The following is a 55,281-nucleotide window of genomic DNA, read 5'->3' as shown; positions in this document are numbered from 1 at the left end:
CTGGCCTGGCGCAAACGCCATCACCTGCGCGCGCGTTGACGACACCGCCCGGACGTCCCTGGTACAGGCCGCGGACTCCCGGTGTTCATGACCATTCGATGACCAACCCCCTGTGAAGGCTTTGCCAACGGCGCCCGCTACGCTGCCCTGCGTCGCATGATCCCCTACGCTCCCCAGCGCTTGGACGCCTCTCCTCCATGTCTTGGTTTGAATCCCTCGTTCTCGGACTCGTCCAGGGGCTCACCGAGTTCCTGCCCGTCTCCTCCAGCGCGCATCTGCGGCTGACCGCGGCCTTCTCCGGCTGGCACGACCCCGGCGCGGCCTTCACCGCGATCACGCAGATCGGTACGGAGGCGGCGGTCCTCATCTACTTCCGCAAGGACATCGGGCGGATCATCTCGTCCTGGTTCCGCTCGCTGTTCGACAAGTCCATGCGGGGCGACCACGACGCCCAGATGGGCTGGCTGGTGATCGTCGGCTCGATCCCGATCGGCGTGCTGGGCGTGACGCTGAAGGACCAGATCGAGGGACCCTTCCGCGACCTGCGGATCACGGCGACCATGCTGATCGTGGTCGGCGTGGTCATAGGCATCGCCGACCGGCTGGCGGCCCGCGACGAGTCCGGCGGACGGCACCGCAGCGCCAAGCAGCGCAAGACGCTGAAGGACCTCGGCGTCAAGGACGGCCTGATCTTCGGCCTCTGCCAGGCGTGCGCCCTCATCCCCGGCGTCTCCCGCTCCGGCGCCACCATCAGCGGCGGCCTGTTCATGGGCTACAAGCGCGAGGACGCGGCCCGTTACTCCTTCCTCCTCGCCGTCCCCGCCGTCCTCGCCTCCGGCGTCTTCGAGGTGAAGGACTCCCTGGGCGCGAACAGCGAGGTGGCGTGGGGGCCGACCCTCTTCGCCACGGTCATCGCCTTCGTGTCCGGATATGCCGTCATCGCGTGGTTCATGAAGTGGATCTCCAACAAGAGCTTCATGCCGTTCGTCTACTACCGGGTGGCCCTGGGCATCGTCATCATCGCCCTGGTCACCGCGGGCGTACTGAGCCCGCACGCGGCGGAGTCGGCGAGCTGACCCGCCCGGCCCCGACACGGTCGGCGACGGGGACCTACGCGCCCAGGTGCGCCAGCGTCCCCGCCCCCACCGGGTACGGCCGCTCCTGGGGCAGCAGCGTGGCCGCCTCCTCCAGCCGCCCCGCCCGTACCGCCCCGTGGATCTCCCGCGCCAGCGGGGTCACGTCCCGGATGTCCACGATCCACTCGTCGGCATAGCGCGCGGCCGCCTCTCCCGCGAGCCCGAGCTGGAGGGAGCGGTGGGGCAGCGGGTTCAGGCGCAGGTCCCGCTCCGGGTCCCACTGCACCCGCGCCGGGGCCGCGCGGAGGGCGCGCTTGAAGTCGGCCGGGGTGCCGTGCAGCGCGGGGACGTGGTGCGAGAGGCAGGCGTTCCCGACGGCCCACTCGAAGCCGGTGCGGGTGATGTCGACAGCGAGGACGGTCTCCTGCCCCTCCTTGGTGCCCCAGCCGCAGCGGTACATCATCCAGAGGAAGGACGGCTTGATCCAGGTCATCCGGTCCCGCTTCCAGACGGCCGGGAAGCGCCCGTCGCGGGCCGCCGGAACGCCGATCCCGGGCCGGTACGCCTGGTACACCGTGATCGTGGTGGGGGTGTGGGCCGCGCGGATGCGGAACTTCGGTTCGCTGACGGTGGGTTGGTCGGGCATGTGATCAGGTTCGGCCACCCCGCGCCCGGTGCGCCACCCGATTTCGCGGGCGGTGCCCTGTCCCGGATCGCGCGGGACGCGCACACTGGAGGTGTGGGCCCTGGGGAGGGAGAGTCCGGATGAGGAGCACGAGGAAGTTCGGCCGGCTGCTGGGCTCCCCCTGGCCCCGTTCCGGCGCCGCCGCCCTCGCGGGCGCGCTGCCCGTGCTCGCGTTCCCGGCGCCCGCGCTGTGGTGGTTCGCCTACGTCGCCCTGGTCCCCTGGATCGCCCTGGCCCGTACCGCGCCGACCGCCCGCCGGGCAGCGCTGGACGGCTGGTGCGGCGGGCTCGGCTTCATGCTGGCCGTGCACCACTGGCTGCTGCCGAGCCTGCATGTGTTCATCTTCCTGATAGCGGCCCTGCTGGGCGCACTCTGGGCGCCCTGGGGCTGGCTGACGCGCCGCTTCCTGGGCGGCACCCCCTCCCCCGGCCGGGCCTCGGCCGCCCTGCTGGTGCTGCCCTCGGCATGGCTGGCCGTGGAGCTGGTCCGCTCCTGGCAGGGGCTCGGCGGACCCTGGGGCATGCTCGGCTCCACCCAGTGGCAGGTGGGCCCGGCGCTGCGGCTCGCCTCGGTGGGCGGGGTGTGGCTGCTCAGCTTCCTGGTGGTGGCCGTCAACGTGGCGCTGACGGTGCTGATCTCGGTACGCGCCTCCCGCGTCCCCGCCGTCGCCTCGCTGGTCGCCACCGCCGCCGCGACGACCGCCGCGTACGCCTGGGCACCGCACGCGGACGTGGACGGGCGGGCGCGGATCGCGGTCGTCCAGCCGGGGGTGTACGACGGGCCCGAGCAGCGGTTCGCGCGGGAGGAGGCGCTGACCCGGCAGCTGGCGGGCCGGGACGTCGACCTGATCGTCTGGGGCGAGAGCAGCGTCGGCCACGATCTGGGCGACCGTCCCGACCTGGCCCGCCGGATCGCCGAGCTGTCCCGGCAAACCGGCGCCGAGATCCTGGTGAACGTGGACGCCCGCCGCTCCGACCGCCCGGGCATCTACAAGAGTTCGGTACTCGTCGGCCCGGACGGCCTCACCGGCGAGCGGTACGACAAGATGCGGCTGGTCCCGTTCGGTGAGTACATACCGGCCCGCGCGCTGCTCGGCTGGGCCACCTCGGTCGGCAAGGCGGCGGGCGAGGACCGGCACCGGGGCACGGAGCAGGTCGTGATGGACACCGGGCGGCTCCGCATCGGCCCGCTGGTCTGCTTCGAGACCGCGTTCCCCGACATGAGCCGCCATCTCACCGAGGACGGCGCGGACGTGCTGCTCGGCCAGTCCGCCACCTCGACCTTCCAGGACAGCTGGGCCCCGGAGCAGCACGCCTCGCTGGCCGCGCTGCGGGCCGCCGAGACCGGCCGCCCGATGGTGCACGCCACCCTGACCGGCGTCTCCGCCGTCTACGGCCCGGACGGCGAGCGCGCGGGCCCCTGGCTCGGCACCGGCGCGAGCGCCGCCCGAGTGTACGACGTACCGCTGGCGCACGGCGTCACCCCGTACGTCCGGCACGGCGACTGGCCGGTGGACGGCGCGCTGCTGGTGCTGGCGGTGCTGGGGGTGGCGGAGGGCGTGCGGGCGCTCAGGCCGCGCCGGACGGGTCCTGAGCCGCTCGTACCACGCGCTCGCACAGCTCGTGGGTCGCCAGCGCGTCCCGTGCGCTGAGCGGTTCGCCCGCGCGGACCGCGTCGAGGAAGGTGAGGACGGCGCCCTCGATGCCGCGCTGCCGGGACACCGGGACCCAGTCGCCCCGGCGGCGCACGGTGGGCTGGCCCTTGTGGTCGATCACCTCGGCGAGGTTGATGACCTGGCGCTTGGTGTCCTGCCCGGAGACCTCGAGGATCTCCTCGGCGGAGCCGCTGAGCCGGTTCATCACGCCGAGCGCGGTGAAGCCGTCGCCGGAGAGCTGGAGCACCACGTGGTGCAGCAGCCCCGCCTCGGAGCGGACCCGCACCGTGACGTCGTCCACCGGGCCGGGCGCGAGGAAGCGCAGGGTGTCGACGACGTGGATGAAGTCGTCCAGCACCATCGAGCGCGGTTCCTCGGGGAGGCCGACCCGGTTCTTCTGGAGCAGGATCAGCTCGCGCGGGTGCTCCAGGACCTGGGCGTAGGCGGGGGCGTAGCGGCGGTTGAAGCCGACGAAGAGGGGGACGCCCCGGCGCTCGGCCAGCTCCACCAGCCGCTGGGAGTCGGTGAGTTCGTAGGCGAGCGGCTTGTCGACGTAGGTGGGTACGCCCGCTTCCAGGAGCCGGGTGACGATCTCCGGGTGGACGGCGGTGGGCGCGTGCACGAAGGCGGCGTCGAGGCCCGCGTCGAGCAGGGAGTCCAGCGTCTCGTGCCGCCGCTCGGCGGGGAGGTGCAGCGAGTCGGCCACGCTGGTGAGGGTGGCGGGGGTGCGGGTCTGGAGGTGGAGGTCGATTCCGGGCTGGGTGCCGAGGACCGGCAGATACGCCTTCCGCGCGATGTCACCGAGTCCGATGCAGCCGACCTTCACGTGTGCTCTCCCTACCGCTGTCCCGCGTTCGCTTCCCCCGGAAGGATACGGCGGGCGCCGGTCCGCGATGCCGTCGAAGGCCCGCGGCAGCAGGGCGGGGGCGGCCTTGGCCTCGACGACGTACGCACCGGCTTGCGGGAGTTGTCGCGGGGCGTGCTGGACGACTGAAAACTCCTGGTCGCCGCACGGGACTTGGGCGAGGATGCGGGGCATGACCGACATACGCAAAGAGCCCGCCATCGACGCCGGTGAACGCGACATGCTGGAGGGCTGGCTCGACTACCACCGCCGGACCCTGATCGAGAAGTGCGCGGACCTGACCGACGAGCAGCTGCGCACCCCGTCCGTGGCGCCGTCCACCATGACGCTCCTGGGCCTGGTGCGGCACCTGGCCGAGGTGGAGCGGTACTGGTTCCAGGAGATCCTGCTCGGCGAGGACCTGGGCGTGCTGTACTCCACCAAGGAGGACCCGGACGCCGACTGGCACATCACCGACGCCGACACCTGGCAGGACGCGCACACGACTTGGCACACCGAGGTGGAGAGGGCGCGGCGCAATGCCGCCGGTGTCGGCCTCGACGACCTCTCCAAGGGGTTGCGCAGGTCGGCGGGCGACCCGTTCAACGTCCGCTGGATCTACACCCACATGATCGAGGAGTACGCCCGCCACAACGGTCACGCCGACCTGATCCGGGAGCGGATCGACGGCCGGACCGGCGACTGACGCGTCAGCCCTCGTCCGCGCCACGCCCTCCCGTTGGGGCAGAGATCACTCGTGTGGGGCATCGGCGGCCCGTCGGTGGAGCCGGACCGGCGGCGGGGCGCGCAGAGTGGGCGGGTGGATCGAACTACGCGTGCCGCAGCCCTTCTGGTCACCGTGGCCGTCACCGCTCTCACCGGGTGCATGACGGTGCACGGGCCGACGACGCCCGCCGCGGGACCGGACAGCCCACCGTCGCGGGCGGCGGCGGCACGCCCGGACGGGAGCGCGCTGCCTCGGCTGGACGAGGAGCCGGGGCGGGAGTCGCTGGAGCGGACCGGGCCCTCCTCCGGTCCGGAGACTCCGCACCACCCGGCCGCCGCCCCGGTGCCCGAGCCGAGGCGGACGCCCGCCGCACCCGCGCCCCGCAGGGCGTACCCGGAGCGGCCACGCGCCGACGTCCCGCACGCGCCCCGCGTGGCACCGGGGGTCCCGAACGTGTGCGCCCTGGGCAAGAAGTACGGCGGCTGGAGCAAGAACAGCCCCCAGTCGACGATCTGCGAGCGGGCGTACGGACGCTGAGGCGCCCAGGCGGACCATGCGAACACGCGGGTGTCATCACCGCGTTGCAGCAGTGGATCTCGTACTCCGGTCGGCGGGGGCGATCGGGACGTAGCCGACGGCCCGGCCGTCCTCGTCGAGCAGGTGGCCGACCAGCTTGGCCCTGCCGAACACCAACTGGCGTGACAGCAGCCGGACTCCGGGGAAGCGGGCCGCGAGTTCCTGTTCGAAGCGGCGCTGCTCGGCGGGGTGGTGGGTCACCACGTAGGCGACCAGGTTGGCGTTCCCCAGCGTCACCGCGCACATCCGGAGCTGCGGGAGTTCGGCGAGTGTCGGTACCACGTGGGGAAGTTCGGCGGCCGGGACGTCGAGCCAGAGCATGGTGCCCAGCGGGTGGCCGTTGAGGTGGGGGGAGACATCGCAACGCAGCACGAGCCGACCGTCCGCACACAGGCGGGACAGGCGGCGGCGCAGGCTGGTGGGCGGCAGGCCCGTGCGGTGGGCGAGTTCGGCGAGCGGCATCCGGCCGTCGGCGCCGAGGGCCCGGGCGATGGCGAGGTCGGTCTCCCAGTGCGCCGATGACCGGGAGGACGGGTCGGCGCCCGGCCGGTCGCCGACCGTCGCGGCGAGAGCGCGGTGCTGCTCCGGGTCGAGTGCGCCGTCCCGCCAGCGACTGCCCTCGCGCAGGGTCCGCTCGACCAGCGAGGTGCGGGTGCTCCGGACGCCCGGCACGGTGGCGATGTGCCGCAGCACGCACCGCGCCAGCTCCGCGGGCCCGAGCGCGGCCACGGTGAGCACCAGGTCCGTACCGCCCGCGACGATCTCGACGGAGGCGACCCAGGGCTGGGCGGCCAGACGGGAGGCGGCGTCCGTGACGTACCCGGCCCGGCAGTCGACCTCGACCAGCGCGGTGAGTCCGCGGCCCAGCCGGTCCACCGACGGATAACAGGTCACCCAGGCGTCCCCGGACGCCACCAGCCTGGCCCAGCGCCGCGACAGGGTGGCCGGGTCGACGCCCAGCGGTCCCGCCAGCTTCGACCAGGGCGCGCGGGGGGCGACTCGCACGGCGTCGACCAGTGCGAGGTCCAGCTCGTCGATCACGGCGCATCCGTGCACAGCGGGGCCCGCCGAGGCCGATTCATGCAGTCCGGTGTCACGGCGCCCGAGGTTAGCCATGCTGTCGCCCACCTGTCACGCGGTCGCCCGCGCCGCCTGACCGATCGTTCAGCACGATGTGAGGGAGACGCTGTGACCAGCCTGACCGACTCCGCGGCCGCGATCCGTCCCGACCTGGTGGCACTGCGCCGTGCGCTGCACCAGGAGCCGGAGATCGGGCTCGACCTGCCGCTGACCCGGGCCAAGGTCCTCGCCGCGCTGGACGGCCTGCCGCTGGAGATCACCCTGGGCCGCGGGCTCAGCTCGGTCGTCGCCGTGCTGCGCGGCGGGCGTCCGGGGCCCGCCGTACTGCTGCGCGCCGACATGGACGCCCTTCCCGTCCAGGAGACCTCGGGGCTGCCGTACGCCTCGCGGATTCCCGGCGCGATGCACGCCTGCGGGCACGACCTGCACACCGCCGCGCTGGTCGGCGCGGCCCGGCTGCTCGCGGAGCGGCGGGACGAACTGGCGGGGGACGTGGTGTTCATGTTCCAGCCCGGCGAGGAGGGCCTCGGCGGTGCGCGGCTGATGATCGAGGAGGGTGTGCTCGACGCGGCGGGTGAGCGGGTGGTCGCCGCGTACGCGCTGCATGTCGGTGCGGCGCTGCTGCCGCACGGCTGGGTGGCGACCCGGCCCGGTCCGGTGATGGCGGCGGCGGACGTGCTGGCCGTGACCCTGCGCGGGCGGGGCGGCCACGGTTCGATGCCGCACACCGCACTGGACCCGGTGCCCGCGGCGTGCGAGGCGGTCACCGCGCTGCAGGCGATGGTGACACGGCGGTTCGACGCGTTCGACCCGGTGGTGGTCACGGTGGGGAGCTTCCACGCGGGAACGGCCGACAACGTCATCCCGGACGAGGCCGAGTTCGCGGCGACCGTACGGTCGTTCTCCCGGGAGACGCGCGAGCGGGTGCGGGAGGAGTCGCTGCGGCTCGTGCGCGGGATCGCGGCGGCGCACGGTCTGGAGGTGGACGCGGAGTTCCGCGAGGGGTACCCGGTGACGGTGAACGACCCGGCGGAGACGGCGTTCGCGGTGTCCACGGCCCGGCAGCTGGTCGGCGACGAGCGCTGCGTGGAGTTGCCGCACGCGATAGCGGGCTCGGAGGACTTCGGGCTGCTGGGCGAGCATGTGCCGTCCGCGTACCTGATGCTGGGCGCCTGTCCGCCGGAGCTGGACCCGTTCACGGCCGCCTACAACCATTCCCCGGCCGCCGCGTTCGACGACTCGGTGCTGGACACGGCCGCGGCGCTGCTGGCGGCTCTGGCGATGGGCCGCTCGAGCGGCGCCGAAGCGCACTCACCTGTTGCCTGACAAGACGCTCCCCAGGGGTTGTCCTGTCGACAAGGCACCCCCTAGGTCACCGGCCGCTGTCTCGGCGGCCCCCAGCCGTCGCCCTCCGTGGGGCCGGTGTCGGGGAGGCGGAGTTCCAGGCGGGTGATCGCGGCCCGGACTCCGGTGCCGTAGCCGTCGTCGGGGAGGGTGTCCGCCGCGCGGCGGGCACGGCGCAGGTGGGTGCGGGCGGCGTCCGCGCGGTCCAGCTTGAGGTAGTCGGCCGCGAGGTTGAGGTGCAGGGAGGGGTAGAAGCCGCGCACGGTGCTGGGGTCGGCACCGGGGCGGCCGTCGGTCAGTTCGTCCGCCGCCGACAACGCCCGCAGGTCCCAGGCGAGTTCGTCCGCCGGGTCGTCCTGGGTGTCGGCCAGGTAGTGGGCGACGGTGCAGCGGTGCAGGGGGTCGTCGGACTCCGCCGTCTCGGCCCACAGCTCCAGCAGGCGGCGCCGGGCCTCCTCGCGGTCGCCGCCCCGGTGCAGCATGACGATCTGCCCGATCCGGGTGAGCAGGGCATCGGGCGCCGTCTGTTCCTGTCGCTCCGCCACCGCGCCCTCCGGACCTGTCAATCCGGCCGCTCGTCGGCCGTCCGCCCATGACGCTAACCGCAGCCGGGGGCGATACCGGGCAGGCGGCTCCGGACGACACGGCGACACGCCCGGACCGGCGCCGCCGCGGGTCCGGTCAGGTGCCGGGGCCGGTGCCGGTGCCGGTCAGCCCAGGTCGGGGATGCGCCAGTCGATCGGCTCATGGCCCTGCGCGGCGACGGCCTCGTCGATCTGGGTGAAGGGCCGCGAGCCGAAGAACTTCTTCGCGGACAGCGGCGAGGGATGCGCGCCCTTGACCACCACGTGCCGGGTCTCGTCGATCAGCGGCAGCTTCTTCTGCGCGTAGTTCCCCCACAGCACGAAGACCGCCGGGTCGGGACGGGAGGCGACCGCGCGGATCACCGCGTCCGTGAACTTCTCCCAGCCCTTGCCCTTGTGCGAGTTGGCCTCACCCGCGCGCACGGTGAGCACCGCGTTCAGCAACAGGACGCCCTGTTCGGCCCACGGCATCAGATAGCCGTTGTCCGGGACGGGCAGGTCCAGCTCCTCGCGCATCTCCTTGTAGATGTTCCGCAGCGACGGCGGGGTCTTCACCCCGGGCCGCACCGAGAAGCACAGGCCGTGCCCCTGGCCCTCGCCGTGGTACGGGTCCTGACCGAGGACGAGCACCTTGACCTTGTCGTACGGCGTCGCGTCGAGCGCCGCGAAGACCTCCTCGCGCGGGGGGTAGACGGGACCGTTCGCCCGCTCCTCCTCGACGAACTCGGTCAGCTCCTTGAAGTAGGGCTGCTGCAGCTCGTCGCCCAGAACGCCCTGCCAGGACTCGGGCAGCATGGCGATGTCGGTCACGTCGATGTCCTCACGATCCGTGGTCACTTCCAGGCTTCAGAACCTACAGGTGACCACTGACAACGCGGGCGGCAGGCCGCTCACCAGCTGGTCTTGCGGTGCAGCTCCCACATCATCATGATCGTCGAGGGGTCGAGGGCGCGTTCGCCCCCGGAGATGTCCTCGCTCGCGGCGACGTACTGACGCCCCTGCCAGAGCGGGATCAGCCGGGCGTCGTCCACCATGATCTGCTGGGCGGCCGTCAGGTCCTTCACCACCTCGGCCCGGTCCCCCTGCGCCCGGGAGCGGGGCAGCAGCTCGCCGGTGATCTTCTTGCTCACGTACGGGGTGCCCAGCGCGTTGTGCTCGCCGACGAAGGGCGCGATGAAGTTGTCCGCGTCGGGGTAGTCCGGGAACCAGCCCCGGCCGAACACCGGGTACTCCCCCTTCTGGTAGCCGGTCACATAGGTCTTCCAGGGGCGGGCGCGCAGGGTGATGGTGAACAGCCCGGAGTCCTCCAGCTGCCGCTTCAGCTCCCGGAACATCACCGCGGTCTCGGAGCCGTAGCGGTCGGAGGCGTACCAGAAGGTGAGCGGGACCCGCCGCTCGATGCCCGCCTCGGTGAGGATCGCGCGCGCCTTGCCCGCGCTCGGGTCGCCGAAGTGGTCGAAGTAGGAGGTGGCGTGGCCGGTCAGGCCCTTGGGGACCATCGAGTACAGCGGCTCGACGGTGTCCCGGTACACCTTGTGGGCGATGGCACCCCGGTCCACGACCTGGGCTATCGCCTTGCGCACGGCCGCGTTCCCGGCCCACCGGTCCTTGGGGTTGAACACCAGGTAGCTGATGTCGGTGCCGGTGCCGTCGACCAGTTGCAGCCCGGCCGGGGACTGCTGCTGGAGGGTGAGGATGTCCTCGGCGGCGAGTCCTCGGTAGGTGACGTCGATCCGCTTGTCGCGCAGCGCCTTGACCATCGCGCCGGAGTCCTGGAAGTAGCGGATGGTGACCGCCCGGTTCTCCCGTTCGGCGAACCCCTTGTACTGGTCGTTGCGCACCAGCACCGCTTCCTTGCCCTCGTCGTAGGACTCCAGCCGGTACGGGCCGGAGCCGTGCACGTTCTTGTCCTGGCGCAGCGAGCCCGCGGGGTACTCGCGCGGGTCGACCAGGGACATGGCCGGGGTGGCGAGCACGAACGGGAAGGTCGCGTCGGGCTTCTTGAGGTGGAAGACGATCTCCCGGGTGCCGACGGTCTCCACCCGGTCGAGCCCCTCCAGCAGCCCGGCCGGGCCGGTGGGGGCGTTGATGGCGCGGATGCGGTCGATGGAGTACTGGACGGCCCTGGCGTCCAGCGGGTCGCCGTCGGCGAACGTCAGGTCCGTGCGCAGCTTGCAACGGTACGTGCGGCTGGTGGAGTCGGTGAACGAACAGCTCTCCGCCGCGTCCGGCTGCGGGGTGGTCGCGCCGTTCGGGTAGGCCAGGAGCGTCTGGTAGACGTTGCGGAACAGTTCCCAGGAGCCGTCCCAGGCGCCCGCCGGGTCCAGGGTGCTCGGTGCGCTCGTCGTCCCCACCACGATCGGGCTGCTGTCGTCGGGTCCGCCGTCGGAGAGCAGGCCACAGCCGGGCAGCAGGGTGATGAGGGAGGTCAGGGACGCGGCCGCCGCGACCCTGCGCCGGACTCTGTTCCGCTTGAACACGCGCTCGCTCCTCGATCCGCCGTACCAAGGTCGGCAGACCATACCGCAGCACCGGACCTCATGAACCTCCCCTGAAACATGGGTTGTTGATCGATTTCGGATGACTACGTTGTCATGTGGCGGACCCGCCTGAAACGCGTACGGGCGCCGCTCCCCCGGCAAGGGGAACGGCGCCCGTGGCGGCGCGGGCCGGGAGGGGTCAGCCCACCCCGGCGTTGAGGAAGATGCCGCCGTCCACGACGAGCGTCTGACCGGTGACCCAGTCGGACTGCGCGGAGGTGAGGAAGGCCGCGGCCCCGCCGATGTCGGAGGGGACGCCGAGCCTGCCGAGCGGGTAGGCGGCGGCCGCCTCCTCCTCCCGGCCCTCGTACAGGGCCTCGGCGAACTTGGTCTTCACGACCGCCGGGGCGATGGCGTTGACCCGCACCTTCGGCGCGAACTCGTGCGCGAGCTGCTGGGTCAGGTTGATCATCGCGGCCTTGCTCACGCCGTACGCGCCGATGAACGGCGAGGGCGCGATACCGGCGACGGAGGCGATGTTGACGATCGCGCCGCCGTTCTCCCGCTGCCAGGCGTGCCAGGTCTTCTGGGCGAAGCCGAGCGCCGAGATCACGTTGGTCTCGAACACCTTGCGGGCCACGTCCAGGTCGACGTCGGCCATGGGGCCGAAGACCGGGTTGGTGCCCGCGTTGTTGACCAGGTAGTCGACGCGGCCGAACGCCTCCATGGCGCGTTCGACGGCCTCGGTCTGGTGGGCGAGGTCGTGGGCCTTGCCCGCGACGCCGATGACGCGGTCGGCGCCGAGCCGCTCGACGGCCTCCTTCAGCGCCTCCTCGTTGCGGCCGGTGATGACGACGCGGTCGCCGCGTGCCACCAGGGCCTCCGCGACGCCGTAGCCGATGCCCCGGCTGGCGCCCGTGACGAGCGCGGCCTTGCCGGAGAGTTCGGGGAGTTCAGTCATGTCCGTGTGCTCCAGGTTCCTCGGTCCGGCTAGTCGAGCGGTCCGCCGGCGACGTACAGCACCTGGCCGGAGACGAATCCGGCCGCCTCGCCGGTGAAGAAGGCGATGGCGTTGGCGATGTCCTCGGGCTCACCGACGCGCTGGACCGGGATCTGGGTGGCGGCGGCCTTCTTGAAGTCGTCGAAGCCCATGCCCACGCGGTCGGCGGTGGTCTTGGTCATCTCGGTGGCGATGAAGCCGGGGGCGACCGCGTTGGCAGTGATGCCGAACTTGCCCAGCTCGATGGCGAGGGTCTTGGTGAAGCCCTGCAGACCCGCCTTGGCGGCCGAGTAGTTGGCCTGGCCGCGGTTGCCGAGCGCGGAGGACGAGGACAGGTTGACGACCCGGCCGAAGCCCGCGTCCACCATGTGCTTCTGCACGGCCTTCGTCATCAGGAACGAGCCGCGCAGGTGCACGCCGAGCACGGTGTCCCAGTCGGAGACGCTCATCTTGAAGAGCAGGTTGTCGCGGAGCACACCGGCGTTGTTGACCAGGATGGTCGGCGCGCCCAGCTCCTCGACGACCCGCGCGACGGCGGCCTCGACCTGCGCCTCGTCGGAGACGTCGGCGCCGACCGCGACGGCCTTGCCGCCCGCCGAGGTGATCTTCTCGACGGTGTCCTTGCAGGCGGCCTCGTCGAGGTCGATCACGGCGACCGCGTGACCCTCGGCGGCGAGCCGTACGGCGGTGGCGGCGCCGATTCCGCGCGCCCCGCCGGTGACTACCGCGACCCGCTGTGCAGTGGTGGACATTGCTGCTTCTCCTCGCCCTTGAGAGACCCGACAGGTCCGGCACCGGACCCGCCGTGCGGTGAGCGACCGCTTAGTACCTTCAGCACCCGTGACGCTAGAAGCCCTGGCACCCGGTGTCAACGGGGACACCGGGCGGTGTGATCCATTACCTCACCAGGAGGTCCAGCAGACGCTCCGTCTCGGCCACCGGGTCCGCGGTCAGCCCGGTGTGCACCGGTCCGGGCCTCACGATGGTGGAGCGGGGCGCGATCAGCCAGCGGAAACGCCGCCCGGCGTCGTCCCCGGCCGCCTGCCCGGCCTCGTCCCCGCCCGCGCAGATCCGCTCCACCGCGCCGAGCGCGGCCCGCACCCCGGTGACGTCCGCCCGCGGGTCGAGCGCGAGCAGCCGGGCCTCGTCCAGGTGGGTGCGGGCGCCGACGTAACCACGGGCTCGGCAGTAGACGAGCACGCCCGCGTTGATCCGCTCGCCGCGCTCGACGCGGGGGACGACGCGCAGCAGGGCGTACTCGTACACCTCGCGGTCGCCACCCTGACCGGCGCGGACGATGTGGCGCTGGACCACATCTCCAGCCATGTGAATGTGGTGCTCGCTCACTTGCTCTCCTTGAGGCCCTCGACGCGTTCGTGGACGGTGCCCGCGCGGGCGAGCAGCGGGCGTGCGTAGGCGCGGCGCAGGTCGTCGGGGGTGTCGAAGCCGGGTTCGTCGGCCAGCCAGGCGTCGGGGATCTGGGCGGTGACCTCGGCGAGCAGGTCCTCGGTGACCAGGTGGGCGAGGTCGGCCGCGGCGGCGGTGACGTCGGGCGCGAAGCGGGCGAGGGCGTGGTCGGCGGCGTCGTAGGGCCGGGCGGCGGAGGCGTCGACGGAGGGCCAGTTGTGGTGCCAGATCATGGTGGCGCCGTGGTCGATGAGCCACAGCCCGCCCCCCTGCACCAGGAGGTTGGGGTTGCGCCAGGAGCGGTCCACGTTGTTGACCAGCGCGTCGAACCAGACGATCCGGCCCGCCTCCCCGGGGTCCACGGGGAAGGCGAGGGGGTCGTAGCCGAGGGCGCCGGAGAGGAAGTCCATGCCGAGGTTGGCTCCGCCGCTGGCGCGCAGCAGGTCCTGCACCTGCCGTTCGGGTTCGCCCAGACCGAGCACGGGGTCCAGCAGGACGGTCACCAGTCTCGGCACCCGGAAGCCGAGGCGGCGGGCGAGTTCCCCGCAGACGACCTCCGCGACGAGTGTCTTGCGGCCCTGCCCGGCTCCGGCGAACTTCAGGACGTGGAGCCCGAGATCGTCGGTCTCGACGAGCCCCGGCAGCGAGCCGCCCTCACGCAGGGGCGTGATGAACCGGGTGGCGGTGACTTCGGTCAGCATCCGCCCAGGCTATCCCGCGTACGACGCCTCACCGCGGCCTCCGTTCCCGACGACGGCCGCGCCCACCGCCTCGGCCGAGCCCGCTCCGTACGGCCCGTCACGCGCCTACGATCGGCCGAGCACCCTCCCACAACCCCCGGACCGGCCCGTACGACCGTCAAGGAGAACCGTGGAGACCTCGCCCGACAACGCTCCGCACCGGCTGAACCCCGCAGGGGGCTGCCCGCACGCCGACAACGCCCGTCTGCTGGCCCTCGGCGCGGTGGCCCCCGTCGAACTGCCGGGCGGGATCGAGGGGATGGCCGTCCTGGGCCACGACGCGCTGCGGGAGTTCCTCCAGCATCCCGAAGTGGCCAAGGACGTACGGCATTTCAGGGCACTGCACGAGGGCCGGATCGCGCCGGGCTGGCCGCTGCTGACGTTCGCCACCGTGCGCGGCATGACCACGGCCGACGGGGCGGACCACCGGCGGCTGCGGTCCCTGGTCAGCCGCGCCTTCACCCCGCGCCGGGTGGAGGGACTGCGGCCGCGTGTCGAGGAGTTGACCGACGCGCTGCTGGACGACCTCGGGGCGGCAGACGGCGTCGTCGATCTCCGGCGGCACTTCGCGCTGCCGCTGCCGATGGGGGTCATCTGTGAACTCCTCGGTGTGGACGAGCAGTTCCGTGACCCTCTGCACCGGCTCAGCAACCAGGTGGTGGCGACCGACATCGGCCCCGAGGCGGCACTGGCCGCGAATCGCGAACTCGTCGGTGTACTGGGGGAGATAGCGGCGGGCAAGGCCGCGCACCCCGGCGACGACCTGACCAGCGCGCTCATCGCCGCCCGCGACGAGGGTGGCGACCGGCTCGGGCAGGAGGAGCTGATCGGCACCCTGGTGCTGCTGGTCGTCGCCGGGCACGAGACCACCCTGAACCTGATCACCAACGCCGTGCGGGCCCTGTGCGCCCACCGCGACCAGCTCGACCTGGTCCGCTCCGGTGGCGCGAGCTGGGCCGACGTGGTGGAGGAGACCCTGCGCTGGGACTCGCCGGTGAGCTACTTCCCGTTCCGCTATCCGGTGCGGGACCTCGACGTCGACGGTACGACCATCCCGGCGGGCACCCCGGTGCTGGCGGGCTACTCCGCCGCCGGGCGCGATCGGGCGGCCCACGGCCCGGACGCGGACCGCTTCGACGTCACCCGCCCGGCCCGCATCGACGCCGTACGCAATCTGTCGCTGGGGCACGGCGCCCACTACTGCCTGGGGGCTCCGCTGGCCCGACTGGAGGCCACGGTCGCGCTGGAGCGGCTGTTCGCCCGCTTCCCGGACCTCGAACTCGCCGCGTCGGAGGAGGACTTGCCGCGTCACGCCAGCTTTGTCGGCAACAGTGTGCGGGAGCTTCCGGTGCGCCTCTGACCGGCGTCAGCGCCGGGGTGCCGCCTGGAGGGACGGCAGGGTGAGGTGCCACCACTCGGCCAGCCGGGCGGTGATGGTCGCCCTGCCCTCCAGCGCCTCGGTCAGGGAGCAGAGGCCGAAGAAGGCGCGGACCAGGGCGCGGGCGGTGGGGGCGGGCCGGATGTGCGGGGCGAGCTGGCCGGTGGCCCGCGCCTGGGCCAGGAGGCGGGTGGTGGCGGCGGTCCAGAGGGCGAACGGGTCGGGAAGCGCCGCGTTGATGACGTCGCGTTCGGCCCACAGTCTGGCGCCCCCGCGCGTGACGGGGTCCTCGGCGAGCGCCTCGGCGATGTCGTAGCTCAGCGCGACGAGGCGGTCCATGGGCGGGACCGTCTCGTTCGTATACCGGGCGGTGAGTCCGGGCCAGGTGGCGAAACGATCCTGGACGACGGCGAGGGCGATGCCCTCCTTGCTCGCGTAGTGGAAGTACACGGAGCCGCTCGTCCGTCCCGACCTGCTGCTTATGTCGTTGACGCTGGTTCCCGCGTACCCCCGTTCAGCGAAGAGGGAGGCGGCCGCCTCCAGGAGTGATCGGCGCGTTGCCCTGGCCCGTTCCTGCAACGTCCCGTCCACCCTCGCTCAACGTTCCCGACGCCGAAGAATGTAGTGCGCCCGCGTGCGCCGGGGGCCACCGGCAACCACACTCGCGCGGTAATTGCGCTTTTCTTTCGAGGATGAACGCGGGCGAGTGGTAAAGGGCCCGCTCCGCCACCGTTTCGGTACCTCACCGCAGGGGCGACGGTCGTGGCGCGGCGGCGCCGATCCCCCAGCGAATATGCCTCAACTGTGCTTTCACACAATGCCGTTGGCCCTTGGGGTTCCCGCTCCGGCATCCGGTTCCACCGAGTGCGCATACACCCCGAAACCCCCCACCGTCGATAACTCCATGTAGCCATTTCCTCACTCTGAGCACGTAAATAACGTAGCGGTCACAATGTTTCCGTTTCCCGATCTATGCCGGGAATGCCCGTTCCAGGGAGGTCATGGTGTCCACCACGGGTCATCACCTGCTCGACTGGTCCCCGAGGGCCGTCGTCTTCGACTGCGACGGCACCCTGATGGACAGCGAACGCCACTGGCAGGACGCCCGCGCCCGGGCCTTCCGGGGCTTCGGCCTCCAGGCGCCGCCGGGGTTCGCCGAGCAGGCCAAGGGGGTGCACTACGCGGACTGCGGCCGGCTCATGGCGGAGTCGGTGCACAAGCCGGAACTGACCGCCGATCTGACGGCGGCGCTCCTCCACCACTTCCTGGAACTCGTCGCGGACGACCCGGTGACGATGCCCGGCGCCGTCGAACTCGTCCGGCTGCTCTCCGGCAGGCTCCCCCTGGCGGTGGCGAGCAACTGCCCCTCGGAAGTGGTGGAGGCGAGCCTCGAACGGGCAGGACTGCGCGGCCACTTCGCGCACATCGTCGTTCCGTCTCCGACCCCGGCCGGGGACATCGGCACCGTCCGCCCCAAGCCGTGGCCGGACGTCTACGAGACGGCGGCCCGGCTGTGCGGGGTGCGTGCGGACGAGGCGCTGGCGGTCGAGGACTCGTTGACCGGCGTCGAGTCGGCCCGCCGCGCCCGGCTGCGGGTGCTGGGCGTCGGCCCCCGGCCGCCCGGCGACGACGCCCACCGGGCCGACGTGTGGGTACCGGCGCTGCACACACCGGAGTTGCTGACCTGGGTGCGCTCCTGGGACCCGCTCGCCGGGAGTTGATCCGGGGCGCGGCGCTTACGCCGTCCTCATGCCCCGGCGGCGAGGATCGGGGCCGTCGCTGAACGGCAGGTTCGCCGGGGCCGTACCCCTGGACGGATCAAGAACGCTCACTCCGGCGGAAGGAAACCCCCCATGACCAGCGCATCGCCCCGCCCCACAGCCGGACCGGACCGGCGGACCGTGATCGCGGCGGCGGGCGCTGCCGGGCTCACCGTGGCACTTGCGGCCTGCGGTGCGCAGGACAGCGACTCGGACGCGGCCGGTTCCGGTTCCGCCGGGGACGCCCTCGCCAGGACCGCCGATATCCCGGAGGGCGGCGGCAAGATCATCAAGGACAAGGGTGTGGTGGTCACCCAGCCGAGCGCGGGCACGTACAAGGCGTTCTCCGCGAAGTGCACCCACCAGGGCTGCGCGGTGGGCAGTGTCGCGAACGGGGTGATCGTCTGCCCGTGCCACGACAGCCACTTCTCGGTGACGGACGGCAGCGTGAAGAAGGGGCCCGCGACCGCGCCGCTACCCGAGGAGAAGATCACCGTGTCCGGCGACGAGATCAAACTGGCCTGACCGGCGAGGGGGGGCGCATGACCGTGACGCAGCAGCGCCGGGGCCGGAAGATCATGATGACGTCCGGCGAGCTGGACGAGTTCCTGACCAGTCAACGCACCTGCCGGGTGGCCACCGTCTCCGCGGACGGCACCCCGCACGTGAGCGCGCTGTGGTTCGTGTGGGACGGCACCTCGCTCTGGCTGTACTCCGTGGTGCGCAGCAGGCGTTGGACCCAGCTGCGGAACGACGCGCGGGTCGCGGTGGTCGTCGACTCGGGCGAGGAGTACGACCAGTTGCGCGGGGCCGAGCTGTCCGGGCGGGTGGAGTTCGTGGGCGAGGTGCCGCGCACCGGGGAGCTGTGCGCCGAACTGGACACGGCGGAGACGCTGTTCGCGCGGAAGAACTTCGGCATGGACGAGATGCCGCACGACGGGAGGCACGCCTGGGCCCGGCTGACCCCGGAGAAGGTCGTCTCCTGGGACTTCCGCAAACTCGGCGGCCGTTGAGGGGACCTGAGTGAGCTCGGCCGCCGTACGGCCTGAGCGAACTCAGCGGAGCCGCGCGGCCGCCGTCCGCAGCGCGTCGACGGCGGCGCGGATGGAGGGGCGGCGGTCGGCGTCCGCCCGCCACAGCACGTAGACGTGCCGTCGCACCCGCTGCTTGAGCGGGACCAGGACGACGCCGGGCGGTACCGGGTCCCGGCCCAGCAGGGGCGCGATGCACACCCCGAGCCCGGCGGCGACCAGCGCGAGCTGGGTGTGGGTCTCGCCCGCGCGGTGGCCGACGATGGGTTCGACGCCCTTGGAGCGCAGGGTGAACAGCAGCCATTCATGGCAGAACTCGCCCTCGCCCCAGGTGATCCACTCGTCCCCGGCGAACTCCGCGAGGTCGACCTCGTCCCGGCCCGCGAGGGGATGTCCGGCGGGCAGGGCGACCTCGGCCGGGTCGTCCAGCAGGGGTTCCTTGACCAGGCCGTCGGGCACGGGCATCGGCTTGTTGTACCAGTCGAGGACGACCGCGAGGTCCAGGTCTCCGCGCGCGACTCCGGCGACGCCGAGTTCCGGCTCCAGCTCGCAGGAGCGCAGCCGCAGGGCGGGGTGCCGGGCGCGCAGGTCGGCGAGCGCGGCCGGGAAGAGGCCGCGGGCGGCGGTGGGGAACGCCGACATCCGCAGGTCCCCGGCGACCTGCCCCCGGTGCGCCTCCAGGTCGGACTGGGCCAGCTCGACCTGGGAGAGGATGCGGGCCGCGTGCTCGGACAGCAGCCGCCCGGCGTCCGTGAGCCGTACCCCGCGCCCGTTCTTGGCGAGGAGCCGCTGCCCGGCCTCCCGCTCCAGCTTGCCGAGCTGCTGCGAGACGGCGGACGTGGTGACGTGCAGCGCCTCGGCGGCGGCGCTGACCGAGCCGTGCCGGGCGAAGGCGTGCAGGGTGCGCAGGCGCTCCAGGTTCAACATGTAAGCGATCCTAAAAGGTATCCCGCGTAAATTCTCGATTGTGCTACGAAGTTGCGTCCAGCATCTTTGACGGCATGAGCACGGTCATCCCCTCCCGGACCCAGTCCCCCGCCGCAACCGCCCCCACCGCCACCCCGGCCACCCCTGCGCCCGCGCGCCCGCCCCGCCTGCTCGACTGGCGGCTCCGCTTCGGGCTGCTGTCCCTGATCTGGGGCTTCAGCTTTCTGCTGATCAAGGTCGGCACCGGCGCCTACGCCCCCTTCCAGGTCACCCTGGGCCGCCTGTTCTTCGGCACCCTCGTCCTCGCGGTGGCCATGGCCGTGAAGCGGGAGGGGCTGCCGCGCGGCGCCCGCACCTGGGCCCATCTGGCGGTCGCCGCGTTCTTCCTGAACGCCCTGCCCTTCTCCCTCTTCGCGTTCGCCGAGCTGACGATCCCCTCCACCCTGGCCGGCATCTGCAACGCCACCTCGCCGCTGTGGGGCATGGCGTTCTCCGTGGTCGCCCTCTCCGAGGACCGGCCGACCAGGGTCCGCGTCGCCGGACTCGGCGTCGGCTTCCTCGGGGTGCTGACCGTCCTCGGCGCCTGGCAGGGCTTCCACGGCCTGGACGCCCGGGGCACCGCGCTGGCCCTGCTGGCCTCGCTGAGCTACCCGGTCGGCTGGATCTACGTACGCCGCACGCTGGCCGGTTCGGGCAACTCGCATCTGTCGATGACGGGCGCGCAGCTGCTCCTCGCCACGGTCCAACTCGCCGTCGTCACGCCGCTGTTCACCTCGGTCCCGGCCCGCTTCCCGGTGGGTCCGCTGCTGGCGGTCGCCGCGCTGGGCGCCCTCGGCACCGGCCTGGCGATGCTCGTCCAGTACGGCCTGGTCGCCGAGGTCGGCCCGACCACGGCTCAGATGGTCACCTACTTCGTGCCGGTGATCGCCACCGTGGCGGGGGTGACGATCCTCGGGGAGTCGCTGCGCTGGACCACTCCGGTGGGCGCGGTGATCGTCATCGTGGGGGCGGCGCTGACGCAGGTCAGGCGGGGGGCGGCGGCCGCCAGGTAGCGCCGACCGGGAGGGGAGCATCGCCTCCCGTCTCACCCGTAGGACCGCGCCGGGGACGGGCGTACCGCCGCCGCCACCGCGTCCGCCAGCGGGGCGATGTCCGCCTCGGACAGGGGGGAGACGGTGATGCGGACGGCGGGCGGTGAGTCCAGCCGGAAGCGGGCGCCGGGGGCCACGGCCCAGCCGGACTGGAGGAGCCGGGCGACCGCGCCGGTCTCGTCGGGCACCGGCACCCAGACGTTCATCCCGCTGCGGCCGTGGGCGGTGACCCCGCGTTCGGCGAGCGCGTCCAGCAGCCGCTGCCGACGCGCGCTGTACGCGGCCGCGACCTCCGGGCCCACCGCGTCGTCGGCCCAGAGCCGGGCGACGGCACGCTGCAGCAGATGACTGACCCAGCCGGGGCCGAGCCGCTGCCGTCCGCGCACCAGGTCGACGGTGCGGGCGTCCCCGGCGAGGACGGCGAGCCGCAGGTCGGGGCCGTAGGTCTTGGAGACGGAACGGATGAAGGCCCAGTGCCGCGTGGCGCCCGCGAGGGGGTGGGCGGGGAGGTCGACGAAGCCGTGGCCGTGGTCGTCCTCGATCAGTACGGTGCCGGGATGCTCGCGCAGCACGGCGCGCAGCTCGCGGGCGCGGGAGGGGCTGACCGAGGCGCCGGTGGGGTTCTGGGCGCGGGCGGTGACGACCAAGGCGCGGGCGCCGGAGCGCAGGGCGGCGTCCAGTGCGGCGGGCAGCGGGCCCTCGTCGTCCACGCCCACGGGGAGGGTGCGCAGCCCGAGCGCGGGGATCAGGTCCAGCACGCTTCCCCAGCCGGGGTCCTCCACGGCGACCGCGTCGCCCGGCCGCAGATGGGCGGCGAGGACGCGCTCGATGGCATCGAGGGAGCCGGAGGTGAGGGTGAGCGGCCCGGCGGGGACACCGTCCGCGTCGAGTGCGGCGCGGGCGGCGCGGACGAGGTCCGGGTCGGCCGGGTCGTCGCCGTAGAGCCCCGGAGCCCTGTCGGCGCGGGCCGCCGCGTGCGCGAACGCAGGGGCGAGGGCGGGCAGCAGCGCGGGGTCGGGGTTGCCGGTGGACAGGTCCCGCGCGCCCTCGGGCACGTCGGGGCGCAGCTCGTCCCGGCCGGTCGTGGCGGGCTTGGGGCGGACCCTGCTGCCCCGGCGGCCGGCGGTCTCGATCACCCCGCGTTCGCGCAGGGTGCGGTAGGCGGCCGCGACCGTATTGGGATTCACCTCGAGGCGGGCCGCCAACTCCCGCATGGGCGGCAGGGTTTGGCCCGGCAGCAGCTCCCCTGAGCCGACCGCGTGTTCGACGCTGGCCGCGATCTCCGCCGCACCGCGCCCCTGAATCGGATACTCTCCTAGCACAAACATGATTATGCACTAGTGCAATCAGAAATCAAGTGATCCAGAAGTAAGCAGTCCAGGGAGGGACCGCCATGCAGAGCACCGGACAGGCAGCGCCGCAGGCCGACTACGCACCGACCGACCGCACCGTGCCCACCCGGTCCGCGGAGCGGGCGTCGTACGACCGGGCGGCGGTGCACGCGATCCTCGACGACGGCTACCTCTGCCACCTCGGCTTCGTCCGCGACGGCGCCCCGGTGGTGCTGCCCACGCTGTACGGCCGGGTCGGCGAGCGGCTGTACGTGCACGGGTCCACGGGTTCTCGCCCGCTGCGGATGACCGGCGCCGCCGATCCGGGGCTCCCGGTGTGCCTGACGGTCACGCATGTCGACGGGCTGGTGCTCGCCCGCTCCGCCTTCCACCACTCGATCAACTACCGCTCGGTGGTGGTGCACGGTGTCGCGCACCAGGTCACCGACCCGGAGGAGCGGCGGATCGCACTGGACGCCCTGGTGGAGCAGGTGGTGCCGGGCCGCTCGGCCGACTCCCGCCCCGCCAACCGCAAGGAGCTGGCGGCGACCGCGGTGATCCGGCTGGACCTGGAGGAGGTGTCGGCCAAGGTGCGCACCGGCGGTGTGAACGACGAGCCCGAGGACCTCACCCTGCCGTACTGGGCCGGTGTGGTTCCCGTACGCACGACCTACACGGCCCCGCTCGCCGACGCCGAACTGGCACCCGGCACCGAACTCCCGCACTACCTGGCGGAGTTCAGGGACGAAGCCGAGGCGCAGGCAGCCACGGGCGCCTGACGGCCCACCGCAGGTCCGGCGGGCGGTGCTGGAGGCACTGAGGCGGCTCTCCCCGGAGACCCGCCTCAGGCTGCCAGGTGCCAGGCAGGGCGGCCCCCTGCCTGGCGCCTAGGCGGCCGTACCCCGCGCCGACAGCTCCCGTTCCGCGCCGCCCTCCGCGACCGGTTCCGGAAGCCCCTTGGCGGGGGCGGAGGACTGGGCGATGAAGGCGCCGACGAGGACGACCGCGCCCCCGGCCACCTGCGGCAGGGACAGATGCTCGCCGAGCAGCACCCAGGCCAGCACGGTGGCGATGACCGCTTCCAGACACGCGACGACCCCCGCGACCTGCGGCGACAGCCGCCGTACCGACAGCACACCGGTGACGTAGGCGACGACCGTGGCGACGAGCACGATCCAGCCGAGCAGCGCGAGGGCGGGCACCGGGGTGCCGTCCAGCTGCGCGGTGCCGGTCAGCACGGATCGGTCCATGGTCCAGGGCCGGGCGACGACGGTGAGCACGGCGGCACCCACCAGCAGCCCGTACGCGATCACACCGAGCGGGTCGGGTGCCCGCTCCCCCGCGTCGCCGCCCTGGTCGGACAGGACGAAGTAGCCGACCTGGCAGCAGGCGGCGCCGAGGGCGAGCAGCAGCCCGAGCGCGTCGAAGCGCAGCCCGGACCACACCTCCACCACACAGGCGAGCCCGCCGACCGCGAGGACCACCCCGAGCGCGGCCGCCCTGGTCACCGGCCGCCGCTGCACGAACCGCACCCAGCCGAGCACCAGCGCCGGGGCCAGGTACTCCACCAGCAGGGCCACGCCGACCGGGATGCGGGAGAGCGCGGCGAAGTAGCACGCCTGCACTCCGGCGACCGCGAGCAGCCCGAACCCGACGAGCAGCGCGGGGCGTTGCCGGACCAGCGCGCGGTGCCGTACGGCGAGGGGCAGCATCACCAGGGCGGCGCCGGTCACCCGGAGCCAGACGACGTGCAGCGGGTCCAGGCCCGCTTCGATCAAGGGCTTGGCCGCGACTCCCGACCCGCCGAAGGCCAGGGCCGAGAGCAGCGCGAGGCCCAGCCCGGCGCCTCGGCCGTGGCCGCTTCCACTGTTTCCGGAGGTGCGCACGCGCACATGATGACAGGCGATGACATGAGCGTCACCCCCGTTGGCACCTGTCTCGCGGGGTGGACGCGGGCGGGTGCCTCAGCGGCCCGTGGCGCGAGGTGCTCTCCCGGCGGTCAGACCGCCCGCCGGGATTCCGGCGTGCTCCAGCACCTCGACGGCGCGGGAGCGCGGGTCGGCCACCAGGGCGGCGAGCAGATCGAGGCCGGTGGCGTGGGATTCGCCCCGGCGTGCGGCGCGGCGCCGGGCGTCCCGCATGGCCTCGGCCGCGAGGGGCGACCAGCGCTCCGGGCCCTCGAAGGTGCCGTCACCCCGCACCGGTCTCGCCACGCCGCCGCCCTCCGCCGCGCGCTGCCAGCCGAGTCCGTAGCCGATGCTGCGCTGCACCAGATAGCCGAGCAGCCGGACCAGTCCGGGGCCGATGGCGGCGCGGGCCTCGGGGTCCGCGTCGAGGAGGGAGTGCAGCAGATGGGCGGTGTCGACCTGACGGTCGCCGTCCCGCACGGCGCGACGGCGGGCACCGGCGACGACCGCCGCGAGCGTCGCGTCGGGACCGGTGTCGTCCTGTGCGCCGGCGCCGCCCTCGTCGGGGGCGGCCCGGCCGGCTGTACGGGGTTCCACGGTCCCACCTCATCAGCCACGGAGGCCCCTTCACATCCGCGAGGGGAACCATTCGCGCGTCCCACGCAGAGTGGAGACCCGCGTCCGGCGCCTCCTCCTCACGGATGAGGCCGGGGCCGTCCGCCTCGGGGGCGCGCCCGGTCCGTCGTACACCCCGGCGCAACCACACGGCGCCCTCACACGTCTCACACGAAGTGGAGGAAGGATGTCCGTGCTGGCTGGTCGGTCTGCCCGCGGTCGACGGCAAACAGTACGTGTACCGGGTGTACGCCCCGTCGGACGCACTGCCCGCCGACCTGTTCTGGGACGCCTGGCACTGCCATGACGAGGGCCCCTTCCCGCGGGCGTGGGACCTGTTCGACGCGGCCGTGATACGCCGCGTGCCGTCGGCCTGCGTCCCGCCGTCGCGCACCTGAGCCCGAGCGCCACTCCTCGTCCGACCCTCAGTCCTCGTCGGCGAGGATGAGGTACAGCTTCTTGCGGGCGTCGTTGAGGACGGCCAGCGCCTTGTCCCGCTGCTCCTTGGTGCCGGTCTTCCACACCTGGCCGAAGGCTTCCATCAGACCGGCCCCGGCCTGCCGGATCTCACCGAGCGCCTCCCAGTCGACACCGCGCGAAGCCTCCTCCCAGGGGGCGTCCGGGCCTTCCTCGGCGGCGGTGCGGCCACTTTCGGTGAGGTCGAACAGCTTCTTGCCGCCCTCGCTCTCGCTGGCGATCAGCCCCTCGTCCTCCAGCAGCTGCAGCGTCGGGTAGACCGAGCCGGGGCTCGGCTTCCACGCGCCGCCGCTGCGCTCGGCGATCTCCTGGATCATCTCGTAGCCGTGCATGGGCCGGTCCTTGAGCAGCGCCAGGATCGAGGCACGTACGTCACCGCGCCGCGCCCGCCCCCTCGGCCCGCCGCGCCCGTGACCGCGCCCGAAACCGGGGCCGCCGAAGCCGGGCCCGCCGAACATCGGCCCGCCGAACCCGGGACCGCCCGGCCCGAAGGGCCCGAACGCACCCCGCTCCCCCTCGAACCCACCCGGGCCGGGCCGACCGGGACCGTGCGCCCAGGGCCCTCGTGCGAATCCATGACCGTGCATCACGATCACTCCATCCTGTCGTCGATCGATCACATCCCATCGCGTTCCTTACGCGACACTTCGACGATATATCGCTGACACGCTCACCGACAAGCCCCTGCCGCGAAGAAATTCGGTTGTCCGCCCCTCGCCACGCGGGCATACGATCGGCCGCATGACGACGCGTCTGGTGCAGATCTCGATCAAGGCCCGGGACAAGTCCACGCTCGGGCGGTTCTGGGCGGAGGCCCTCGGCTGGAAGGTCACCGGGGACACACCGGACGAGACCAACGTCGAGCCCGAGGGCGTCACCCACCCCTCCCCCGAGGCCATCTGCATCGACGTCCTCACCGTCCCGGTCCCGAAGACGGTGAAGAACCGCCTCCACCTCGACCTCGCCACCACCTCCGACGCCCACCAGGCCGAACTGGTGGCCCGGCTCAGGGAGTTGGGCGCCACACCGGTCGACGTCGGCCAGGGCGACGTCCCCTGGACCGTCCTCGCCGACCCCGAGGGCAACGAGTTCTGCGTACTGGAACCCCGTGAGCCGTACCGGGACACCGGCCCGGTCGCCGCGGTGGTCGTGGACTGCGCGGACCCGCACGCCATGGCCCGTTTCTGGGGCGAGGCCATGGACTGGACCGTGCACGAGGTCACCGACGACGCCGCGCGGCTGCGCTCCGCCAAGGGCGTCGGCCCCTACCTGGAGTTCGTCCGCACCCCGGACCCGAAGACCGGCCTGAACCGCGTCCACTTCGACATCCGCCCCTACCCCGGCGACGACCAGGCGGCCGAGGCGGACCGACTGCGCGCGCTCGGCGCCACCGACCTCGACTTCGGGCAGGGCGACGTCTCCTGGACGGTCCTCACCGACCCGGAGGGCAACGAGTTCTGCGTCCTGGTGCCGCTGTGATGGGGACCGGCGATCCGGCGACCGGCCCCAAGGCCGACCTGCTCCGCTACCTCCGGTCCGCCCGTGAGGCCCTGCTGTGGAAGCTCGACGGCCTCTCGGAGTACGACGCCCGCCGTCCCCTCACCCCGACCGGCACCAACCTCCTCGGGCTGGTCAAGCACGCGGCCGGGGTGGAGCTGGGCTACCTCGGGGACACCTTCGGGCAGCCGTCGGGCGAGCCGCTGCCCTGGCTGACGGAGGCCGCGGAGACCAACGCGGACATGTGGGCCACCGCCGAGGAGTCGCGCGCGGACATCGTGGGGCTCTACCGCCGCGCCCGGGCCCACGCGGACGCGACGATCGAGGCACTCCCGCTGGACACCGTGGGCCGGGTGCCGTGGTGGCCGAGCGGCCGGGACGAGGTGACCCTGCACCACGCCGTCGTACGCGTCCTCGCCGACACCCAGCGGCACGCCGGGCACGCCGACATCGTCCGGGAGCTGGTCGACGGCGCGACCGGAATGGACCGGGGGAACACCAGCATGCCGTCGGACGACCCCGCCTGGTGGGCGGAGCACCGGGCCCGGGTGGAGCGGGCCGCGAGGGACGCCTGACCCGTCGCGCACCGGCCCGCCCGGCGTTTGCCAGAATGGCACCGGCCCACAGGTGAGGGCCGCCGCCGAAGCGTGAGGAACGAGCATGACCGACCTGGCCGCCACGTCGCAGCAGAAGGAGATCGCCCGGGATCTCCAGGTGCCCGAGTCCTTCGACGTGGAGCAGGAGATCGAGCGCCGGATCGCCTTCCTCGCCGAGCGGCTGACCTCCACCGGCCTGCGCTCGCTGGTGCTCGGGATCAGCGGCGGGGTGGACTCGACCACCACGGGACGGCTGTGCCAGCTCGCGGTCGAGCGGGCCCGCGCGGCCGGGCACGAGGCGACGTTCTACGCGATGCGGCTGCCGTACGGCGTCCAGGCCGACGAGGCCGACGCGCAGCGGGCGCTGGAGTTCATCCGCCCCGACCGCACGCTGACCGTCGATGTCCGCCCCGCGAGCGACGCGGCGCTGGACGCGGTCGTGGCGGGCGGCACCGTCTTCCGCGACGAGCGGCACAAGGACTTCCTGCACGGCAACATCAAGGCCCGCCAGCGCATGATCGCCCAGTACGCGGTGGCGGGTGCGCACGACGGCCTGGTCGTCGGCACGGACCACGCGGCGGAGGCGGTCTCCGGCTTCTTCACCAAGTTCGGCGACGGCGCGGCCGACGTCGTCCCGCTCACCGGCCTCACCAAGCGCCGCGTCCGCGCCGTGGCCGAGGCCCTCGGAGCCCCCGCCGAGCTGGTCTGGAAGACCCCCACCGCCGACCTGGAGACCCTGGACCCCGGCAAGGCCGACGAGACGGCCCTCGGTGTCACCTACGACGACATCGACGACCTCCTCGAGGGCAAGCCGGTCGCGGAGCCCGCCCTCACCACCATCATCGACCGCTACCACCACACCGAACACAAGCGCCAACTCCCGCTGGCCCCCTGAGTCCGCCCCCCCGGCCCGGTCAAGGCCACCCTTCCTCAACTGGCCTTGGCCGCACGGCCGTCGGACCCCCTAGGGTCTGCGCATGCGCATCCGAATCGTCGACGCCTTCGCCGACCTCCCCTTCACCGGCAACCCCGCCGGGGTCCTGCTCCTGGACGACCCGTTCCCGGACGACGACTGGCTCCAGCGGGTGGCCGCCGAGGTCAACCACTCCGAGACGGCCTTCGCCCACCGGCTGCCCGAGGGCGGGGAGGCGGACTGGGCGCTGCGCTGGTTCACCCCCGTCACCGAGGTGGCGATGTGCGGGCACGCCACCCTCGCCACCGCGCACGTGCTGTACGCCACCGGTGCCCACGCGGGCCTCGTACGGTTCGCCACCCGCAGCGGTGTCGTCGTCGCCACGCCGGGCGAAGAAGGGGAGATCACCCTGGACTTCCCCACCGCACCGCTCACCGAGGTCGAGGTCCCGGCGGGGCTCGCCGAGGCGCTGGGAGCGGAGCCGGTGGCCGCGTTCGACACCGGACCCGGCGTCGGGGACCTGCTGGTGGAACTGGCCGACGAGAAGGCGGTGCTGGAGCTGACCCCGGACCACCGCGCCCTCACCGGCTGCGCCGGCCGGGGTGTGATCGTGACGGCCCGCGCCGAGGACCCCACTCTGGGCTCCGACTACGTCTCCCGCTGCTTCTTCCCGAACGTCGGCATCGACGAGGACCCGGTCACCGGCAGCGCCCACACGGCACTCGCCCCCTACTGGTCCGCCCGCCTGGACCGCGACGACCTCACCGGCCTCCAGGCGTCCCGCCGCACCGGCTTGGTCCACACCGGCCTGCGCGGCGACCGCACCCTCCTCCGGGGCCGCGCGGTCACCGTCATCGACGGCGAACTCCTGGCCTAGCTCAAGGAGTCGGCAGCCACCCCACCTTGCCCGCCAGCAGGGCGTATCCGACGAAGGCACCGATGTCCAGCAGCGAGTGGGCGACGACCAGCGGCCCGACCCGTCCCCACCGGCGGTACAGCCAGACGAACACCACGCCCATCACCATGTTGCCGATGAAGCCGCCGATGCCCTGGTAGAGGTGGTACGACCCCCGCAGGACCGCGCTGGCCACCAGCGCGGTCCCCGGAGTCCAGCCCAACTGGCCGAGCCTGCGCAGCAGATATCCGACGACGATGACCTCTTCGAGCACCGCGTTCTGCACCGCCGACAGCACCAGCACCGGGTACTTCCACCACACGTCGGGCAGCGCCTCGGGCACCACGGTGAGGTTGAAGCCGAGCCCGCGCGCCACCAGGTAGAAGGCGATGCCGGTACTGCCGATCACGGCCGCGACGGCGGCGCCCCGCGCCAGGTCGGACCAGGGACGCCCCCGGTCGAAGCCGATCACGCGCAGGCTCTCGCCCTCCCGGCACAGCAGATACGCGACCAGCGCCACCGGCACCAGCGCGGACGCGATCCCGAAGAGCTGCCAGGCCAGGTCGAGCCAGGGACGGCCGGGCGCGGCCGAGGCGTTGAGGGTGGCCGCCTGGTCCTTGAGCCCGCCGGGCTTGGTGACCGAGCCGATGAAGCTGATGAGCGCGGACACCCCGCTCGCCCCGAGCGAGAGCGCCAGCACGATCAGCGTCTCGTCCCGCAGCGTCCGCCGGGAGGGCTGCTGCCATGCCAAGGACTCGGCCACCGGTTCCGCCTCCACCCGCGTTCCGGGCGCCGGGCGGCTCGACCTGCCCCCGCGCGCCTTGTTCGGGCAAAGGATCGCAGAAGGGCCCGGCCAGGCCGCGCACCGGGTGGCCCACGGCATGGCCGTACGCGGGCGGACCTCCCGCCCGCGTACGGACCACGCTCACCCCAGCGGCACCGGCTCCGGCAGCCCCACCGGCCAGGTGTGCACCGGTTCCCCGGCGTGCATCAGCTCGGCGTACCGGCGCGTCGTCGCGGCGAGTGCCTCCTCCCGTCCGTGGCCCTTCTCCAGCGCCTGGTGGAAGGTGGCCGCCTGCCAGGAAGCGCCGTTGACCCGCTTGCGGCAGCGCTCCTCGATGACCCCGAGATAGAAGTCCCGGTCGGCGGCCTCGATCCCCCACGCGTCCAGTCCCGCCGCGGCAAGCGGGAGCAGTTCGTCGCGGACCAGGGTGACGGCGTCGACCTCGGCCGTGCCGCCGTAGCGACCGCGCCGGGGCCAGGTGAAGCGGGCGTCGATGCCGTACCGGCAGGCCGCGTCGAAGTTGGCCTCGGCGGCCTCGAAGGGCAGCCGGGTCCACACCGGGCGGCTCTCCTCGGCGAACGCGCGCACCAGGCCGTAGTAGAAGGCGGCGTTGGCGATCACGTCGGTGATGGTGGGTCCGGCGGGCAGCACCCGGTTCTCCACCCGGAGGTGGGGCACGCCGTCGGCGATGTCGTAGACCGGGCGGTTCCAGCGGTACACCGTGCCGTTGTGCAGGACGAGTTCGGCCAGCTTGGGCACGCCGCCCGCGTCGAGGACCTCGAGCGGCTCCTCGTCGTCGCAGATCGGCAGCAGGGGCGGGAAGTAGCGCAGGTTCTCCTCGAACAGGTCGTGGGCGCCGGTGATCCAGCGCTCGCCGAACCAGGTGCGCGGCCGCACGCCTTGCGCCTGGAGTTCGGGCGGGCGGGTGTCGGTGGCCTGGAGGAAGAGCGGCGGCCGGGACTCGCGCCACAGCTCGTGTCCGAACAGGAAGGGCGAGTTGGCGCCGACCGCGATCTGCGCGGCCGAGGCCGCCTGCGCCGCGTTCCACACGTCGGCGAACCGGTCGGGCGTCACCTGGAGATGGAGCTGCACGGAGGTGCAGGCGGCCTCGGGGACGATGGAGCGGGAGGTGCAGCGCAGGTGCTCCACGCCCTCGATGTCGAGCCGGAAGTCCTCACCGCGCGCGGCGACGATCTGGTCGTTGAGCAGGGCGTAGCGGTCCACCTCGGAGAGGTTGGACGAGACCAGGTCGTCCCGGCCCAGCGTGGGCAGGATGCCGGTCATCACGATTCCGGCGTCCACCTCGCCCGCCTTGCGGTCGGCGTAGGCGAGGGAGGTGCGCAACTCCTCCGCGAGCCGGTCGAATACCCGGTCGCCCAGCCGGTGTGGCGCTATGTTGACCTCCAGATTGAACATGGCCAGTTCGGTCTGGAAATCGCGGCTGGCGATCCGCTCCAGTACCTGGCCGTTCAGCATTTTCGGCATACCGTCGGGGCCGGCGAGATTCAGTTCGATCTCCAGTCCCATCAGGTTCTTGGGACGGTCGAACCGTTTCTCGGCCAGCAGTCGCTCCAGTCCCGCCAGGCACTTCTGGAGCTTTTCGCGGTAGCGCTGGCGATCGGACAGGTCGAACGGGCCTGCCACGACCTTCTCCCCCATGGAAGTGTCCCTCCTCGGATGGGCGGCCCGAGGGTCCGGCCGCCGGGGCTCCCGGATCGGTTGGGATGATGCCCAGCGGAAGCGATCGATAACGCCGCATCCGGCCTCGCCGCCCATTATTCTGACGGAAGTGTCCTGCGGCACATTCACGAGGCATGCCGCATCACGCATCTTCGGGTGCCCTGATCGTCTCGTGAAAAACGCCGACGACAATCGGCCGACCGCGCGAGCGGGGTACGGCGAGGTCAGCGGACCCCCGCGGCCGGGAAATCGGGATGTTCAGCACGTATCCGCGACCGGATATCGCCTTGCCCGGACTATCGGAATCGGATAGCCGAAACAACGGGTGAACACGTGTCGTATAAACTTCGCGGACAGGGCCGAAGGATGGTGCCTCGGTACCGGTTTCTGACGCGTTTCCGCCGCATTCCGGCCGTCCGTCGACGACCGGCTGATCTCTTTCGCAGTCGCGTCCGCACCGGACCCCCGCCGCCTTGGCCTTCCACCTGTGAGCAGACAGTGCCGTCCGCCCCACCCTCATCGCGCCGCCGCGCCTGTCGAACGAGAGGCGACCCACCATGCCGCTGCACGTGCCCCCCGCGCCCGCGCCCGCACTGCATTCCGTCCTCACGGCCCTCGGTTCCCCCACCGCGGTCCGTGAGGCGCGCACCCCCACCCTGCGTGCCGCGCAGGGTCCGGTCACGCCCGAACTCCCGCTCGCCCTGCATGTGCTGGACCACATCACCCCCGAGGGCCTGTCCGCGACGCGGCTGACGGGCTGGCGGTTCGTCATCCGGGCCGGCGACCGCCCGGTCGCGGCGGCCGACACCGTGCTCACCCCGGACGGCTGGGCCTTCTCGCACTTCTTCGAGGGCCCCTACATCCCGTCCACCGAGCGGGCGCTCCAGCAGGCCGAGGCCCTGCCCCAGCCCCATCAGCCGCGCCTGCTGTCGGTGCCGGGGCTGTACATGCTCACCCTGTGGCTGCACGGCGATGCCACGGCCGACCCGGCCGAGGGACACCCCCTCGCCACCGACCTGCTGGTGCCGCTCGCCCCGGCTCCGCCCGGCATCCGGGCCCACCGGCCGCACCGGGTCTCGGAGTTGCTGCCCGTGCTGACCCATCGTGCGACTCCCGTGCCCCTTCTCGGCTCACCCGCCTGACCGACCCCCCGCGTACCCCGCTTCCCGGCGCGGAAGCGGGGTACGGCCTTTTCTCCGGGTACGCCGGATTCCTGCTCCGGGCACGCGTATTTCCGTGGGCCACACACATTTCGCTCGTGCGAGTAATTGCCCGCTCCTACGAGCGAATAGGCGACACTGCTCCGAGTGGACTAGCCCTTTCCGGTCACACCGAACCACCCAAAGGGACAGTGGGGTTGGATTGAACCGTCCGCGAGAGTGACGCGTCATGAACGAGTAAGGAGCGGTGCTGCGAAATCCCTGCGGAACGACGCCCAGCGGGCAACACTGGATTCCGACCGATGTTTCACCACGGGGGACGGACATGACCACGACAAAGCGAGAGATCCCGCCCATGTGCCAGCATCAACCGACCTGCCCGCCAGCCGAGTCCGCCGACCGCGAGTCGGCCCGTCTCGTGGCGCACCACCCGGAACAGGGGTGGAGTCTGCTGTGCAACGGCGTTCTGCTCTTCGAGGACACCGGTGAGCTGCTGCCCGACGGCCGGGTCATCGCCCCCCATCGCCCGCTCGGCGCACTCATGACCGCCGCCTGAGCAGCACCCGAGGCGGTCCGCCGAGACCGCCCGACGACCCGAGGGGCCGGACGCACGCACGGTGCGCACCGGCCCCGACGCGTGTCCGGGACAGGTGCACGGGCCGTCGGCTGGTCGAATCGGCCGGACGGGAGTGGGATGGAAGCAGGACGCGCGAGCGGTCCGTCCCCCGAGGAGCGTGACGTCATGCCCGGATACAACGCCCCCTTGGCCGCACGAGTGGTCGTCGGTGTGAGCGGTTCGCTGGGCAGCGTCACGGTCCTGCGCCGGGCCGCCGCGCTGGCCCGCCGCCTGGCCGCCGAGCTGTGGCCGGTACTGGCCTGGACGCCGCCCGGCGGTGATCCGACCGGCCGGCGCTCCGTCGTCGCCGATCCGCTGACCGAGGAGTGGCAGCGGATGGCGGAACACCGGCTGACCTCCCTGCTCGACGACCTGTTCGGCGCGGAGGGCCCCGGCATCCCCCTGCACGCCGTGATCGTGCGCGGCGCGCCGGGCCGGGCACTGCTGGCGGTCGCGGACCGCGAGGACGACCTGCTGGTGGTCGGCACGGGCCGCCGCGGCCTGCGCCGGGCCTTCTCCGGCCGGGTCTCCCGACAGTGCCTCGCCCACGCGGGCTGCCCGGTGCTCGCGGTACCCCCCTCGCCGCTGGAGTCCGAGCTGTCCGCCGTACGCCGCCGCAACGCCTGGCACTGGCGCATGGACATCCGCGGCCTCTGATTCGCCGCGCGCTGGGCTGCGGAGCGCCCCCGCCCGAGGCAGCATGGACAGGGTGCGTGCGACGCCTGAAGGATCGTGTCCGAGATGACGCTCGGTGTCCGCTCCCGGAGCCCCGAAACCCTCTCCCCCGGCGCCGTCCGCACACCGCGCCATCCGCCCCCGCAGGCTCCGGGCCTTCGCCTTCCGGTGCGTCAGCAGCCCCCGTCGGCCCATTCTTAACGCAGGATTGACACCCTCCCGGTCCGGAATCCATGGGTGCAGCGTCACTCTCCGCATACGCTGGTCCGGCTGTCCGTGTGATGACCGCAGGCAGCCGAGCCGCACCACCTGGAGCACGCCGATGGCCACGACCGAGCACCCTCCCAGTCGCCTGCGCGCCTGGATGCTTCAGGGGCTCTCCGACATGGGCAAGCGGGGTGGCCTGACCGGGCCGCACGCCGAGCCGGAACCCCCGCACCGGGGTCAGCGCTGGTGGCGGGTGATGTGCCTGACGGGCGTCGACTACTTCTCCACCCTCGGCTACCAGCCCGGCATCGCGGCGCTGGCGGCGGGCCTGCTCTCCCCACTGGCGACCATCGTGCTGGTGATCGTCACCCTCGCGGGCGCTCTCCCGGTGTACCGGCGGGTGGCGCAGGAGAGCCCGCACGGGCAGGGTTCCATCGCCATGCTGGAGCGGCTGCTGTCCTTCTGGAAGGGCAAGCTCTTCGTCCTGACCCTGCTGGGCTTCGCGGCCACCGACTTCCTGATCACCATCACCCTCTCGGCCGCCGACGCCTCCACCCACCTGGTGGAGAACCCGCATCTGACCAGCACGCTGGGCGGTCACCAGATGCTGATCACCCTGATCCTGGTGGCGCTGCTCGGCGCGGTGTTCCTCAAGGGCTTCCTGGAGGCCATGGGCGTCGCGGTCGCCCTGGTCGGCGTCTACCTCGGGCTCAACGTCGTCGTGGTGATCAGCGGCCTGTGGCACGTGCTGACCGCCGAGCACGTGGTGACCGACTGGACCAGCGCCCTGACCACCGAGCACGGCAACGTCTTCGTGATGATCGGCGTGGCCCTGATCGTCTTCCCGAAGCTCGCCCTCGGTCTGTCCGGCTTCGAGACCGGCGTCGCCGTGATGCCCCATGTCCAGGGCGACGAGGGCGACACCGAGGAGCGCCCGGCGGGCCGCATCCGGGACACCAAGAAGCTGCTCACCACCGCCGCCGTCATCATGAGCTGCTTCCTCATCACCACCAGCTCCATCACCACGCTGCTCATCCCGGCGGACGAGTTCAAGCCCGGCGGCCAGGCCAACGGCCGCGCCCTCGCCTTCCTCGCGCACGAGTACCTGGGCAACGCCTTCGGCACGGTCTACGACGCCTCGACCATCGCCATCCTGTGGTTCGCCGGTGCCTCCGCCATGGCCGGTCTGCTCAACCTGATGCCCCGCTACCTCCCCCGGTACGGCATGGCCCCGCACTGGGCCCGCGCGGTACGCCCGATGGTCATCGTCTTCATCCTGATCGCCTTCCTCGTCACCTGGCTCTTCGACGCCAACGTGGACAAGCAGGGCGGCGCCTACGCCACCGGTGTGCTGGTGCTGATCAGCTCGGCCGCCATCGCGGTGACCATCGCCGCGCGCAAGGCCGGACAGCGCGGCTGGACCATCGGCTTCGGCGTCATCTCCGCCGTGTTCCTGTACACCACGGTCGCCAACGTCATCGAGCGCCCGGACGGTGTGAAGATCGGCGCCTGCTTCATCGCGGGCATCATGCTGGTCTCCCTGCTGTCCCGGCTGGCCCGCTCCTTCGAGCTGCGGGTGACCAGCGTGGCGATGGACCCGATGGCGGAACGGTTCGTCCGGGACATGGCCAGCCGGAAGATCCGCTTCATCGCCAACGAGCCCGACAACCGCGACCGGGCCGAGTACCGCGACAAGATCGAGCAGATCCGTACCGACAACGACATGCCCGAGCAGGAGGACTTCGTCTTCGTCGAGGTCACGGTGGCCGACCCCTCGGAGTTCGAGACCTGTCTGACGGTGCGCGGCGAGGTCCTGCACAACCGCTACCGGGTGCTGACCGTGGAGTCCTCCTCCATCCCCAACGCCCTCGCCGCACTGCTGCTGCATGTACGGGACCTGACCGGACGTACCCCGCACATCTTCTTCGAGTGGACCGAGGGCAGCCCGTTCGCCAACTTCCTGCGGTTCTTCCTCTTCGGGCAGGGCGAGGTCGCCCCGGTCACCCGCGAGGTGCTGCGCGAGGCGGAGCCGGACCGGGCCCGCCGCCCCCGGGTGCACACGGGTTGAGCCGTCCGGACGCTCCCGCGTCCCGCCCGGGCGCACGCCCGCCGACCTCTCGTTTTATGGTGACCAGCATGCAGTCCTACACGATCGGCCAGGCAGCCCGGCTCCTCGGCGTGAGCCCCGACACCGCCCGCCGCTGGGCCGACGCCGGGCGGATGGCCACCCACCGCGACGATTCGGGGCGGCGCCTGATCGCCGGTCAGGATCTCGCCGCGTTCTCCGTCGAACTGGCCCAGGCGGGCGGGACGGCCGAGGAGGAGACCCCCTTCACCTCCGTGCGCAACGCGTTCCCCGGCATCGTCACCGCCATCAAGCTCGGTGACGTGGCCGCCCAGGTGGAGATCCAGGCGGGCCCGCACCGGCTGGTCTCGCTGCTCACCCGCGAGGCGGTCGACGAACTCGGTCTGGAGGTCGGCATGGAGGCCACCGCCCGCGTGAAGTCCACCAACGTGCACATCGACCGCTTCTGAGCGGCCCGGACGCGCGGGCCGGAGCAGCGCCCGCGTCAGCCTGCCGCGAGCGCGGGCCGGTCCGCGGGGCGGGGCGCCGCGACACCGAAGTGATAGCCCCCGTCGACCAGGATGCCGGTGATCCCGCTGATGTGCCGGGCCCCGCAGCGGTCTTGCGGCAGCACAAGCTGGGGCCCGGCCCCGTCCAACGGTGTGCCGTCCATCGTGACCGCCAGCAGTACGGGGGCGTCCGCGAAGTCGGGGTCGATCTCGGCCCAGCTCAGCACCGCCCGATGCCCGTCGGTTCCGGTCACGGAAATCAGGAATCTCAGCCGGTCCTTGCGGCGCACCGGGTCGAATCCGGGCCCCGCGTCGGTCAGTACGTGATATAGCCGCGGCCCGGAGAACAGGTGCCGCTGGATGCCGCTGGTCGCGCACTCGAAGCTGACGTCCGCCCGGAACTGAGGCCATTCCCGCAGGTCAGGAACGGTGAGCCGAGCAGGCCGGGCCAGATCGCCGGTCATGGCCAACTGAGCGAGCGTCACCGCGACCACCTCCCCTGGATTGCTACCCCCCGGACACCTCCGGACAAACGCATATGCCAGCTCCAGATAACAACTTCGCAGCTCATGCAACGTGACAGATGACTTACGTCTGGCAAATGCGGCAGTATCATCGGCCCCGTGGCCGATACCCGGCCCCCTGCAAGGGCGCGAGCGTTGTTCCGCCGAGACGAGGAGTAGAAGACCGTGATGACCCGTTCCGCACGCCGGACCCGCCGGATGCTGCCGCTGGCCGGTGTGGGAGTCGCCGCCCTGCTGGCCCTCAGCGCCTGCTCCAGCTCCGACGGTTCCACGCCCGCCAAGGCCGACAGCTCCGACTCCGCCTCCCCGAAGCTGTCCGGCACGGTCACCGTGTTCGCGGCCGCCTCCCTCAAGGAGAGCTTCACGACCCTGGGCAAGCAGTTCGAGCAGCAGCACCCGGGCACCAAGGTCGCGTTCAACTTCGGCGGCAGTGACACCCTCGCCGCCAGCATCACCAGCGGCGCCCCGGCGGACGTGTTCGCCGCCGCCAGCCCCAAGACGATGAAGATCGTCACGGACAAGAAGGACGCGACGAGCGCCCCGTCGACCTTCGCCCGCAACCAGCTGGAGATCGCCACCCTGCCGGGCAACCCCGACAAGGTCGCCTCGCTGAAGGACCTCACCGACCCGAAGCTCAAGGTCGTCCTGTGTGACAAGACCGTGCCGTGCGGCGCGGCCGCCCAGAAGGTGCTCGACGCGAGCGGCGTCAAGGTCACCCCGGTCTCCTACGAGCAGGACGTCAAGGCCGCCCTGAACAAGGTGGAGCTGAAGGAGGCCGACGCGTCCCTGGTCTACAAGACCGACGTGAAGTCCGCCGCCGGTAAGGTCCAGGGCGTGGAGTTCGCCGAGTCCAAGGACGCGATCAACGACTACCCGATCGCCCCGCTGAAGAACGCGAAGAACGCCGACGCGGCCGCCGCCTTCATCGCGCTGGTCAAGTCCGCCGACGGCCAGAAGGTGCTGACCGAGGCCGGCTTCCTCAAGCCGTGACCGAGCTGAAGCAGCCCGCCGCGGCCCGTCCCGACAGGGGCGGCCCGCGGCGTCCGCGTGTCCGTGCCGCCCGCCGCGGCGTGCCGGTGCCGCTGCTGGTGCCGGGCCTGCTGGCCATGGCCTTCCTGCTGGTGCCGCTGCTCGCCCTGCTGGTCCGCGCCCCCTGGCGCAGCCTCCCCTCCCAGCTGGCCAGCACCGAGGTGTGGCAGGCGCTCCAGCTCTCCCTGATCAGCGCCACGGCCGCCACCGCCGTCGCCCTGGTCCTCGGCGTGCCGCTGGCCTGGCTGCTGGCCCGTACGGAGTTCCCCGGCCGGGGTCTGGTGCGGGCCCTGGTGACGCTGCCGCTGGTGCTGCCGCCGGTCGTCGGCGGTGTCGCGCTGCTGCTGGCCCTCGGCCGCAACGGCATCGTCGGCAAGTCGCTGGACGCCTGGTTCGGCATCACCCTGCCGTTCACCACCGCCGGGGTGGTCATCGCGGAGGCGTTCGTCGCCATGCCGTTCCTCGTCATCAGCGTCGAGGGCACCCTGCGGGCCGCCGACCCGCGCTACGAGGAGGCGGCCACCACGCTCGGCGCGTCCAGGTTCACCGCGTTCCGCCGGGTCACCCTGCCGCTGATCGCCCCCGGCATCGCGGCCGGTGCCGTACTGGCGTGGGCCCGCGCGCTCGGCGAGTTCGGGGCCACGATCACCTTCGCGGGCAACTTCCCCGGCCGCACCCAGACCATGCCGCTGGCGGTCTACCTCGCCCTCCAGAACGACCCGGAGGCCGCCATCGCCCTCAGCCTGATCCTGCTGGCCGTGTCGATCGCGGTACTGGCGGGTCTGCGGGACCGGTGGATGACGGGGGCGTGACGGTGCCGCGAGGATGGAAGACACCGACCACGCAGGCGCCCACGGAGGACGACCGCCCCATGACCGACATCGACGCGCCCCCCGCCCTGCTGAAGGCGGCGGACGAACAGGGTCTCGACGCCCACCTGGTGGTCGACCGGGGGAACTTCCGGCTGGACGTGACCCTGCGCGCGGCCCCCGGTGACGTGGTCGCGCTGCTCGGTCCGAACGGCGCGGGCAAGACCACCGCACTGCGCGCCCTCGCGGGTCTCGTCCCGCTCTCCGAGGGCCATCTGCGGCTGGACGGCACCGCGCTGGAGCGCACCCCGCCGGAGAACCGCCCGGTCGGCGTGGTCTTCCAGGACTATCTGCTCTTCCCGCACCTGTCCGCGCTGGACAACGTGGCCTTCGGCCCGCGCTGCCACGGCACCGGCAAGGCCGAGGCGCGCGCGCAGGCGGCCGGCTGGCTGGAGCGCATGGGTCTGGCGGAGCACGCGGGCGCCAAGCCCCGCCGCTTGTCCGGCGGTCAGGCCCAGCGGGTCGCGCTGGCCAGGGCACTGGCCACCCACCCCCGGCTGCTCCTGCTGGACGAGCCGCTCGCCGCGCTGGACGCCCGTACCCGGCTCGAGGTCCGGTCGCAGCTGCGGCGGCATCTGGCCGAGTTCGAGGCGGTCGCCGTGCTGGTGACGCACGACCCGCTGGACGCCATGGTGCTCGCGGACCGGCTGGTGGTGATCGAGCACGGCCAGGTGGTGCAGCAGGGCACGCCCACGGAGATCGCCCGCCATCCGCGCACCGACTACATCGCCCAGCTGGTCGGCCTCAACCTCTACCGCGGCGAGGCCGACGGGCACGCGGTACGGCTGGACGCGGGGCCGACGATCACGACCACCGAGGATCTGTCGGGTCCGGTGTTCGTCGCGTTCCCGCCGGTCGCGGTCACCCTCTTCCGGGACCGCCCGACCGGGGCCAGCGCCCGCAATCTGTGGCGCTGCGAGGTCGCCGGGATGGAGACCCACGGCGACCAGATCCGCGCGGACCTGACCGGGGAGATCCAGCTCGCCGCCGACCTCACCACGGCGGCCGCCGCCGAGCTGGACCTGCACACGGGCGCACCGGTCTGGGCGACCGTCAAGGCGACGCAGACCCACGCATACCCGGCATAACCCTGCTCAGCCACTACGGTGTGGCCCCATGAGCATGAGCATCCGCAACCAGCTTCCCGGCACCGTCACCGCGGTCCACCCCGGCGAGGTCATGGCGACCGTCAAGATCCAGCTCGACGGCGGTCAGCAGCTGACCGCGGCCATCACCGAGGAAGCCACCAAGGAACTCCGGCTGGCCGAGGGCACCCCCGTGCACGCCTTGGTGAAGGCGACGGAGGTGTCCCTGGCCACCGAGCCCGTCGACCACATCTCGATCCGCAACCAGCTCGCGGGCACCATCAGCGAGATCACCATGGGCACCGCCATGGCCACGGTGAAGGTCGCGGTGCCGGGCGCCGAGGTGACGTCGGCGATCACCCACGAGTCCGCCGCCGAACTGAAGCTGTCGGAGGGCGACTCGGTGGTGGCGCTGATCAAGTCGACCGAGGTCTCACTCGCCACGGCCTGAGCAGACAGGGGTACGACCTGGCCCGCTCCCCACCTGCCGAGACACCTGACTTGACTCTGACACCGATGTCGGAGTTTAGCGTCGGCCGCATGAACACCCCTCGGCTCGACGTCATCGTGCGGGGCACCGGCCCCGCACTCCTGCTCGCCCACGGCGCGGGCGGCGGCATCGAAGGCAACTTCGGTCTCGTCCTGGACGACCTCGCCCGCGACCACATCCTGGTGGGCCCGCACTATCCGGGAGCGGGCGGCTCCCCCGCGGCCACCGCACCACTGGACCTGGACGACCTCGCCGACCAGTTGGTCACCGAGGCGGTCGCGGCGGGCCAGGAGTCGTTCGCCGTGCTCGGGGAGTCGCTCGGCAGCGCCGTGGCCGTCCGGATCGCCGCCCGGCATCCCGAGCGGGTCCGGGGTCTCGTCCTCACCGCCGGGTTCCCGGTCGCGGACCCCGTGCTGGCTCTGGCCGCCCGGCTCATCAAGTCCCTGGCGGACGCGGGCCGGTGGGACGAGGTGGCACGGTTCGCCCACCTATCCTGCCTGTCGCTCGCCGATCTGGCCGACGCCTCGCCCGCCGACCTGGACGCGGCGGTGGCCCGCACCCGGGCCGGGATGCCGCCGGGCATGCTCGACCACTTCGACCTGGTCTCCCGCGTGGACGTCAGGGCGGACCTGGCGAACCTGTCCGCGCCCGCACTGGTGGTGGCACCGACCGGCGACCGGCTGGTGCTGCCCGAGAGCTCGTACCGCCTGGCAGCGGGCATCCCGGACGCGAAACTGATCGAACTGCCCGGCGCGGCCCACATCCTGAACGAGCCCGACCGCGCGACATGGCTCCACCACGTCCGCGCCTTCCTCGACACCCTTCCCCCGGCGTCGGCATGACCCCGCACCGCCTACGGGCGACGGGCGGACTGGCCTGAAGGCCGCCGGGCCACGCGCGAGGCGCCCGGCCGGGGAGACCCACGGCCGGGCGCAGGATCCCGCGTGCTCAGTCCTCGTAGGCGTCCAGCGGCGGGCAGGAGCAGACCAGGTTGCGGTCGCCGAAGGCCTGGTCGATGCGGCGGACCGGCGGCCAGTACTTGTCGGCCGCGGAGACACCGGCCGGGAAGACGGCCTCCTCGCGGGTGTACGCGTGCGTCCACTCGCCGCCGAGAGCGGCCGCGGTGTGTGGGGCGCCGTGCAGCGGGTTGTCCTCGGCGGGCCAGACCCCGGCGGCGACCTTCTCGACCTCCGCACGGATGGCGATCATCGCGTCGCAGAACCGGTCCAGCTCGCCCAGGTCCTCGGACTCGGTCGGCTCGATCATCAGCGTGCCGGCCACCGGGAAGGACATGGTCGGCGCGTGGAAGCCGTAGTCGATCAGGCGCTTGGCCACGTCGTCCACGCTCACGCCGGTCGCCTTGGTCAGCGGGCGCAGGTCGATGATGCACTCGTGCGCGACCAGCCCGCCGGGACCGGTGTAGAGCACCGGGAAGTGCGGCTCCAGGCGCTTGGCGATGTAGTTGGCGGAGAGCACGGCCACCTGGGTGGCGCGCTTGAGGCCCTCGCCGCCCATCAGCCGGACGTACGCCCAGGAGATCGGCAGGATACCCGCGCTGCCCCAGGGCGCCGCGGAGATCGGGCCGACACCCGTCTCCGGACCGGCCGCGGGCTGCATCGGGTGGTTGGGCAGGTACGGCGCCAGGTGGGCGCGGACTCCGACCGGACCGACGCCGGGACCGCCGCCGCCGTGCGGGATGCAGAACGTCTTGTGCAGGTTCAGGTGGGAGACGTCGCCGCCGAAGTGCCCCGGCTTGGCGAGCCCGACCAGCGCGTTGAGGTTGGCGCCGTCCACGTACACCTGGCCGCCCGCGTCGTGCACCTGGGCGCAGATGTCCGCGACGTGCTCCTCGAAGACGCCGTGCGTCGACGGGTAGGTGATCATCAGTACGGACAGCTCGTCACGGTGCTGCTCGATCTTCGCGCGCAGGTCCTCGACGTCGATCTCTCCGTCCCCGGCGGTCTTCACGACGACGACCTTCATCCCGGCCATCACCGCGCTCGCCGCGTTGGTGCCGTGCGCGGAGGACGGGATGAGGCAGATGGTGCGCTGCTCGTCCCCGTTGGCCCGGTGGTAGGCGCGTACGGCGAGCAGTCCGGCCAGCTCGCCCTGGGACCCGGCGTTGGGCTGGAGGGAGACCTTGTCGTACCCGGTGACCTCGGCGAGCCGGTCCTCCAGCTCCCGGATGAGGGTGAGGTAGCCCTCGGCCTGCTCGGCGGGGGCGAAGGGGTGCAGCGCGCCGAACTCGGGCCAGGTGACCGGCTCCATCTCGGTGGTCGCGTTCAGCTTCATGGTGCAGGAGCCGAGCGGGATCATGCCCCGGTCGAGCGCGTAGTCGCGGTCGGACAGCTTGCGCAGGTAACGCAGCATGGCCGTCTCGGAGCGGTGGTCGTGGAAGACCGGGTGGGTGAGGTAGTCGTCGGTGCGCAGCAGCGCCTCGGGCAGCGTGTCCTCGGCCGCCCCGTCGAGCGCCTCGATGTCGCCCTCGACGCCGAAGGCGGCGAAGACGGCTTCGAGCTGGGCCCGGTTGGTGGTCTCGTCGCAGGCCAGGGAGACGTGGTCGGCGTCGACCGGGCGCAGGTTGACCCCGCCCTCGCGGGCTGCGGCGACGACCTCGGCGGCCTTGCCGGGCACGCGCGCGGTGAGGGTGTCGAAGTAGGCGCCGTGCACGATCTCGACGCCGCCCGCCCGCAGGCCCTCGGCGAGGATCGTGGCGTAGCGGTGGGTGCGGCGGGCGATGGTCCGCAGGCCGTCGGGGCCGTGGTAGACGGCGTACATCCCGGCCATCACGGCGAGCAGCACCTGCGCGGTGCAGATGTTGCTGGTGGCCTTCTCGCGGCGGATGTGCTGCTCGCGGGTCTGGAGCGCGAGCCGGTAGGCCCGGTGCCCGTCGGCGTCGACGGAGACGCCGACCAGGCGGCCCGGCAGGCTGCGGGCGAACTTCTCGTGCACGGCCATGTAGCCCGCGTGCGGACCGCCGAAGCCCATCGGGACGCCGAAGCGCTGGGTGGTGCCGATGGCGATGTCCGCGCCCAGCTCGCCGGGCGAGCTGAGCAGGGTGAGCGCGAGCAGGTCCGCGGCGACCGTGACGAGGGCGCCCAGCTCGTGCGCCTGCCCGATGACCGGCTTCAGGTCGCGTACGGCACCGGAGGCGCCGGGGTACTGGAGGAGGACGCCGGTGATGGCCCGCTCGGCGATGTCCGCCGGGATGCCCTCGCTCAGGTCGGCGACGACGACCTCGACACCGGCGGGCTCGGCACGGGTCTCGATGACGGCGATGGTCTGCGGCAGGGTGTCCGCGTCGACCAGGAAGAGGCCCTTCTTGTTCTTGCCCATGCGCCGGGACAGCGCCATCGCCTCGGCGGCGGCGGTGCCCTCGTCCAGCAGGGAGGCACCGGAGGTGGGCAGCCCGGTGAGGTCGGCGACCATCGTCTGGAAGTTCAGCAGGGCTTCGAGACGGCCCTGGGAGATCTCCGGCTGGTAGGGCGTGTACGCCGTGTACCAGGCGGGGTTCTCCATGACGTTGCGCAGGATCACCGGCGGGGTGAAGGTGCCGTGGTAGCCCAGGCCGATCATGGAGCCCAGCACCTGGTTGTGGTCCGCGAGACCGCGCAGCTCGGCGATCACCTCGGCCTCGGTGCGGGCGCCGGGCAGGTCGAGCGCGTCGGCGTTCTTGATGACGTCCGGCACGGCGGCGGCGGTCAGCTCGTCGAGCGATCCGTAGCCGACCTGCGCGAGCATCTTGGCCCGCGCCTCCTGGTCGGGCCCGATGTGGCGCTGCTCGAAGGGAATGCCCGCTTCGAGGTCGGCGAGCGGAATGCGAGGGGCGGTCATGTGCGGAGGCCTCCTGGTCTGACGCGACCTGCGAGGGGCACCACGGCGCGGGTGCCCACCGGCCTCCCCCTCTGTCATCTCGTACCTGAGAGCTTCACCGGGGGCCTTGCGGACCCCGGCTTGCACCGTCGGTGAGAGCGGGAGCCATGACGCCCGCCCTGCTTTCCAGAGTGACCTCGTCCGTGCGGTACGGGGGCCTGAGAGATTCCGGGGAGGAGTTGCTCCTTCGGCGCCTCCGAATTGCTCGGAGGACTCTCCCGCACGGGGTCAGCAGCCGAGTTCAGCGTACCAGCGGGGTCCTGAGCGCGGTGTTCGAGTGGCCGCCCGACTGATTCTGCTCTTTTGTAGTGCTTACGGATGAGTTGCGACCATGTGGAGGGAGAGGGATCGTGCAGACCGACATCGATCCGCGCAGCCTGATCGGCCGCAAGGCGTTCGACCGCGCCGGCACCAAGATCGGCACCATAGACGAGGTGTACCTCGACGACGCGACCGGCGTCCCGGAGTGGGCCGCGGTGCGCACCGGCCTCTTCTCCCGCGACGCCTTCGTCCCGCTGGAGCCCAGCGAACTGGTCGAGGGCGCGCTCCGCGTCCCCTTCGAACGCGCCCTCATCAGGGACGCCCCCGACTTCGGCGTGGGCCGCCACCTCTCCCCCGAACAGGAACTCCAGCTCTACCACCACTACGGTCTCGACGCGGGCACCTCCGCCCGGACCCCGGACCGCGACTTCGGCAAGGTCGCGGGCACCGAGGAGACCTGAGCCCCTCCCCTCATCCGCCCGTCTCCCCCTCCGCGGCGACCGCCTCCACCTGAGCCACCAGCGGCAGCGGGTCGGCCGGTTCCAGCCCGGCGTCGTCGGACCGGAACGTCCGTACCCGGCCCGGCGCGGAGAGCGGTGTCTCGAAGCGCACGGTGACCCGTCCCAGGCCACTGCCCTGGACCCAGCCGTGCCCGTACTCGGGGTGCCGCACGTCCTGGCCCGCCCGCCACTCCGGCGCGGCGGGCTCGGGTCTCTCCGGGCCGAAGCGGGGATCACCAAGGTGGGGGTCGCTCTCCTCCGGCGTGTCCTCCTCCGTCTCCCCCGCCGCCTGGGCGAACAGGTCCTCCTGGGTGTAGTCGGCGAGCCCGGACACCCCGACGCCGAGCAGCCGCACCCCGCCCGTGGTGTCCACGGAGTCCAGCAGCCGCGCGGCCGCCTCCCGGATCACCGCCGGATCGTCCGTGGGCCCCCGGAGCGTCTCGGAGCGGGTCAGGGTGGAGAAGTCGTACCGCCGGACCTTGAGCACGATGGTGCGCCCGGACAGCCCGGCACCGCGCAGCCGCCGCACGCACCGGTCGGCGAGCCGACGGACCTCCAGGCCGATGCGCAGCCGGTCGTGGATGTCCACGGCGTAGGTGTCCTCCACCGACACCGACTTGGCCTCCCGCTCGGCGACCACCGGCCGGTCGTCACGGGCCAGCGCCATGGCGTACAGCGCGTGTCCGTGGGCCTTGCCGAGCAGCCGGACCAGTTCGTCCTCGCCCGCCTCGGACAGCTCCAGCACGGTGGTGATCCCGGCGCGCCGCAGATGGTCGCCGGTGGCGGGGCCCACGCCGGGCAGGGTGCGCACGGACAGGGGTGCCAGCAGGGCTCGTTCGGTGCCCGGTTCGATGAGCTCCAGTCCGTCGGGCTTGGCCCGCTCCGAGGCGATCTTGGCCAGCATCTTGGAGGCGGCGAGCCCCACCGACCCGGTCAGCCCCGTCACCGCCAGGATGTCGGCGCGCAGCCGCACCCCGGCCTCCCGCGCCGACGCCTCGTCCGAGGCCGCGCCCCCGGCCTCCAGGTCGACGAACGCCTCGTCCAGGCTCAGCGGCTCCACCAGCGGGGACAACTCCCGCAGCAGCGCCATCACCTGGTCGCTGATCGAGCGGTACAGCGCGAAGCGGGGCGTGAGGTACGCGGCGTTCGGTGCCAGCCGCCGCGCCTGCGCCGTGGGCATCGCCGAGTGCACCCCGAACGCCCGCGCCTCGTACGACGCGGTGGCCACCACCCCGCGCAGCCCGATCCCGCCGACGACGACGGCCTTCCCCCGCAGGCTCGGCTTGGACGCCTGCTCCACCGAGGCGTAGAAGGCGTCCATGTCGAGATGGAGGATGGTGGGCGCGTTTCTCACAAGTCCGATGCTGCACCATGCCACTGACAACGACCCCGTGCGAGGGCGCTCGAAGCCGAGTGGTGCCGCCCGGTGTCAGACGGCGCGGTTGCGCCGCCGCGCCAGTTCATCGGCCGGGTTGTGCCCGACGAGCGTCTCACCGGTGTCGACGCGCTCCCCGTGGAGCTGGGACAGCGCGCTCTCCACGTCCCGCCAGACCACGCCCACGGCGATCCCGAAGATGCCCTGGCCGCCCTGGAGCAGCGCGTGGACCTCGTCCGGGGAGGTGCATTCGTAGACCATGGCGCCGTCGCTCATCAGGGTCATGCGCTCCAGGTCCTGGAACCCGCGCTCCCTGAGGTGCTGCACGGCCGAGCGGATGTTCTGGAGGGAGACGCCCGTGTCCAGGAACCGCTTGACGATCTTCAGGACGACCACGTCCCGGAAGCTGTACAGCCGCTGGGTACCCGAGCCGTGGGCCGGGCGCACACTGGGCTCGACCAGTCCCGTACGGGCCCAGTAGTCGAGCTGTCGGTAGGTGATCCCCGCGGCCGCGCAGGCCGTGGGACCGCGGTAGCCGATCTCCTCGGACGTCATGGTCGCCGCCCCTTCACCGTCAGGCACCACCATCGGCCGCTGTGGAGCGTGATCGGCCACGCCGCCGAGCTGTGGGTGTCCCCCGCCCGGCCGAAACCGTGCGCTCGGGGGAAGGTACGGGCCGCTGTCCCCGAAACCGTGTCCGGGGGCACCCCCAGCCGTACCGTCGCCGCTCATCCTCACGCCGACCTCCGTCCTTGACCTGCCCTATCGACGGTAGGCAGTCACCAGGGGTGCGTCAACGATCGCCACACTCGGCACGCCGAGTGATAATCACCCTGAGAGTGGTTTCCCGTGTCCCACCGCTGGGAAAGGCTAGCCGAATGCGCTCGCGGAAAGGCGTAGGACGCTCTCACGGGCCGTTGGCAATTGCCCTCGCGACGATGTCACGACACGCCGCGAACCGGCCGGACGCGGACCCGGTCGGTCCACCCGGCCGGCCCCGGCGTCACTGGCTGCTGGTGCCGAAGTCCTCGGGCGAGATCTGGTCGAGGAACTCGCGGAACTTCTCCACCTCGTCCTCCTGCTCGTCCGGGATGGCGATGCCCGCGTCGTCCAGCACCCCGTCACTGCCGTAGATCGGCGTGCCGGTGCGCAGGGCGAGCGCTATGGCGTCGGACGGCCGGGCGCTCACCTCGACCCCGCTGGCGAACACCAGCTCCGCGTAGAAGACGCCTTCTCGCAGATCGGTGATGCGGACTTCGGTCAGCTCCTGGCCCACCGCCTCCAGCACGTCCTTGAACAGGTCGTGCGTCAGCGGGCGCGCGGGAGCCATGCCCTGCTGGGCGAAGGCGATCGCCGTCGCCTCCCCCGGCCCGATCCAGATGGGGAGGTAGCGGTCGCCTCCCACTTCGCGCAGGAGCACGATCGGTTGGTTGGAGGGCATTTCGACCCGGACACCTACGACATCGAGCTCGTTCACACAGCAACCCTAGGCCGTGCCCGGGACGTTTGGGTAGTCGGGCCGGGAACAGGTGGGCGATCCGGCGCAAGCAGGCCGGGTCGGGGCACACCGCCTCTCAGGGCAGCCGCACCCCGAGCGCGGCCTTGACCAGAGCCGAGTGCAGCTTCATGGTGAGCGCCGCCAGCTCCTTCGTACGGGCCTCGGCAAGCACCCTGGTCTGCGGGTTGCGGTGCCGCTTCAGGGGGGCGACGACCTGGTCGACCAGCCCGGCCTCACGCTCGGCGGCGGCCTTCATCACCCGCAGATGGCGGGGCTCGATACCGAACCCGCCGAGTTCGGCCACCAGTGCGGCCACGGTGACGGCCTCGGCGTCATAGACACCGTCCGCCAGAGGGGTGAGGAGCCCGTACGACTCCCACTCGCGCAGGTCGGCCTCGTCGATGCCCGCCGCCGCCAGCAGCTCGTCCCGGCCGATCCGGGCGACGGTGGGCCGCTCGGCCTCCTCCGGCTCCTCGGCGCCGCGCTGACGGCCGACCACGGGCAGCTGGACCGCGTCGCCGCGCTCCATGGCGTCCAGGTGCTCGCGGATCACCTTGAGCGGCAGATAGTGGTCCCGCTGCATCCGCAGGACATGGCCGAGGCGCTCCACGTCACGGGGGCTGAACTTGCGGTACCCCGACGGGGTCCGCTGCGGCTCGATGAGCCCCTCCGACTCCAGGAAGCGGATCTTGGAGATGGTGACCTCGGGGAACTCGTCGCGCAGCACGTTCAGCACCGTGCCGATGCTCATCGGCCCACTGTCCCTGGCGGCGGTACCGCTTCCGGCACCGCCGCTCGGTGTTTGAAGCATGGAACTTCCCTGGGGTTCCCCCGGACGGGCGCCCGGGGGTGGGTCAGACTCCCTGCCGGCTCGCGTAGAAGACCAGCCGGTACTTGCCGATCTGCACCTCGTCACCGTTGGCCAGCGCCACCTGGTCGATCCGCTCGCGGTTGACGTAGGTGCCGTTGAGGCTGCCCACGTCGGCCACCGTGAAGGAACCGTCCGGCGAGCGGCGGAACTCCACATGGCTGCGGGAGACCGTCACGTCGTCCAGGAAGATGTCGCTCTGCGGGTGCCGCCCGGCCGTGGTCAGGTCGCTGTCCAGCAGGAAGCGACTGCCCGAGTTCGGGCCCCGGCGCACCACCAGCAGTGCCGAGCCGATGGGCAGCGCGTCGACCGCGGCCTGCGCCTCGGGCGACAGCATCGGCATCGCCGTCTGACCGGTGACCTCCGCGTCGTACGCCTCGATGCCCGAGATGGAGATCGTGGACGTGGTCTCCGACGGACGCTCCGGCGCCACACCGGGACGCAGGGGCGCGCCGCAGTGGGAACAGAAGCGGGCGCTGTCCGCGTTGCGGTTCCCGCACCTCGTACACACCAGGGCCGACATGGACGGAGCCTCCTGCCGCGACGGTTGCCCGAAACCTATGCCGCCGGACTGGCCAGGGTCAACGGACGCCGCGCCCTGACCACCGGAAGTGCCTCCACCCGGACCAGCCACCTGGTCCCGGAACAACGGACGCTGTCCTTCCTCGTCGGGCTGTGCGCGATGACGGGCCGTCGCGTTGTCGTTGCCCTCACGCGCGCTCTTGCCGAACAACTTCCCAAACAACTTCACGGGCGATTCCCCTTGACCGAAACAGACCCGCCCGTGGGGCAGGACGAACCCAGAATGCCTACACCGACCGATCCGGACATCTTCACAACGTCCGTATCCACTCGACAGTTTCCACCACGCACCACCCCTTCGGTGCGGCGACCCCCCGCAACCTCATGCCCCCGCCCGACGCCGCGCATGCACCGCCGGTTCACCGCGAGGACGACCGAGCGTAGTCAGGCTGCTCCGCTCGCCGCAAGGCATCCACGACGATCTTGTCCGAGCGCTCGACACTCACCGTGGCCTGCTCCTTCTCCACGCTCTGCACCACGCCTCCAGGGATGTTCAGCGCCGGTTCCAGGTCCTGCGGCTTGCCGATGACCTTGAAACGATAAGGGGCGTTGATCTTGTTCCCGTCGACGGCGACGCTACCCCCGGAGTCCGACAGGTACGTGTTCGCCACCACGCGCACCCCATTGACCTGTATCGCCTCGGCCCCGGCGGCGCGCAGTTCCTGGATCGCGTCGAGCAGCATGTCGGACTCGACGGCTCCCTTCGGGTCCTCGACGGTCATGGTGATGCCGGGACCGGTGGCGCCCACGGTGCCCGCGAGTATGCCGAGTTGGCGCTCCTTCTCGGCGGTCTGCCTGCGCGCCTCCGCGGCCTGGTCCGAGCTGCTCTGCAACTCCTGACGCTGCTTCTCCAGCCCCTGCTTCTCGTCCTCAAGACGCTGGGTACGGTCGTCCAGTTCATCGAGGATGCGGACCAGGTCCTCCTGGCGTGCCCCGCGCAGCGCGCTGTCGCCGTCGCTGTTGGACGCCACCTGCACGGCCAGCCCGAAGCCGAGGCCGAAGAGCAGCAGCGCCACGATGAGTTGCGCACGCGTCAGCCGGGGCGGCCAGAGACCGTCGGCCAGCCGCTGACGGCCGGTCAGCTGCGGCTGGGGCGTCTCCTCGGGCTCGGGCGCCGGTGCGGGGGCGGGAGCGGGGGTCGGCTCGGGCTCGGAGGCCGGGGCCGGGGGTGCCACCTCGGCGGGCAGTTCCTTGCTCAGCCGGTTCTCCGGCCGCTCGTCCTGGTCGCTCATCGCGCTCACGCCCGGAAGACATGGCGGCGGATCGCCGCGGCGTTGGAGAAGATCCGGATGCCGAGGACCACGACGACGCCCGTGGACAGTTGCGCGCCCACGCCCAACTCGTCACCCAGGAACACGATCAGCGCGGCCACCACCACGTTGGACAGGAACGACACCACGAAGACCTTGTCGTCGAAGATGCCGTCGAGCATCGCCCGCAGCCCGCCGAACACGGCGTCCAGCGCCGCCACGACGGCGATGGGCAGATACGGCTCGACGACCGCCGGAACCTCGGGCCGGACCAACAGGCCGGCCACCACTCCCACGATGAGGCCCAGTACGGCGATCACGATGTGCCCTTCTCAGTCTTCTCGGCCTGCTCGGCGCTCGGCTGTGCTGTTCGTACGATCACACTCGGCGCGGCGGGCAACCGGACGTCGCCCTCCGCGGAGATGGCGGTGCGGATACCGAAGTTGTCCTGGAGCGCGTGCAGATACAACCCGTCGGCGCTGTTCTGGAACTCGGTGCTCAGCTTCCGCCCGTCCCCCACCGCCAGCACCGTGTACGGCGGCACCAGCGGCCTGTTGTCGACCAGTATCGCGTCACCCGCGGCCCTGATCGCGGACAGGGCGGTCAGCCGCTGCCCGTTGATGGAGACCGCCTCGGCGCCGGACGCCCACAGACCGTTGACCACGCGCTGCATGTCCCGGTCGCGCACCCGCCCGGTGTCGGAGAACCCGGCGGACTCGCGCGGGTTGGTGCCGTCTCCCCCGGTGCTCGCCTCCTTGGCGTCGTCCACCACGAGCTTCACCCCGGGGCCGTGCACCGCGGTGGCACCCGACAGCAGACCCACGAGGTCCGCCTGGCTGCCGCCGCTCTGCCGCAGCGCCGCCCGCTGCCGCGCGCCGACCTCCTCACGGAGTTCGTCGACACCGCTCTCCAGCTTGTCCGCGGCGGTGGTCTCCCGGTCGATGCGGTCGATCAGCTCCTGGCGCTCCTTGGCGATCCCCGGGGCCGCGACATGGGCCTGAGCGGCGCCGACCGTCACCACTAGGGCCGCGAGCACCAGTCCGCCCGCCAGGCCCAGCTTGGCGCGGAGCGTCTTCGGCAGGCCGCCCTCGCCCGAGGACTCATTCCGGGCGGCGGCCTCGGCATACCCGTCGTCGAGGCTGTGATCCATGACGTTGGTGATCAACGACATGGAGGCGTCCGGACGCCTCGGCCGCGCGGGGCTGCTCCGAACGGGGGATTGCTGCGGCATGCCGCACATCGTCGCATGCCGCGCGCGGTGCCTCCGAACGAGCCCCACGCACGTGCCGGACAGCGCCCCTCGCGGGGTCGCTGTCCGGCACGTGCGGGCCGTTGTCGAGATCAGCGCCCGGCGCTGTCCACGACGGCCGACCACTCGTCCAGCAGGGCCTGCGCGGAGGCGTCGTCGGGTCCTTCCGCCCACAGGTGCGTGACCGCCTCGGCCGGGTCGGGGAGCACCATCACCCAGCGCCCGTCGCTCTCCACGACCCGCACACCGTCCGTGGTGTCCACGGACCGGTCGCCGGCCGCCTCGACCACGCTGCGCATGACCAGACCCTTGACCGCCCACGGCGTCGCCAGGTCCCGCTTGAGGACGTGGGCCCGCGGAATCCGGGCGTCGATCTGGCTCAGCGTGAGCTGCGTCCGCGCGACCAGCCCGATCAGGCGTACGAACGCCGCCGTGCCGTCGTAGACGCTGCTGAACTCGGGGACGATGAAGCCGCCCATGCCGTCACCGCCGAAGATGGTCTCCTCCTCGCCGCCGACCCGGGTGAGGTCGTCCGGCGAGGTGGTCGTCCACTCCACCTGGGTGCCGTGATACGCGGCCACCTGCTCCGCGATCCGGGTCGTGGTCACCGGCAGCGCCACCCGCCCGCTGCGCCGCTCGGCGGCGACCAGGTCGAGCATGACCAGGAGCGCCCGGTCGTCCTCGATGATGCTGCCCTTCTCGTCCACGAGCGACAGCCGCTCGCCGACGGGGTCGAACCGCACACCGAAGGCCGCCCCGGAGGACGCAACGATCTCTCCGAGCCGCTTCAGCCCGTTGCGCCGCATCTCGGCGGTCTCGGTGGGCCGGGACTCGTCCAGACCGGGGTTGATGACCAGCGAGTCCACGCCGAGCTTGCCCAGCAGGCTGGGCAGCACCAGACCGGCACTGCCGTTGGAGGCGTCGACGACGACCTTCAGCCCGGACTCGGCGATCCCGGTGGTGTCCACGTTGCGCAGCAGCGACCCGGTGTAGGAGTCGTAGACGCTGGACGGGAAGTAGAGGTCACCGATCTCGCCGGGGAACGCCCGCCGGTACTCCTGGCGCGCGAACACCCGATCCAGCTTCCGCTGGCTGCCCTGGGAGAGGTCGGCGCCCTTGGGGTCGAAGAACATGATGTCCACGGAGTCCGGGACACCCGGCGAGGTCCGGATCATGATGCCGCCGGAGCTGCCCCGCGCGGTCTGCTGCCGGGCCACGGGCAGCGGCACGTTCTCCAGGTCGCGGACGTCGATCGCACTGGCCTGGAGCGCCGAGATCACCGCACGCTTGAGCGCACGGGCACCTCGGGAGTGGTCACGCGCGGTGGTGACCGTGGTGCCCTTCTTCAGGGTGGTGGCGTACGCGCCCGCGAGCCGTACGGCCAGCTCCGGCGTGATCTCCACGTTCAGGATGCCGGTCACCCCGCGCGCCCCGAAGAGATGCGCCTGCCCCCTGGACTCCCAGATGACGGAGGTGTTGACGAACGCACCGGCCTCGACGGTCTTGAACGGGTACACCCGGACGTTGCCCTGGATGATCGACTCCTCGCCGATCAGGCACTCGTCACCGATGACCGCGCCGTCCTCGATCCGCGCGGCCCGCATGATGTCGGTGTTCTTGCCGACCACACAACCGCGGAGATTGCTCTGCTGTCCGACGTACACGTTGTCGGCGACGACGGCCTTGTGCAGGAAGGCACCGCTCTTGACGACCACGTTGGAGCCGATGACGGTGTGCTCGCGTATTTCCGCGCCCGCTTCGACCTTGGCGTAGTCACCGATGTAGAGCGGCCCGCGGAGCACCGCGTCGGGGTGCACCTCGGCGCCCTCGGCCACCCAGACGCCGGGCGAGATCTCGAATCCGTCGATGTCGACGTCGACCTTGCCCTCGAGAACGTCGGCCTGGGCCTTCACATAGCTCTCGTGGGTGCCGACGTCCTCCCAGTAGCCCTCGGCGATGTAGCCGTAGACGGGCTTGCCTTCCTTCATCAACTGGGGGAAGACATCTCCGGACCAGTCGACGGGGACATCGGGGTCGACGTAGTCGAAGACCTCGGGCTCCATGACATAGATGCCCGTGTTCACCGTGTCGGAGAAGACCTGGCCCCAGGTCGGCTTCTCGAGGAAGCGCTCGACCTTGCCCTCCTCGTCGACGATCGTGATGCCGAACTCCAGCGGATTGGGAACCCTGGTCAGGCAGACCGTGACCAGGGCGCCCTTCTCCTTGTGGAAGTTGATGAGCTCGGTGAGGTCGAAGTCGGTCAGCGCGTCACCGGAAATGACGAGGAAGGCGTCGTCCTTCAGCGCGTCCTCGGCGTTCTTGACGCTTCCGGCGGTACCGAGTGGCTTCTCCTCATTGGCATACGTGAGCTCCATGCCGAGTTCTTCGCCGTCCCCGAAGTAGTTCTTGACGAGTGACGCCAGGAACTGCACGGTGACCACGGTCTCGTTGAGCCCATGCTTTTTGAGCAACCTGAGCACGTGCTCCATGATCGGGCGGTTCGCCACGGGCAGGAGCGGCTTGGGCATGCTAGAGGTCATGGGGCGCAGGCGTGTGCCTTCGCCTCCGGCCATCACGACGGCCTTCATGTCGGAAGCGTCCTCCTCGAAGAGACGACGGTCTAGCCGACTTCACCCGTCCAGATTGTCCCGCACTTTCACGTCGCGGGCCATCGAAGCGTCACGTCGTGGACGATCGCGGAGTTCCGTCGGCCAACGCGTCCGCGCGCACCAGACGGCGGACCTGGACCATATAGAGCACTCCTGCCCACCAATACAGGGTTGTACCCCATCCGGCGAACGCCCATCCGAAAACGGCGCCGAGTGACGCGATCCAGCCGCTACCGTCGCTGAGCAGCAGCAACGGGAAGGCGTACATCAGGTTGAAGGTGGCCGCCTTGCCAAGGAAGTTCACCTGCGGCGGCGGATAGCCGTGCCGGCGGAGGATGCCGACCATCACCAGCAGAACCAGTTCACGGAACAGCAGCAGGGCGGTCAGCCAGAGTGGCAGGATCTCCCGCCAGGTGAGGCCGAGAAGCGTGGAAAGGACGTAGAGCCGGTCGGCCGCCGGGTCGAGGAGCCGGCCGAGGCTGCTGACCTGGTTCCAGCGCCGGGCGAGCTTGCCGTCCAGATAGTCGCTGACTCCGCTCAGTGCCAGGACCAGGAGAGCCCAACCATCGCTCTTGGGTCCTCCGAACTCCGGCCTGAGGATCAGCCACAGGAACAGAGGGACACCGGCAAGCCGAGCCATGCTGAGGATGTTGGGGATGGTGAGGACCCGGTCCGTCTGGACGCGGGTCTCCTGGACCTCCACCCGGAAGCCTCCTGTACGAAAAGTGCCGACAATGCCCCCTGACCCTACCGCAACGCAAAAAAGCTCCGGCTCTCGGGCTGTATGCCCAAGAGCCGGAGCTATAAAAGGAGTTCGGCGGCGTCCTACTCTCCCACAGGGTCCCCCCTGCAGTACCATCGGCGCTGTGAGGCTTAGCTTCCGGGTTCGATATGTAACCGGGCGTTT

The 55,281-nt window shown here is 71.8% G+C and carries 57 protein-coding genes, 1 rRNA gene, 1 pseudogene and 1 riboswitch (1 of these 60 only partly in view); of the genes and pseudogenes, 28 read left to right on the top strand and 31 right to left on the bottom strand.

The genetic code is table 11. The features are described 5' to 3' along the window. Positions 1-39, top strand: the 3' portion of a protein-coding gene (locus ACIPPM_RS18040) for a TVP38/TMEM64 family protein (protein WP_401448634.1). Its footprint begins 723 nt before the window's first position; 39 of the gene's 762 nt are visible here — the last part of the coding sequence; its start codon lies beyond the left edge, outside the window; it ends in the stop codon at positions 37-39. A gap of 158 nt (positions 40-197) precedes the next feature. Continuing rightward, a complete protein-coding gene (locus ACIPPM_RS18035; RefSeq protein ID WP_401448632.1) occupies positions 198-1,076 on the top strand; it encodes an undecaprenyl-diphosphate phosphatase in 879 nt (292 codons plus the stop codon). Between the two features lie 34 nt (positions 1,077-1,110). On the opposite strand, the gene ACIPPM_RS18030 is transcribed toward ACIPPM_RS18035, so the two are convergent. Continuing rightward, positions 1,111-1,722 carry a DUF4291 domain-containing protein gene (locus ACIPPM_RS18030; RefSeq protein ID WP_401448629.1) on the bottom strand — a complete coding sequence of 204 codons (612 nt, stop codon included), beginning with the start codon at positions 1,720-1,722 and terminating at the stop codon, positions 1,111-1,113. Between the two features lie 119 nt (positions 1,723-1,841). Between ACIPPM_RS18030 and lnt the strand changes: the two genes are divergently transcribed. After that, a complete protein-coding gene (lnt, locus tag ACIPPM_RS18025; protein ID WP_401448627.1) occupies positions 1,842-3,413 on the top strand; it encodes an apolipoprotein N-acyltransferase in 1,572 nt (523 codons plus the stop codon). Here lnt and ACIPPM_RS18020 read toward each other — a convergent pair. Next, the gene (locus ACIPPM_RS18020) at positions 3,331-4,242 is read right to left on the bottom strand and encodes a Gfo/Idh/MocA family protein (protein WP_401450088.1); all 912 of its coding nucleotides are present in this window, start codon (positions 4,240-4,242) and stop codon (positions 3,331-3,333) included. The genes lnt and ACIPPM_RS18020 overlap by 83 nt on opposite strands. Before the next feature lie 211 nt (positions 4,243-4,453). Here ACIPPM_RS18020 and ACIPPM_RS18015 point away from each other — a divergent pair, with 211 nt between their 5' ends. Together ACIPPM_RS18015 and ACIPPM_RS18010 are read left to right on the top strand one after the other, a co-directional pair. Further along, positions 4,454-4,966, top strand: a complete 513-nt coding sequence (locus tag ACIPPM_RS18015; protein WP_401448625.1) for a DinB family protein — start codon at positions 4,454-4,456, stop codon at positions 4,964-4,966. A 114-nt stretch (positions 4,967-5,080) separates the two neighbouring features. Next, positions 5,081-5,524, top strand: coding sequence for a hypothetical protein (locus tag ACIPPM_RS18010; protein ID WP_401448622.1), 444 nt, complete (start codon positions 5,081-5,083; stop codon positions 5,522-5,524). A gap of 36 nt (positions 5,525-5,560) precedes the next feature. Here the strand turns inward: ACIPPM_RS18010 and ACIPPM_RS18005 are convergent, their stop codons facing one another. Next, positions 5,561-6,679 (bottom strand): Lrp/AsnC family transcriptional regulator, encoded by a 1,119-nt coding sequence (locus tag ACIPPM_RS18005; protein WP_401448619.1) that lies wholly within the window; start codon positions 6,677-6,679, stop codon positions 5,561-5,563. Between the two features lie 72 nt (positions 6,680-6,751). Here ACIPPM_RS18005 and ACIPPM_RS18000 point away from each other — a divergent pair, with 72 nt between their 5' ends. Further along, positions 6,752-7,969, top strand: coding sequence for a M20 family metallopeptidase (locus tag ACIPPM_RS18000; RefSeq protein WP_401448617.1), 1,218 nt, complete (start codon positions 6,752-6,754; stop codon positions 7,967-7,969). A 41-nt stretch (positions 7,970-8,010) separates the two neighbouring features. Here ACIPPM_RS18000 and ACIPPM_RS17995 read toward each other — a convergent pair whose 3' ends face one another. The 7 genes from ACIPPM_RS17995 to ACIPPM_RS17965 form a co-directional block, all read right to left on the bottom strand. Beyond that, on the bottom strand, positions 8,011-8,532 hold the full coding sequence (locus ACIPPM_RS17995; protein WP_401448614.1) for a hypothetical protein: 522 nt from the start codon (positions 8,530-8,532) through the stop codon (positions 8,011-8,013). Positions 8,533-8,697: 165 nt separating this feature from the next. Beyond that, a complete protein-coding gene (gene ung / locus ACIPPM_RS17990) occupies positions 8,698-9,381 on the bottom strand; it encodes a uracil-DNA glycosylase (RefSeq protein WP_388999709.1) in 684 nt (227 codons plus the stop codon). A gap of 80 nt (positions 9,382-9,461) precedes the next feature. Beyond that, positions 9,462-11,051 carry an ABC transporter substrate-binding protein gene (locus ACIPPM_RS17985; RefSeq protein ID WP_401448612.1) on the bottom strand — a complete coding sequence of 530 codons (1,590 nt, stop codon included), beginning with the start codon at positions 11,049-11,051 and terminating at the stop codon, positions 9,462-9,464. 199 nt (positions 11,052-11,250) lie between these two features. Beyond that, positions 11,251-12,012 (bottom strand): SDR family oxidoreductase, encoded by a 762-nt coding sequence (locus ACIPPM_RS17980; protein WP_401448610.1) that lies wholly within the window; start codon positions 12,010-12,012, stop codon positions 11,251-11,253. 29 nt (positions 12,013-12,041) lie between these two features. After that, positions 12,042-12,803 carry a 3-oxoacyl-ACP reductase FabG gene (gene fabG / locus ACIPPM_RS17975; RefSeq protein WP_401448607.1) on the bottom strand — a complete coding sequence of 254 codons (762 nt, stop codon included), beginning with the start codon at positions 12,801-12,803 and terminating at the stop codon, positions 12,042-12,044. Between the two features lie 145 nt (positions 12,804-12,948). Beyond that, positions 12,949-13,377, bottom strand: a complete 429-nt coding sequence (locus tag ACIPPM_RS17970) for a DUF3037 domain-containing protein (RefSeq protein ID WP_401450086.1) — start codon at positions 13,375-13,377, stop codon at positions 12,949-12,951. A gap of 17 nt (positions 13,378-13,394) precedes the next feature. Then, positions 13,395-14,159 carry a HipA family kinase gene (locus tag ACIPPM_RS17965; protein ID WP_401448604.1) on the bottom strand — a complete coding sequence of 255 codons (765 nt, stop codon included), beginning with the start codon at positions 14,157-14,159 and terminating at the stop codon, positions 13,395-13,397. Positions 14,160-14,328: 169 nt separating this feature from the next. Here ACIPPM_RS17965 and ACIPPM_RS17960 point away from each other — a divergent pair, with 169 nt between their 5' ends. Further along, positions 14,329-15,558, top strand: a complete 1,230-nt coding sequence (locus ACIPPM_RS17960; protein WP_401448601.1) for a cytochrome P450 — start codon at positions 14,329-14,331, stop codon at positions 15,556-15,558. 6 nt (positions 15,559-15,564) lie between these two features. Here the strand turns inward: ACIPPM_RS17960 and ACIPPM_RS17955 are convergent, their stop codons facing one another. Then, positions 15,565-16,167 (bottom strand): ScbR family autoregulator-binding transcription factor, encoded by a 603-nt coding sequence (locus ACIPPM_RS17955; RefSeq protein WP_401448599.1) that lies wholly within the window; start codon positions 16,165-16,167, stop codon positions 15,565-15,567. Between the two features lie 410 nt (positions 16,168-16,577). Here ACIPPM_RS17955 and ACIPPM_RS17950 point away from each other — a divergent pair, with 410 nt between their 5' ends. The 3 genes from ACIPPM_RS17950 to ACIPPM_RS17940 all read left to right on the top strand — a co-directional run bounded on the left by ACIPPM_RS17950 (position 16,578) and on the right by ACIPPM_RS17940 (position 18,349). Next, the gene (locus ACIPPM_RS17950) at positions 16,578-17,297 is read left to right on the top strand and encodes an HAD family hydrolase (RefSeq protein ID WP_401448597.1); all 720 of its coding nucleotides are present in this window, start codon (positions 16,578-16,580) and stop codon (positions 17,295-17,297) included. Between the two features lie 132 nt (positions 17,298-17,429). Continuing rightward, complete coding sequence (locus ACIPPM_RS17945; RefSeq protein WP_401448594.1) at positions 17,430-17,861, top strand: Rieske 2Fe-2S domain-containing protein; 432 nt, start codon at positions 17,430-17,432, stop codon at positions 17,859-17,861. 17 nt (positions 17,862-17,878) lie between these two features. Next, positions 17,879-18,349: a pyridoxamine 5'-phosphate oxidase family protein gene (locus ACIPPM_RS17940; RefSeq protein ID WP_393593632.1), complete on the top strand. Its 471-nt coding sequence runs from the start codon at positions 17,879-17,881 to the stop codon at positions 18,347-18,349. 42 nt (positions 18,350-18,391) lie between these two features. On the opposite strand, the gene ACIPPM_RS17935 is transcribed toward ACIPPM_RS17940, so the two are convergent. Next, on the bottom strand, positions 18,392-19,294 hold the full coding sequence (locus tag ACIPPM_RS17935; protein ID WP_401448591.1) for a LysR substrate-binding domain-containing protein: 903 nt from the start codon (positions 19,292-19,294) through the stop codon (positions 18,392-18,394). 74 nt (positions 19,295-19,368) lie between these two features. On the opposite strand from ACIPPM_RS17935, the gene ACIPPM_RS17930 reads away from it, so the two are divergent. Then, positions 19,369-20,346 (top strand): DMT family transporter, encoded by a 978-nt coding sequence (locus tag ACIPPM_RS17930; protein WP_401448589.1) that lies wholly within the window; start codon positions 19,369-19,371, stop codon positions 20,344-20,346. A 32-nt stretch (positions 20,347-20,378) separates the two neighbouring features. On the opposite strand, the gene ACIPPM_RS17925 is transcribed toward ACIPPM_RS17930, so the two are convergent. Then, a complete protein-coding gene (locus tag ACIPPM_RS17925) occupies positions 20,379-21,707 on the bottom strand; it encodes an aminotransferase class I/II-fold pyridoxal phosphate-dependent enzyme (RefSeq protein ID WP_401450084.1) in 1,329 nt (442 codons plus the stop codon). A gap of 71 nt (positions 21,708-21,778) precedes the next feature. Here ACIPPM_RS17925 and ACIPPM_RS17920 point away from each other — a divergent pair, with 71 nt between their 5' ends. Next, positions 21,779-22,495 (top strand): pyridoxamine 5'-phosphate oxidase family protein, encoded by a 717-nt coding sequence (locus tag ACIPPM_RS17920; RefSeq protein ID WP_401448587.1) that lies wholly within the window; start codon positions 21,779-21,781, stop codon positions 22,493-22,495. Between the two features lie 108 nt (positions 22,496-22,603). Here ACIPPM_RS17920 and ACIPPM_RS17915 read toward each other — a convergent pair whose 3' ends face one another. Both ACIPPM_RS17915 and ACIPPM_RS17910 read right to left on the bottom strand, forming a co-directional pair. Continuing rightward, positions 22,604-23,608 (bottom strand): EamA family transporter, encoded by a 1,005-nt coding sequence (locus tag ACIPPM_RS17915; protein WP_401448585.1) that lies wholly within the window; start codon positions 23,606-23,608, stop codon positions 22,604-22,606. Positions 23,609-23,680: 72 nt separating this feature from the next. Next, the gene (locus ACIPPM_RS17910) at positions 23,681-24,220 is read right to left on the bottom strand and encodes a Clp protease N-terminal domain-containing protein (RefSeq protein WP_401448583.1); all 540 of its coding nucleotides are present in this window, start codon (positions 24,218-24,220) and stop codon (positions 23,681-23,683) included. Between the two features lie 218 nt (positions 24,221-24,438). Between ACIPPM_RS17910 and ACIPPM_RS17905 the strand changes: the two genes are divergently transcribed. Continuing rightward, positions 24,439-24,636 (top strand): hypothetical protein, encoded by a 198-nt coding sequence (locus ACIPPM_RS17905; RefSeq protein WP_401450082.1) that lies wholly within the window; start codon positions 24,439-24,441, stop codon positions 24,634-24,636. A 27-nt stretch (positions 24,637-24,663) separates the two neighbouring features. On the opposite strand, the gene ACIPPM_RS17900 is transcribed toward ACIPPM_RS17905, so the two are convergent. Further along, positions 24,664-25,302 carry a PadR family transcriptional regulator gene (locus tag ACIPPM_RS17900; protein WP_401448580.1) on the bottom strand — a complete coding sequence of 213 codons (639 nt, stop codon included), beginning with the start codon at positions 25,300-25,302 and terminating at the stop codon, positions 24,664-24,666. Between the two features lie 154 nt (positions 25,303-25,456). Here ACIPPM_RS17900 and ACIPPM_RS17895 point away from each other — a divergent pair, with 154 nt between their 5' ends. The 4 genes from ACIPPM_RS17895 to ACIPPM_RS17880 all read left to right on the top strand — a co-directional run bounded on the left by ACIPPM_RS17895 (position 25,457) and on the right by ACIPPM_RS17880 (position 28,598). After that, positions 25,457-26,194, top strand: a complete 738-nt coding sequence (locus tag ACIPPM_RS17895) for a VOC family protein (protein WP_401448578.1) — start codon at positions 25,457-25,459, stop codon at positions 26,192-26,194. Then, positions 26,194-26,787 carry a DinB family protein gene (locus tag ACIPPM_RS17890; protein WP_401448575.1) on the top strand — a complete coding sequence of 198 codons (594 nt, stop codon included), beginning with the start codon at positions 26,194-26,196 and terminating at the stop codon, positions 26,785-26,787. Before ACIPPM_RS17895 ends, ACIPPM_RS17890 begins: the two co-directional genes overlap by 1 nt. A gap of 85 nt (positions 26,788-26,872) precedes the next feature. Then, positions 26,873-27,703, top strand: a complete 831-nt coding sequence (nadE, locus tag ACIPPM_RS17885) for an ammonia-dependent NAD(+) synthetase (RefSeq protein ID WP_401448572.1) — start codon at positions 26,873-26,875, stop codon at positions 27,701-27,703. A gap of 82 nt (positions 27,704-27,785) precedes the next feature. Then, positions 27,786-28,598 (top strand): PhzF family phenazine biosynthesis protein, encoded by an 813-nt coding sequence (locus ACIPPM_RS17880; RefSeq protein ID WP_401448570.1) that lies wholly within the window; start codon positions 27,786-27,788, stop codon positions 28,596-28,598. A gap of 1 nt (position 28,599) precedes the next feature. Here the strand turns inward: ACIPPM_RS17880 and ACIPPM_RS17875 are convergent, their stop codons facing one another. Together ACIPPM_RS17875 and ACIPPM_RS17870 are read right to left on the bottom strand one after the other, a co-directional pair. Further along, the gene (locus ACIPPM_RS17875) at positions 28,600-29,379 is read right to left on the bottom strand and encodes a CPBP family intramembrane glutamic endopeptidase (RefSeq protein ID WP_401448568.1); all 780 of its coding nucleotides are present in this window, start codon (positions 29,377-29,379) and stop codon (positions 28,600-28,602) included. 162 nt (positions 29,380-29,541) lie between these two features. Beyond that, entirely contained in the window at positions 29,542-31,059 is a 1,518-nt protein-coding gene (locus ACIPPM_RS17870) for a glutamate--cysteine ligase (RefSeq protein ID WP_401448566.1), read from the bottom strand. A gap of 578 nt (positions 31,060-31,637) precedes the next feature. Here ACIPPM_RS17870 and ACIPPM_RS17865 point away from each other — a divergent pair. The 5 genes from ACIPPM_RS17865 (at position 31,638) to ACIPPM_RS17845 (ending at position 36,273) form a co-directional block, all read left to right on the top strand. Next, on the top strand, positions 31,638-32,222 hold the full coding sequence (locus ACIPPM_RS17865) for a hypothetical protein (protein WP_401448564.1): 585 nt from the start codon (positions 31,638-31,640) through the stop codon (positions 32,220-32,222). Between the two features lie 373 nt (positions 32,223-32,595). Then, positions 32,596-32,796 carry a DUF5999 family protein gene (locus ACIPPM_RS17860; protein WP_030808771.1) on the top strand — a complete coding sequence of 67 codons (201 nt, stop codon included), beginning with the start codon at positions 32,596-32,598 and terminating at the stop codon, positions 32,794-32,796. A gap of 186 nt (positions 32,797-32,982) precedes the next feature. Beyond that, complete coding sequence (locus tag ACIPPM_RS17855) at positions 32,983-33,513, top strand: universal stress protein (RefSeq protein ID WP_401448561.1); 531 nt, start codon at positions 32,983-32,985, stop codon at positions 33,511-33,513. A 340-nt stretch (positions 33,514-33,853) separates the two neighbouring features. Further along, on the top strand, positions 33,854-35,806 hold the full coding sequence (locus tag ACIPPM_RS17850) for an amino acid transporter (RefSeq protein WP_401448559.1): 1,953 nt from the start codon (positions 33,854-33,856) through the stop codon (positions 35,804-35,806). Positions 35,807-35,874: 68 nt separating this feature from the next. Further along, positions 35,875-36,273 (top strand): molybdopterin-binding protein, encoded by a 399-nt coding sequence (locus tag ACIPPM_RS17845; RefSeq protein WP_388999551.1) that lies wholly within the window; start codon positions 35,875-35,877, stop codon positions 36,271-36,273. A gap of 35 nt (positions 36,274-36,308) precedes the next feature. Here ACIPPM_RS17845 and ACIPPM_RS17840 read toward each other — a convergent pair whose 3' ends face one another. Then, positions 36,309-36,776 (bottom strand): molybdopterin-dependent oxidoreductase, encoded by a 468-nt coding sequence (locus tag ACIPPM_RS17840; protein ID WP_401450079.1) that lies wholly within the window; start codon positions 36,774-36,776, stop codon positions 36,309-36,311. Between the two features lie 228 nt (positions 36,777-37,004). On the opposite strand from ACIPPM_RS17840, the gene modA reads away from it, so the two are divergent. The 5 genes from modA (at position 37,005) to ACIPPM_RS17815 (ending at position 41,151) form a co-directional block, all read left to right on the top strand. Next, positions 37,005-37,826: a molybdate ABC transporter substrate-binding protein gene (gene modA, locus ACIPPM_RS17835; protein ID WP_401448556.1), complete on the top strand. Its 822-nt coding sequence runs from the start codon at positions 37,005-37,007 to the stop codon at positions 37,824-37,826. Next, positions 37,823-38,677 carry a molybdate ABC transporter permease subunit gene (gene modB, locus ACIPPM_RS17830; protein WP_401448554.1) on the top strand — a complete coding sequence of 285 codons (855 nt, stop codon included), beginning with the start codon at positions 37,823-37,825 and terminating at the stop codon, positions 38,675-38,677. Before modA ends, modB begins: the two co-directional genes overlap by 4 nt. A 59-nt stretch (positions 38,678-38,736) precedes the next feature. Further along, entirely contained in the window at positions 38,737-39,822 is a 1,086-nt protein-coding gene (locus ACIPPM_RS17825) for an ABC transporter ATP-binding protein (RefSeq protein ID WP_401448552.1), read from the top strand. A gap of 28 nt (positions 39,823-39,850) precedes the next feature. Then, on the top strand, positions 39,851-40,270 hold the full coding sequence (locus ACIPPM_RS17820) for a molybdopterin-binding protein (RefSeq protein ID WP_401448550.1): 420 nt from the start codon (positions 39,851-39,853) through the stop codon (positions 40,268-40,270). An 89-nt stretch (positions 40,271-40,359) separates the two neighbouring features. Beyond that, complete coding sequence (locus ACIPPM_RS17815) at positions 40,360-41,151, top strand: alpha/beta fold hydrolase (RefSeq protein ID WP_401448548.1); 792 nt, start codon at positions 40,360-40,362, stop codon at positions 41,149-41,151. A gap of 106 nt (positions 41,152-41,257) precedes the next feature. Here ACIPPM_RS17815 and gcvP read toward each other — a convergent pair whose 3' ends face one another. Beyond that, complete coding sequence (gcvP, locus tag ACIPPM_RS17810) at positions 41,258-44,143, bottom strand: aminomethyl-transferring glycine dehydrogenase (protein ID WP_401448546.1); 2,886 nt, start codon at positions 44,141-44,143, stop codon at positions 41,258-41,260. A 175-nt stretch (positions 44,144-44,318) separates the two neighbouring features. Beyond that, positions 44,319-44,413: riboswitch (glycine riboswitch) on the bottom strand. 119 nt (positions 44,414-44,532) lie between these two features. On the opposite strand from gcvP, the gene ACIPPM_RS17805 reads away from it, so the two are divergent. After that, entirely contained in the window at positions 44,533-44,904 is a 372-nt protein-coding gene (locus tag ACIPPM_RS17805) for a PRC-barrel domain-containing protein (RefSeq protein ID WP_401448544.1), read from the top strand. Here ACIPPM_RS17805 and ACIPPM_RS17800 read toward each other — a convergent pair. From ACIPPM_RS17800 to rrf, 11 genes and pseudogenes are all read right to left on the bottom strand, one after another. Continuing rightward, positions 44,826-46,297: pseudogene (locus ACIPPM_RS17800) on the bottom strand (DNA polymerase IV). The gene ACIPPM_RS17805 and the pseudogene ACIPPM_RS17800 sit on opposite strands and share 79 nt — an antisense overlap. A gap of 75 nt (positions 46,298-46,372) precedes the next feature. Next, positions 46,373-47,056 (bottom strand): MerR family transcriptional regulator, encoded by a 684-nt coding sequence (locus ACIPPM_RS17795; protein ID WP_401448542.1) that lies wholly within the window; start codon positions 47,054-47,056, stop codon positions 46,373-46,375. 265 nt (positions 47,057-47,321) lie between these two features. Further along, positions 47,322-47,795 carry a bifunctional nuclease family protein gene (locus tag ACIPPM_RS17790; RefSeq protein WP_004002801.1) on the bottom strand — a complete coding sequence of 158 codons (474 nt, stop codon included), beginning with the start codon at positions 47,793-47,795 and terminating at the stop codon, positions 47,322-47,324. Between the two features lie 97 nt (positions 47,796-47,892). After that, positions 47,893-48,627 carry a MerR family transcriptional regulator gene (locus ACIPPM_RS17785; protein ID WP_401448540.1) on the bottom strand — a complete coding sequence of 245 codons (735 nt, stop codon included), beginning with the start codon at positions 48,625-48,627 and terminating at the stop codon, positions 47,893-47,895. Between the two features lie 43 nt (positions 48,628-48,670). Beyond that, positions 48,671-49,543 (bottom strand): FHA domain-containing protein, encoded by an 873-nt coding sequence (locus tag ACIPPM_RS17780; protein WP_401450076.1) that lies wholly within the window; start codon positions 49,541-49,543, stop codon positions 48,671-48,673. An 82-nt stretch (positions 49,544-49,625) separates the two neighbouring features. Beyond that, positions 49,626-50,498: a DUF881 domain-containing protein gene (locus ACIPPM_RS17775; RefSeq protein WP_401450074.1), complete on the bottom strand. Its 873-nt coding sequence runs from the start codon at positions 50,496-50,498 to the stop codon at positions 49,626-49,628. Positions 50,499-50,503: 5 nt separating this feature from the next. Then, complete coding sequence (locus ACIPPM_RS17770) at positions 50,504-50,836, bottom strand: small basic family protein (RefSeq protein ID WP_031181996.1); 333 nt, start codon at positions 50,834-50,836, stop codon at positions 50,504-50,506. Further along, complete coding sequence (locus ACIPPM_RS17765) at positions 50,833-51,747, bottom strand: DUF881 domain-containing protein (protein ID WP_401448538.1); 915 nt, start codon at positions 51,745-51,747, stop codon at positions 50,833-50,835. Before ACIPPM_RS17765 ends, ACIPPM_RS17770 begins: the two co-directional genes overlap by 4 nt. A 110-nt stretch (positions 51,748-51,857) precedes the next feature. Then, positions 51,858-54,353 (bottom strand): sugar phosphate nucleotidyltransferase, encoded by a 2,496-nt coding sequence (locus ACIPPM_RS17760; RefSeq protein ID WP_401448536.1) that lies wholly within the window; start codon positions 54,351-54,353, stop codon positions 51,858-51,860. Between the two features lie 91 nt (positions 54,354-54,444). Next, positions 54,445-55,077, bottom strand: a complete 633-nt coding sequence (locus tag ACIPPM_RS17755) for a CDP-alcohol phosphatidyltransferase family protein (protein WP_401448534.1) — start codon at positions 55,075-55,077, stop codon at positions 54,445-54,447. Between the two features lie 109 nt (positions 55,078-55,186). After that, a 5S ribosomal RNA gene (gene rrf, locus ACIPPM_RS17750) occupies positions 55,187-55,281 on the bottom strand; the annotation flags it as partial.

The sequence above is a fragment of the Streptomyces sp. NPDC090119 genome, assembly GCF_044747085.1.
Classification (GTDB): Bacteria; Actinomycetota; Actinomycetes; order Streptomycetales; family Streptomycetaceae; genus Streptomyces.
The sequence above is the reverse complement of the archived record's forward strand: the minus strand, read 5'-3'. Positions and strand labels throughout refer to the sequence as shown.

Coding starts and splice junctions, on each gene's coding strand:
- ACIPPM_RS18035 (WP_401448632.1), top strand. CDS start 198: ATGTCTTGGTTTGAATCCCTCGTTCTCGGACTCGTCCAGGGGCTCACC.
- ACIPPM_RS18030 (WP_401448629.1), bottom strand. CDS start 1,722: ATGCCCGACCAACCCACCGTCAGCGAACCGAAGTTCCGCATCCGCGCG.
- lnt (WP_401448627.1), top strand. CDS start 1,842: ATGAGGAGCACGAGGAAGTTCGGCCGGCTGCTGGGCTCCCCCTGGCCC.
- ACIPPM_RS18015 (WP_401448625.1), top strand. CDS start 4,454: ATGACCGACATACGCAAAGAGCCCGCCATCGACGCCGGTGAACGCGAC.
- ACIPPM_RS18005 (WP_401448619.1), bottom strand. CDS start 6,679: ATGGCTAACCTCGGGCGCCGTGACACCGGACTGCATGAATCGGCCTCG.
- ACIPPM_RS17980 (WP_401448610.1), bottom strand. CDS start 12,012: ATGACTGAACTCCCCGAACTCTCCGGCAAGGCCGCGCTCGTCACGGGC.
- fabG (WP_401448607.1), bottom strand. CDS start 12,803: ATGTCCACCACTGCACAGCGGGTCGCGGTAGTCACCGGCGGGGCGCGC.
- ACIPPM_RS17970 (WP_401450086.1), bottom strand. CDS start 13,377: ATGGCTGGAGATGTGGTCCAGCGCCACATCGTCCGCGCCGGTCAGGGT.
- ACIPPM_RS17965 (WP_401448604.1), bottom strand. CDS start 14,159: ATGCTGACCGAAGTCACCGCCACCCGGTTCATCACGCCCCTGCGTGAG.
- ACIPPM_RS17950 (WP_401448597.1), top strand. CDS start 16,578: ATGGTGTCCACCACGGGTCATCACCTGCTCGACTGGTCCCCGAGGGCC.
- ACIPPM_RS17945 (WP_401448594.1), top strand. CDS start 17,430: ATGACCAGCGCATCGCCCCGCCCCACAGCCGGACCGGACCGGCGGACC.
- ACIPPM_RS17940 (WP_393593632.1), top strand. CDS start 17,879: ATGACCGTGACGCAGCAGCGCCGGGGCCGGAAGATCATGATGACGTCC.
- ACIPPM_RS17935 (WP_401448591.1), bottom strand. CDS start 19,294: ATGTTGAACCTGGAGCGCCTGCGCACCCTGCACGCCTTCGCCCGGCAC.
- ACIPPM_RS17930 (WP_401448589.1), top strand. CDS start 19,369: ATGAGCACGGTCATCCCCTCCCGGACCCAGTCCCCCGCCGCAACCGCC.
- ACIPPM_RS17920 (WP_401448587.1), top strand. CDS start 21,779: ATGCAGAGCACCGGACAGGCAGCGCCGCAGGCCGACTACGCACCGACC.
- ACIPPM_RS17900 (WP_401448580.1), bottom strand. CDS start 25,302: ATGCACGGTCATGGATTCGCACGAGGGCCCTGGGCGCACGGTCCCGGT.
- ACIPPM_RS17895 (WP_401448578.1), top strand. CDS start 25,457: ATGACGACGCGTCTGGTGCAGATCTCGATCAAGGCCCGGGACAAGTCC.
- ACIPPM_RS17890 (WP_401448575.1), top strand. CDS start 26,194: ATGGGGACCGGCGATCCGGCGACCGGCCCCAAGGCCGACCTGCTCCGC.
- nadE (WP_401448572.1), top strand. CDS start 26,873: ATGACCGACCTGGCCGCCACGTCGCAGCAGAAGGAGATCGCCCGGGAT.
- ACIPPM_RS17880 (WP_401448570.1), top strand. CDS start 27,786: ATGCGCATCCGAATCGTCGACGCCTTCGCCGACCTCCCCTTCACCGGC.
- ACIPPM_RS17870 (WP_401448566.1), bottom strand. CDS start 31,059: ATGGGGGAGAAGGTCGTGGCAGGCCCGTTCGACCTGTCCGATCGCCAG.
- ACIPPM_RS17865 (WP_401448564.1), top strand. CDS start 31,638: ATGCCGCTGCACGTGCCCCCCGCGCCCGCGCCCGCACTGCATTCCGTC.
- ACIPPM_RS17860 (WP_030808771.1), top strand. CDS start 32,596: ATGTGCCAGCATCAACCGACCTGCCCGCCAGCCGAGTCCGCCGACCGC.
- ACIPPM_RS17855 (WP_401448561.1), top strand. CDS start 32,983: ATGCCCGGATACAACGCCCCCTTGGCCGCACGAGTGGTCGTCGGTGTG.
- ACIPPM_RS17850 (WP_401448559.1), top strand. CDS start 33,854: ATGGCCACGACCGAGCACCCTCCCAGTCGCCTGCGCGCCTGGATGCTT.
- ACIPPM_RS17845 (WP_388999551.1), top strand. CDS start 35,875: ATGCAGTCCTACACGATCGGCCAGGCAGCCCGGCTCCTCGGCGTGAGC.
- ACIPPM_RS17840 (WP_401450079.1), bottom strand. CDS start 36,776: ATGACCGGCGATCTGGCCCGGCCTGCTCGGCTCACCGTTCCTGACCTG.
- modA (WP_401448556.1), top strand. CDS start 37,005: ATGACCCGTTCCGCACGCCGGACCCGCCGGATGCTGCCGCTGGCCGGT.
- ACIPPM_RS17825 (WP_401448552.1), top strand. CDS start 38,737: ATGACCGACATCGACGCGCCCCCCGCCCTGCTGAAGGCGGCGGACGAA.
- ACIPPM_RS17820 (WP_401448550.1), top strand. CDS start 39,851: ATGAGCATGAGCATCCGCAACCAGCTTCCCGGCACCGTCACCGCGGTC.
- ACIPPM_RS17815 (WP_401448548.1), top strand. CDS start 40,360: ATGAACACCCCTCGGCTCGACGTCATCGTGCGGGGCACCGGCCCCGCA.
- gcvP (WP_401448546.1), bottom strand. CDS start 44,143: ATGACCGCCCCTCGCATTCCGCTCGCCGACCTCGAAGCGGGCATTCCC.
- ACIPPM_RS17785 (WP_401448540.1), bottom strand. CDS start 48,627: ATGCTTCAAACACCGAGCGGCGGTGCCGGAAGCGGTACCGCCGCCAGG.
- ACIPPM_RS17775 (WP_401450074.1), bottom strand. CDS start 50,498: ATGAGCGACCAGGACGAGCGGCCGGAGAACCGGCTGAGCAAGGAACTG.
- ACIPPM_RS17765 (WP_401448538.1), bottom strand. CDS start 51,747: ATGCCGCAGCAATCCCCCGTTCGGAGCAGCCCCGCGCGGCCGAGGCGT.
- ACIPPM_RS17760 (WP_401448536.1), bottom strand. CDS start 54,353: ATGAAGGCCGTCGTGATGGCCGGAGGCGAAGGCACACGCCTGCGCCCC.